Origin of the sequence: Streptomyces sp. NPDC055962 (assembly GCF_042270185.1) — a bacterium.
Taxonomy (GTDB): Bacteria; Actinomycetota; Actinomycetes; order Streptomycetales; family Streptomycetaceae; genus Streptomyces.
Genome location: NZ_JBHJYN010000012.1, coordinates 142,325 through 199,189, shown reverse-complemented (window position 1 = coordinate 199,189; position 56,865 = coordinate 142,325). Strand labels below are relative to the sequence as shown.

The following is a 56,865-nucleotide window of genomic DNA, read 5'->3' as shown; positions in this document are numbered from 1 at the left end:
GTCGAAGGCTCGGCAGGAGCGAGATGCGCCCGAGCGTCGGGCCGTGGAAGCGGTCGCTTGCCGCCCTCCTGGAGGGGCTTCGCCCGGCGGCGCCTCGCCGCAAGCTCTGCACGCGGGCTCCAGCGTTGGCAGGTCGCGCGCCGGCGCCGGGATCTCCGGCCGGCCTGACGATTCTCCCCTCTGGTTCATCCGATATGTCGCCCTTCGCCCTTACGCTGACAGCTCTGACCAACCGTCACGAAAGGGGAAACCAGTGGCATCTCTTCTCAATCCGTACCTCAGCTTCGCCGGCGACGCCCGGCAAGCCATGGAGTTCTACAAGAACGTCCTGGGCGGCAATCTGACGCTGCACACCTACGGCGACGCCGGCGGTGGCAGTGCCGGGCAGAGCGACAAGATCATGCACGGCACCCTCGAGACAGCCGGCGGGTTCACGCTGATGGGTGCCGACAACCCTCCTGGGACCGAGCACAAGCCGGGGAACAACTTCGCCGTGAGTCTGAGCGGGGACGACGCGGCCGAACTGCGCGGCTACTGGGAGAAGCTGTCCGCCGGCGCCACCGTGTCGGTCCCTCTGGAGAAGCAGATGTGGGGCGACGTGTTCGGCATGTGTACGGACACGTTCGGCATCGCGTGGATGGTCAACATCAGCGACCGGTAGACCTGACCGGATGACCCGTCGGCGAACGAACGATCCGGTCGCCGCACGTACCGTGCGGACGGCGATCGGGCCGCCGCGCGGGCGGGTCGGCCGCGGGCGGGCCCTGCCGTCGGTGCGAGTTCTCGGCAGCCGGGGGCCGTGCACCCGACGGGCGCTCCCGTGTGAGCGGCCCCGTCCACCGGCCCCCGATCGCCCCGATCGGTCGGGCGATGCCGCGCGGCTCCTCCCGTGCTCTGGAGCGTGATGCCGTGATCAGGCCCGAGCTCACCCGCGCCTTCAGGCGAAGACGGCGCCGAGGGCCGGAGGCTGCGCAGGGTCGGCGACGGTCCGGAAACGTGAGCCCGGCGTTCGAGCCGGCGGCCGTCCGCAGTTCCGCCTCCGCGTGGAGACAGGACGAGTGCGGCGGGAAATACTGGACGACGTGAGCGCTTCGGCGCGTACCGGTCGTCGACGATGAGGAGTCCCAGGTGGCCACGCGGTTCATACTCGACTGCGACACGGGTTCCGACGACGCCGTCGCGATCTTCGCGGCCACGGCGCATCCCGGGCTCGAACTGGTCGCCGTCACCACCGTGAACGGGAACGCCGCGGTGGAGCACACGACCGAGAACACGCTGCGCGTCCTCGACCATGCCGGCGCCCGCGTACCCGTCCACGCGGGTGCCGCCCGACCTCTCGCCCGGCCCGACTTCCCTGTGCCGCGTGCGGTCCTGAACGCGGGCAGCGCATTCCAGCGGGCCCACCTCGACTTCCCCGCAGCGGTGTCCGTCCCCGAGCGGCGCTCCGCCGTCCCGTTCCTCGTCGACGCGTACATGGACGACTCCTACGCCGATGTGACCCTCGTGGCGACCGGACCGCTCACCAACGTGGCGCTCGCCCTGGCCACGGAACCGCGCCTCGCCGCGCGCATCCCCCGGCTCGTGATCATGGGCGGGGCACACGGGAACGGAAACGTCACTGCTGCCGCGGAGTTCAACTTCTGGGTGGATCCCGAGGCGGCCTCAGCGGTCCTCGGCGCCGGAATCCGGGACGTCGTCATCATGTCCCTCGACGCCACGCACAGTGCACCGCTGTCCCGCGCCGACTGCGACGCGTTCGACGGGATCGGCACCCCTGCGGCGTCGGGTGCCGCGCAACTCATCCGCCATCGGATCGAGCACGACCAGGCGGGCGTCGAGGGGAGCGACGACGTGTCCTCGCCCGTCCACGACCCCATGTGCGTGGCGTTCCTCGTACGGCCGGACGTCGTCACGGAGAGCGTACGGGCCTTCGTGAGCGTGGAGACGACGGGCAGCCGGACCCTCGGCGAACTACTCGTCGACACCAGGCCCTGGTGCCCCGAACCGCCGAACGCCACCGTCGCCCTGCGCGCGTCGGCCGAGGTCTACCGGGACTTCCTCCGGACCGCCTTCCTCGCGAACTGAGGTGTGGCGAGGGCGGGCCGTCCCGGGCCGCCGGGGGCTTCGTGCACGGGTTTCCTGCTCGCGCTGCCGGAGGCCGGCTTCCGGGCTGTTCCTCCTCCGTGTGCCTCTTGCGTGAATATGTGGCGGTTGGCGCTGTAGTCGCGCCGGAGCAGGGCAGGAGACCGGTGTGGCCGGGAGGCCCGCTGCCCGTGCAGGGAACCGCACGCCTCCAACGGCGGGCCTCCCGGCCACCCCCGTGCGCGCACGCCGGACACCGCGGGCGGTGTCACTCTCCCGCAGGTGGCGGCGCGGTGCTGTCGCGCACCACCAGCCGCGTGGGGACGAGGGTGGTGCCGTGTTCCGCCTCGTCGTACCGCATCCGCCGCAGCACGCCCTCGACGCACAGCCGCCCCACCTCGGCGAAGTCCTGGTGGACGGTGGTCAGAGGCGGCATGAAGGAACCCGCTTCGGGGATGTTGTCGAAGCCGATGACGCTGACGTCGCCGGGGACGGTGCGCCCCCGCTCGCGGAGGGCCCTCAGAAGTCCCAGCGCCATCTGGTCGTTGGCGGCGAACACAGCCGTGCAGTCCTCCTCGCCGGCGATGCAGAGGCCGGCGCGGTAACCGGATTCGGCCGACCAGTCCCCACGCACCACCGGCGGCACCGGGCGGCCCGCCTCGGTGAGTTCGGCCTGCCAGGCGTCGGCGCGGCGCTGGGCGGCGAAGGACTCCTCCGGCCCGGCCAGATGCCACACCGTGCGGTGGCCGAGGTCCAGGAGATGCCGGACGGCCGCCCGGGCGCCACCGGCCTGGTCGGTGTCGACCACGGTGTAGCGGTCGCCGGCGTCCGAGTCGGCGACGACGACCTGGACGTGGGGAGGCAGTGAGAGTGTCGCCACGTCGAGGAGGTGGACCTCCATGATCACGATGACGGCGTCGACCGCCAGCTCCCCGAGCCGTGAGAAGGCGCCGCGCACCTCGTCCTGCGTGGGCACGGCCACGGGCAGGAGCGTGACCGCGTACCCCTCCTGAGCGGCGGAGGTGGCGATCGCCTCCAGCGTGCGCATGTTGCCCGTGGTGGAGAGGTTGAAGGTGATGACGCCGATCGTGCGGAACTCGCCGCGCTTGAGGGCACGTGCGGCGCTGTTCGGCCGGTAGCCCAGCTCCTTCATGGCGGCCAGGACCTGGCGCCTGGTCTCCTCGGTGACGCCCTCGTACCCGTTGGAGACGCGGGAGACGGTCTGGGACGAGACACCGGCCAGGTGTGCGACGTCCGCCATGGAGGCCGTACGGGAGTGCCCGGCAGCCGGTCTGCCCCTGCGCGTGCCCGCCCGTGGCGCGTTCGTCGAGCTGCCGTCCGCCCTGTCCGCCCTGTCCACCCGTCTCCTCCGTCGTGCGATCCGCCGGATCGCCCGACGACCCTTGACCCTCCACATCATGCCGGTGTAGACATTCGGCCATCAGATGTTTACGTAAACATAGCAGCCCGACCTCGTTCGGAACGCGATGTTCACGCAACCATCTCGACGCTGTGTGCCGCCGGTTCCGAGATGGACGAGCGAGGAACGACATGACAACGCTTGAAACCGTTGCGGGCGCCGACCGGCGCCCGGACCGGCCTCCCGCGAGGCGGGACCGCCGGTCCTGGACGGGGTGGGGCTTCATCGGGCCGTTCGTACTGGTCTTCGCCTTCGTCTTCCTGGCGCCGATCGTCTACTCGGTCCGTCTCAGCCTCTTCCGTGACCAGCTCATCGGCGGCACGACCTTCGTGGGCCTGGACAACTACCAACAGGCGCTCCAGGACGAGCAGTTCTGGTCGTCGCTGAGCCGGGTGTCACTCTTCCTGCTCGTACAGGTGCCGATCATGCTGGGCATCGCCCTGCTCGTCGCCCTCGCACTCGACAGCGGGCGGCTCTACGGCAGGGACTTCTTCCGGATATCGATCTTCCTGCCGTACGCGGTGCCCGCTGTGGTCGCCACGCTCATGTGGGGCTTCATGTACGGCACCCGCTTCGGTCTCGTCAGTGACCTCGGCGACGCACTGGGCGTCTCGCTGCCGGACCCGCTCTCGCCGGGCCTCGTCCTGGCGTCGATCGGAAACATCGTCACCTGGGAGTTCGTCGGCTACAACATGCTGATCTTCTACGCCGCGCTCCGTGTCATCCCGAACTCGCTGTACGAGGCGGCGCAGATGGACGGCGCCGGACAGATCCGGGTCATCACCGCCATCAAACTCCCGGCCATCCGCGGCGCCCTGGTCATCGCGACGATCTTCTCGGTCATCGGCAGCTTCCAGCTGTTCAACGAGCCGAGCATCCTGCAGAAGCTGGCGCCCAACGCCATCACCACCTCCTACACCCCCAACTTCTACACCTACTCGTTGTCCTTCTCCGGTCAGCAGCACAACTACTCGGCGACGGTCGCCATCGTCATGGGGCTGATCACCATGGTCATCGCCTATGTCGTCCAGCTGCGCGGCATGCGCAAGGAGTCGTGAAGCGATGAGCAGCCCCTCCACCACGCTCCCGTCCGCACCCGCCCCGGCCGGCCGGCCCGGCACCGCCCCCCGCCTGCGCGGGCGGGCCGGACACAGTCCGTCCCGTCCCCGGCGCAGCCTGCTGCTGACCATGCTCACCGGACTGGTCCTGCTGTACTCGCTGGTCCCGCTCGCCTGGCTGGTCATCAGCGCCACCAAGACGCAGCAAGGTCTCGCCGATTCGTTCGGCCTCTGGTTCGGCGGCGACTTCGCCCTCTGGGACAACATCACCGAGACCTTCAGCTACCACGACGGCGTCTTCACCCGGTGGCTGCTGAACACCGTGCTGTACGTCGTCGTCGGGGCGGGCGGGGCCACGTTCCTGGCGGTCCTGGGAGGCTACGCCCTGGCCAAGTTCACCTTCCCGGGCAAGCGTGCCGTCTTCGCCGTCGTCATCGGTGCGGTCGCGGTGCCCGGTACGGCCCTGGCCGTCCCCACCTTCCTGATGTTCAGCTCGATGGGGCTGACCGACACCCCGTGGGCCGTGATCATCCCGTCCCTGATCTCGCCCTTCGGGCTGTATGTGATGTGGGTGTTCGCCTCCCAGGCCGTACCGGCCGAACTGCTGGAGGCCGCCCGCATCGACGGGGCGGGCGAGATCCGCACGTTCTTCCAGGTGGTCCTGCCGCTGCTGGCCCCGGGCATCGTCACGGTCCTGCTGTTCACCGTGGTCGCGACGTGGAACAACTACTTCCTGCCGCTGATCATGCTCAAGGACCCGGACTGGTACCCGCTCACCCTGGGGCTCAACAGCTGGAACGCCCAAGCCGCCACAGCCGGCGGAGAGCCCGTCTTCCACCTGGTGATCACTGGATCCCTCGTCACCGTCCTCCCGCTGATCGCCGCGTTCCTCCTGCTGCAGAAGTACTGGCAGTCCGGGCTCGCCGCCGGAAGCGTCAAGGAGTAACCGGGCGCCCCTATCGGGCGCCCTCACCGGGCGCCCCCTCACTTGTCAGCCGACCCTCATCAGGCACGGTTCCGGCCACGAAGAAGTGGAAGCCACACCCATGCGTATGAGCACACGCCGCCTGCTGCGCGGCATGGCCCTGATCTCCGCCCTCGCCCTGGGCGCCACCGCCTGCGGCGGTTCCGACGACGGCTCGGACCGGAAGCAGGTCGGGGCGGGGGACATCGACGCCGCCCTGAAGGAGGGAGGCACCCTCACCGTCTGGGCCTGGGAGCCGACCCTGAAGCAGGTCGCCGCGGACTTCGAGAAGGCGCATCCCGCCGTCCACGTTCAGCTCGTCAACGCGGGCACGGGCAACGACCAGTACAAGGCCCTCCAGAACGCCATCTCGGCGAAGAAGGGCGTCCCCGACGTCGCGCAGATCGAGTACTACGCGCTCGGGCAGTACGCCCTGACCAAGGGCCTGGACGACCTGGCCCCGTACGGAGCCGACAAGCTGGCCGACACGTACACCCCGGGCCCGTGGAACGCAGTGACGTCGGAGAAGAACGTGTACGCCCTGCCCATGGACTCCGGGCCCATGGCGCTGTTCTTCAACAAGAAGGTCTTCGACCGGTACGAGATCGCCGTCCCCACGACCTGGGACGAGTACCTCCAGGCCGCCAGGGACCTGCACAAGGCCGATCCCAAGGCCTACATCACCAACGACACCGGGGACGCCGGAGCCACCACCAGCCTCCTCTGGCAGGCAGGATCCCGCCCCTACACCGTCGACGGCACCGAAGTGAAGATCGATTTCTCCGACGCGGGCGCCGCGAAGTACACCGAGGTCTGGCAGAAGCTGCTCGACGAGAAGCTCGTCGCGCCGATCACCAGCTGGAGCGACGACTGGTACAAGGGGATGGGCGACGGCACGATCGCCACCCTGGCCATCGGGGCCTGGATGCCCGCCAACCTCGCCTCCGGAGTGAAGGAGGGATCCGGCCAGTGGCGGGTGGCGCCGCTGCCGCAGTGGAAGGCGGGGGAGAAGGCCAGCTCCGAGAACGGCGGCAGCTCCCTGGCCCTGCCTGCGCTCGGCGGGAACAAGGAACTCGCCTACGCCTTCACGGAGTACGCGAACGCGGGAGACGGCGTCCGGACCCGCATCAAGGCCGGCGCCTTCCCCGCCACCACCGCGGACCTGCGGTCCGAAGCCTTCCAGAACACCGCGTTCCCCTACTTCGGCGGCCAGAAGGCCAACCAGGTCTTCGCCGAGTCGGCCGCGAACGTCGCCCCGGGATGGTCGTACCTCCCCTACCAGGTCTACGCCAACTCCATCTTCAACGACACCGCCGGCCAGGCCTACGTGTCCGGGACCAAGCTGGCCGACGGCCTCAAGAACTGGCAGGACGCCTCCGCCGCGTACGGGACCGAGCAGGGTTTCACCGTCAAGAAGTAAGCACGCGTTCCGTCCCGCCCCGTGCGGTACGCCGGAAGGACCGACATGATCTCCACCCTTCTGTCCCAGGTGCAGCACGGGCCGGACGGCGACTCCGCCCCGCGCCTCGCCTTCGGCGCCGACTACAACCCCGAGCAGTGGCCCCGGGAGGTGTGGGAGGAGGACGTACGGCTGATGAAGGAGGCCGGGGTGAACATCGTCTCCCTCGCCATCTTCTCCTGGGCCCGCATCCAGCCCGCCCGCGACGCATGGGACTTCGCCTGGCTCGACGAGGTGATGGACCTCCTGTACGCGGGCGGGATCGGCGTCGACCTGGCCACCGCCACCGCGTCCCCGCCGCCCTGGCTGACCACCGCCCACCCGGAGATCCTCCCGGTGACCGCGTCCGGCGAGACGGTCTGGCCCGGAGCCCGGCAGCACTGGCGCCCCACGTCGCCGGTCTTCCGCGAGCACGCCCTGCGCCTGGTCCGCGCGATGGCCGAACGCTACGCGGACCACCCCGCGCTCGTCGCCTGGCACGTCTCCAACGAGCTGGGCTGCCACAACGTCTACGACTACTCCGAGGACGCCGCGCGTGCCTTCCGCACCTGGCTGCGCACCCGCTACACCACGCTCGACTCCCTCAACCACGCCTGGGGCACCGCGTTCTGGGCGCAGCGCTACAGCGCCTGGGAACAGATCCTTCCGCCCCGGCTCGCCGCCTCCCATCCCAACCCCACGCAGCAGCTGGACTTCAAGCGCTTCTCGTCCGACGCGCTGAAGGACCACCTGCGGCTGGAGCGCGACCTGCTGCGCACGATCACTCCCTCCGTCCCCGTCACGACGAACTTCATGGTCATGAGCGGAACCAAGGGGATGGACTACGCGGACTGGGCCGGCGAGGTCGACTTCGTCTCCAACGACCACTATGTCGTGCCCGGTCCGCAGTGCCGGGAGGAGCTGTCCTTCTCCGCCGGCCTGACCAGTGGGATCTCCGGCGGGCGTCCGTGGTTCCTCATGGAACACTCCACCAGCGCCGTCAACTGGCAGCCGGTCAACCTGGCCAAGCTGCCCGGCGACCTGGCCCGCGACTCGCTCCTGCACGTCGCGCACGGGGCGGACGCCGTGTGCTTCTTCCAGTGGCGCCAATCGGCCGCCGGGGCCGAGAAGTACCACTCGGCGATGCTGCCGCACGCCGGAGCGGACAGCGATCTCTTCCGCGCCGTGACCGCACTCGGACGGGACCTCCGGGCACTGGCGCCGGTCGCGGGCTCGGAGCGTGAACCGGCTCAGGTCGGCATCGTCTTCGACTGGGACTCGTGGTGGGCGAGCGAGCAGGACTCCCATCCCACAGCCCGCCTCGACTACCACCAGGAGGCGCTCGACTGGTACTCCGCCCTCCTCGACCTGGGTGTCCGGGCCGACGTCGTCCCGGCCGGCTCGGACCTGAGCCGCTACCGCCTCGTCATCGCCCCCGTGCTGCACGTCGTCCCCGCGACGCTGGCGAAGGAGCTGACGCGGTACACCGAGAACGGCGGCCACCTGGTCACCACCTACTTCTCCGGTGTCGTCGACGAGAACGACCACATCTGGCTCGGCGGCTACCCCGGAGTACTGCGGGACCTGCTCGGGATCCGCATCGAGGAGTTCGGACCGCTCCTCGACGGGGACACCGTCGAGGTGGACGGTGGCGCCACAGGCAGCATGTGGACCGACCGGATCACCGTGACCGCACCGGACGTGGAGGTGATGGCCCACTACCGCAGCGGTGTGTACTCCGGCCGCCCCGCCGTCACCCGGCGCGCCGTGGGCGCGGGCTCGGCGGCGTACGTCTCGACCCGCCTGGGCGCCGGTGGTCTCGGTGCACTGCTGCCTCGGCTGCTGGGCCCCGCCGGGGTGACCGGTGAGCTGCCGGCCGACGCCGCCGGCAGGGTCGAGCTGGCCGTGCGCCGCGACGCCGGTCACCGGTACCTGTTCCTGGTCAACCGCACCGACGGGACGGTGCCGGTGGCCGGCCTCGCCGGAGACCTCCTGATCGGCACGGCCGACGCGGGTGCCGTCGTCCTCCCGCCGAGAGGGGTCGCCGTCCTGCGGCAGCCCGCCGCCTGACGTCCTCCGACCGTTCGGACGCCTGCGCCCTCGTGACCTGCCGGTCCGAGGGGGCCGGCAGGGGAGCTGGGGACCGAGGAACAGCGGAACGAAAGCCGGCGCTGAGCCTGCCTGGTGTCGATGGGTGCTGCGACACGTGGTTCTGTGAGGAACGAGCCTTCGACAGCCGTCGTGATCGACTGTTCGTAGGTCCGGGGTGCCGGTCGTGTCCTCCACGACCATGACGGCGGCAAGCGCCCCGAGTTGATCGTCACCGACACCGCGAGCTACAGCGACGTCTTCGCACTCTCCATCCGGCCGGGAAGAGTTGCACCGGGCCTCTTCCGGATCCTGGCCCGGTGCTCCCCGTCACCGGGCGGTCGCTGCCGGCAGCGGGCGCCGGGGCGGGGCGGCCGGTATCCGGCGCGGGCGTGAACGTGCCCGGTCACACCGCGAGGGTGCGACCGGGCAGTGCGGTCCGCCGTGGGTCAGTGGTAGGCGTGGACAACGGCGTGACCCTTGCCGCGGCCGATCATCCACTTGTTCACCGGGGTCGTCAGCAGGAAGGCGATCACGAAGCCGCCCAGCAAGGACGTCCAGAACAAGGTCTCGTCCAGGTGGGCATCCATCGCGCCGGGAACCAGGGCGATGATCCCGTTGTCGACGAGTTCCATCACGATGATGGAGACGGTGTCGGCGGCCAGCGCCACCTTGATCGCGGTCTTGAAGTCCAGGCCTGCCTTGCGGATCGCGAAAAGGGTCAGCGAGTACCCGAACACGAAGGCCAACGCGATCGCCAGGACCATGGTCGCGGCGTTGCCCCACATCAGGGCCGTGCCGATCGCCATGCCGAGGATCTCACCGATGGCGCATCCGGTCAGGCAGTGCAGCGTCGCCTTGGCCGCGGCCCCCCACGTCACCGGGCCCGTGTGGTGTCTGGCGTGCCCTACGTGGTCCTGGTGCGCTGCTTGGTGTGCGCTGTGGTCCATGACCGTCATCTCCCTGTCGTCCGGCGTGGCCCGTCCTGCTCCGGCTCACCCCGGAACCATATACCCCCATGGGGTATTCCGGCAGGGAGTGGATCGGAACGCAGCAGGGGCCGTGCGCACCGGTCGGTGTGCACGGCCCCTGTTGGTGCCGGGTGGGTCAGCTCTTGCCGAGCAGGCTGTTCATCCGGGAGATCTCGGCGGTCTGGGAGGTGATGATGGCGTCCGCCATCTTCGTGGCGTCGAGGAAGGAGCCCTCGGCCTTCTCCGTCTTCGCCATCTCCACCGCGCCCTGGTGGTGCTTGATCATCATCTCCATGAAGGCGGTGTCGAACGCCTTGCCGGACGCATTCTTCAAGCTGTCCATGTTCTCGGCCGTCATCATGCCGCCCATGTCGTGCATGGAGTGGTCCCCGGCGCCCTCGGCGGGAACCTCCTCGCCCCAGGAGGCCAGCCAGCCCGACAGGGTCTTGATCTCCGGGTCCTGCGCCTTTTTGATCTCGCCCGCGAGCTTCTCGACCTCGGTGGACTGGACCCGTCCGGGTGCGAGGTCGGCCATTTCCACGGCCTGGCGGTGGTGGGGGATCATCCCCTTGGCGAATGCGACGTCGGCGCCGTTGTGCTCGCCCTGGGACGCCGTGGCGGACGCGGGAGCCGAGAACGACGGGCCGTGCCCGTCATGCCCGGCCGAGGCGTCGTCATCCGATCCGCACGCGGCGAGCACGAGGGAGGCGGTACCCGCAGTGGCGACGAGGGCCACGCGGCGGATGAGGTTCTTGTCCATGGTGGTGCAACTCCTTGATGCGCAGCCCTGATACGGGGTGCGCCGAGGCGGAAAGAAGACACGGCCGGAGCGCGGCTCCACTCCCGCCCGGGCCGTGCCGGGGCAAGGAGGTGCCGTGCGGGCCGTCCTAGATCCGCAGGAGTTGCAGCTCGGCCAGGTCGGGCGGAGCGCGTCCCCCGAGTGCCCCGGACGCATCGGGGGCCGGCACCTGCGCCACAAGAGGGATGCCGGGGGCGGAGGTCGGCGGGGGCGGGGCGTAAGGGGCGCCGACACCGGCCGCCGCGCACGTCGCGTCCGCGTGATGCGCGTGCCCCGGTCCGCCGGCGGCGTGGGAGCAGTCCCCGGCCGTCTGCCCGGCCTTCTCGTGGCCCATCATCACGGCATGGGTGCTGCCCGGCGCCGCCGTCTTCGCGGGCGCCGGGCCAGGGGCCGGCCCGTGCATCGCCAGCATCCCGGCCAGCACCGCGAGCACCAGCAGCACGAGCCCGCGCCCGGCAGGGCGGCGGCTCGGCGGCTGGACGGCACAGGGCATGCGGCCATCGTATGATCCGGCTCCGGCTCCGGCTGCGGTCCGCCCGGCCAGGCAGCTCGGCGCCGCGTGTCGCCGGGCACCGGCAGGCCGGTCAGCTCGGAGATCGCCTCGGAGGCGGCGTGAAGTTGTGGCGGACGCCGACGGAGGCTTGGTGCCGGTTTTCGATCCGCTGTTCCCCAATCTCCGAGCCCTGTCCGCCGCCTGTCGTCTCAGAACCCTTCCGCATGGCGAGACGGCCGGGCATGCGGAGTGATCCGGTCCGTATATTCGTACGCATGTCTGCATCGGTCCCGCCTCTGTGCTTCGCGCTGTTCGCGCACTCGGCGTGGTGCGTCGACGACGGGCTCTGTCGCGGCTGAAGTCCGTGTCGGCCCGCGTCCCGCGCCGCCGACCGCCCACGCCGCCGTCCGCCGAGCATCCCCCGGAGACCTTCCGTGACCACCGCGCCACCCGCCGGGCCGGCCGCGCCGCCCCGCGCACTGCCCGCCCTCTTCGTTCCTTCCCCCACCTCGGTGCCGCAGCCCGAGGCGCCCGCCCTGCCCCCGGTGCGCAGGACGCCCCTCGCCGTGTCCGGACTGCTCGCCGCGGCCCTGACCGCCTACGTGTGGTCCGCGCACGGCGCCAAGCCGGGTGTGCTCCTCCTGCTGGGGCTCGGCCTGGGCGTCGCCCTGTTCCACTCGCGGTTCGGCTTCACCTCCGCGTGGCGGCAGCTCATCGCCGTCGGCAACGGCACCGGGCTGCGGGCGCACGCACTGCTGCTCGGCACCACCGCCACGCTCTTCGCCCTGGCCATCGGTACGAGCACGGGGCTGTTCGGCTCGCAGCCCGCGCCGTCCGCCGGGACCCTCGGGGTCGGCCTCGTCGTCGGCTCGCTGCTCTTCGCCGTCGGCATGCAGCTCGGTGGCGCCTGTGCCTCCGGCACCCTCTTCGCCGTCGGCTCGGGTCAGACGTCCGTGCTCCTGACCCTCTGCGGCTTCATCGCGGGCGCCACGCTCGCGGCCTGGCAGTTCGACCTGTGGAAGGACCTTCCCGCCTGGGAGCCGGTCGTCCTCTCCGAGCACATCGGCTGGTTCGGCTCCTGGGCCGTGACGATCGCCGCGCTGCTGCTCGTGGTCGTGGTCACGCGGCGCGTCCAGGCCCGCCGCAACCCCCCGCCCCTCGGCGCCGTTCCGTCGGCACGCACGGCGGCGGTGCGGGCTCTGCGCGGCTCGTGGCCGCTGGCCGCGGGCGCCCTGGTGCTGGCCGTGCTCGGCGCGGGCGTGCTGATGGTGTCCGGCGGTGCCTGGGGCGTCACCAGCGCGTTCAGCCTGTGGGGTTCCGAACTGGTGGGCGCGCTCGGCGGCCACCCGGAGAGCTGGACGTGGTGGCGGCAGCCGGGCAACGCGGAGATGCTCGCCGGGCCGGTCCTCGCCGACAAGACCAGCCTCACCGACATCGGTATCATGCTCGGTGCGGCCGTGGCGGCGGCAGTCGGCGGCACCTGGGCCCTGCACCGCGGGATTCCGTGGCGCACGGCCGTCGCGTCGGTGCTCGGCGGTGTGCTGATGGGCATCGGTGCCCGGCTGGCCGGAGGCTGCAACATCGGCGCCTACCTGGCGGGTGTCGCCTCGGGCAGCCTGAGCGGCTGGGTGTGGGGCGCCGTCGCCCTCGGTGGCACCTGGATCGGGCTCAGGCTGCGGCCGCTGTTCGGCCTGGGCAATCCGAAGCCGGGCGACGGGGTCTGCTGACCCCTCCCGGTTCGCGCACGGCGCGGCGGTCACCCGCCCGGCGTTCCGCACCATCTCATCCGGCGCATCGACGCCCCAGATCCTCCTGGTCCTCCACATTTTCCGACGCCTTCACGGCAGGCCCGCCCGGCCCGCCGTGAAGGCGTGTCCGTGTCGGAGGAAGCATCGGAGGTGTGCGGCAGCGGTGTTGTCGTCCCCTGTGCGATCCGGGCGCGCGGTGGTTCCGGCGTTCCGGACGCCGAGCACGCGCGTGCGCGTGCCCGGCGGGTCCTGGATCCGTTCTCGGCCGAGGGGCGTCAGCTCGCCGGCGGGGTGCTGTCCCGTGTGCGTACCCACAGTGCGAGCCCGAGACAGCTGAACGTGGCACCCAGGGCGCACACGGCGCCCCAGCCGGCCACCGCATGGAGAGCGGTCGAGGCGATGGCACCGGTGGCGCTGCCGATCGAATAGAAGACCATGTACCCGCCGATCATCCGGCTGCCTGCGTCCGGGTGCAGTGCGTGGATCAGGGTCTGGTTGGTGACGTGCACCGCCTGTACGGCGAGGTCGAGAAGGACGATGCCGGCGACCAGGGCCCAGAGAGAGCTGCGCGTGAAGGCCAAGGGCAACCACGAGGCGGCGAGCAGGGCGAGGGCGACGCCGGTGGTCCGCCGCGACAGACCGCGGTCGTTCAGGCGGCCCGCCGCGCTCGCGGCCAGAGCGCCGGCGACACCGATCAGCCCGAACGCCCCGATCGCGCTGTGGGACATGAAGTACGGGGCCCCGCTGAGCGGTAGCGCCACGCTGCTCCACAGCGTGCTGAAGGCGGCGAAGACCAGCAGGCCGAACAGGGCCCGGAGCCGCAGCAGCCGCTCCCGCGCGAACAGGGTGAACGTGGATCGCAGGAGCTGCCCGTAACGCAGGGTCGTCGGCGGTCCGTCGGTGCGGCGCGGCAGCACCCGGTGCAGGACCAGGGCGAGCAGGGCGGTGAGTGAAGCCGAGGCGAGGTAGACGGAGCGCCAGCCCGCGAGATCGGCCATGAAGCCGGACGCGGTGCGGGCCAGCAGGATGCCGACCACCACGCCGCTGGTGACCAGACCGACGACCCGTCCGCGCTCCGTGGGCGGAGCCATCGACGCGGCGAAGGCCACCAGGGTCTGTGTCACGACGGCGAGAAGCCCCATCGCGGCCATGGCCGCGAGAAGGAGCGCCGGCGTCCGTGCGGTGGCCACCACGGCCAGTGCCGCCACCAGGAGCAGCAACTGGCCCACGACGAGCCGTCTGCGGTCGGTCACATCGCCCAGCGGCACGAGCAGGAGGAGCCCCAGACCGTAGCCGACCTGCGTGAGCGTGACGACACCGCCGACGAGAGCCGGGCTCATGCCGAGGTCGTGGCCCATGGTCACCAGGAGTGGCTGGGCGAAGTAGACGTTGGCCACAGCGGTCCCGCAGGCGACGGCGAACAGCAGGACCACACCACGCGGCAGGGGTGAGGCGGCGTCCTCCCCGCCCCCGGTCCCGGTCCGCCGCGCCGCAGTCCCACGGTTGTCCGGCATCAGCACCTCCCCCTCCATCTGGTTTCATCTTGCTACCAGCTGTGACGGTAGCGCCATTTGGTAGCATGTTGCAACCGTTGTGAGAGTGAGGGCCGCCATGGTGAGCAGGACGCGCTTCGACGACAGTGACTGTCCCGTCGCCCGGTCGGTGGACGCGATCGGGGACTGGTGGTCCCTGCTGATCGTGCGGGACGCATTCGACGGAAGCCGCCGCTTCGGGGAGTTCCAGCGCAGCCTCGGGGTGGCGAAGAACATCCTGACGACGCGTCTGCGCGCGCTCGTCGCCGGAGACGTCCTCGAGTCCGTCCCCGCCTCCGACGGCAGTGCCTACCGCGAGTACGTGCTGACTCCCAAGGGCGAAGCCCTCTTCCCCGTCATCGTCGCGCTCCGGCAATGGGGCGAGCAGAACTTCTTCGCACCGGGCGAGCCGCATTCGGAGCTGGTCGACCGCAGGGAGGGGAACCCCCTCCGTGCGCTGGAGGTGCTGTCCGGGGACGGGCGGCAGCTGGGGCCCGGCGACACCACCGTCCGGAAGGCCGCTCCCCGGTGAGCAGGCCGCCGTCACCCGCCGTCCCCAGCCCGACGCGGCCCACCTGAGCCGGGAGGCGCGCAGGCTGGCCTGCCTCCCCCAGGAGGGGCGCCGGCCCCGATCCGGGTGCGGCCGGGCGGTGCCTGAGCAGCGCGCGGACGTACCGGCGTCCGCCGAGGACCGCGGCGCACAGCGTGATGGGGCTCAGCGGCCCCCGCGTGTCCCCACCGCCGAGGTGATCGCGCATCCGGACCGCGCTTCGTCCCCGCACGCCCACCTCCGGTGCTTGCATACTGCCATCGGCGAGTCCAGGCTTGCCCACGTCAGCGATCGCACTTCGCCATCACCGCCATCACATGGCTTCGAGAGCAGGAGTCCGTGCCATGTCCCGCGTCAGAGTCCACAACTTCTCCGTCTCCGTCGACGGATTCGCCACGGGTGAAGGGCAGAGTCCCGACGCCCCGTTCGGCCATGCCGGCACACGGCTCCACGAGTGGTTCTTCCCGACCAGGACCTTTCAGCGGATGCTGGGCAAGCCCGAGGGGAGCACCGGGGTCGATGACGCCCTCGCAGGCACCTGGAATGCCGGCGTAGGAGCGGAGATCATGGGCCGCAACAAGTTCGGCGCCCAGCGCGGACCGTGGGAGAACCACGACTGGACCGGCTGGTGGGGGCCCAATCCGCCCTTCCACACACCGGTGTTCGTCCTGACACACCACCCCCGCCCCTCGGTCGAGATGGAGGGCGGCACCACCTTCCACTTCATCGACGCCACGCCCCAGGAGGCACTCCGTCAGGCGCGCGAGGCAGCGGGCGGCCTCGACGTCAGGATCGGCGGCGGGCCGACCACCGTACGCGAGTTCCTCGTCGAAGACCTCGTCGACCATCTGCACGTCGCCGTCGTCCCGATCGTTCTGGGCCGTGGCGAGCGCCTGTGGGACGGGCTCGAAGGACTCGAGGAGCGCTTCCGGACCGAGTCCGTGACCACCTCCGGCGGCGTCACGCACATGACCTTCACCCGGCCCTAGCAACCGCCTGCGCGGGCGGCCACCGGCACCGTTCGGCAACTCCCGCCGCTTCCACATCTGCCCGGGCGGGCACGCCGCGTCGCGTGCCCGCTCAGCCCGGTCCCTGTCAGGTCCGGCAGGTGATCCACGCGGACGGGAGACCCTAGGACACCGAGGCAGCCGGTGGCGTCCAGCGCCGGCTGCGGGGGACCGAGCCGGAAACGTCGTAGTCCTTCTTGAGCTGCTCGGGGATGGCGTAGTGCATGACGCGTCCCCGGGTCAGGGAGGACAGCTCGAAGGAGGTCGTCAGCCGGCCGAGGTGGTCCAGGACCCAGGAGGCGAGCGGTGAGCGGTCCTCGATGCTCTCCAGGACGCCCAGCAGGTGGGGCACGGTCCTCACGAGGGTGTCCCACGAGGAGCGGGGCACCTGGAGCCAGTCCGCGCAGGTGTCGCCGACCAGGTGGCGGATGAGCGCCGAGACGACCGGGTCGAAGACGGTCCCCGGGACGACCTCCTCGTACAGGTCGATGAGCTGCCGCGTCAGATGCGCTCCCTCCGGGGAGGGACCCATGTGCCGGACCATGTAGAGGTCGAGGAAGCTACGGGCGTCGTCGAGCGTCCTGGGCACGGCGTCCTGGTCGACTCCGAGCATCGCGCCGACCACGCGCCAGGCGTAGTAGTACGACTCCGCGCCGTCCGTCGACATGTGGATGCCGAGGCGGTGCAGACTGTCGAGGACCAGCAGGGAGAAGAACATCTGCCCGGCGATCATGTCCTCCTGGCAGATCGGCGTACCGAGCGCCTCGGTGTCCCAGCGGTCCTCCCGCCTCAGATGGTGACGGATGGAGGCGTGCAGGAGCCGGACCTTCTGGGCCGCCGGGACGAAGGGGCTGCCCGCCTCGAACGCCCCCGGCTGCATCAGATGGACGGTGAACTGCCCCGTCTCCGCCATCCGTTTGGAGGGGTAGTCGAGCCCGTGGGTGGCCGACAGCAGCTTCGCCACGTGGGGCACGACGTAGCAGGCCGGCATGGAGGCGAAGGACAGCGCGGTGGAGATGTGCACGTTGTTGTCGGCGAAGAACAGCCGGGCCTTCTCCATCTCGCCCCAGTCGACCCAGGCCGGCGGTGCGCCGGTGGCGTCGAGGTACTCGCGGGCCACGTCGGGCAGCCCGTCGGGGAGGGGGGAGCCCGCAGTGGAGACGTAACGCATCAGGGAGTTGAACTTCCCCACCTCCCCGCGTTCGAAGAGCGTGGCGACGGTGGCGTCGGCGAGGTCGTCCCCGGCCAGGCGCAGTGAGTTCAACGACGATTCGGTGTAGCTCAAGACAAGGCTCCTTGTTCTGGGGTGAGGTGCGTCGCTGCGCGTACGGCGTTCTGCCGACGCACGGTCAGGACATGCGGACGGTCACCGACCGTGCCAGCGCGGTCAGGGCCGAGGTGGCCGGGGCAGGTGCACCGAGCCCGGCCAGGGCGCCGAGAGCCTCCTCCACCCGCGCGCTGATCATCTCCTCGACGCGGTCGGGTGCCCCGAGCCGGCACATCAGCTCACGCACCGCCCGCAGATCATCCGCGTCCGGATCCCGGCGGCCCAGGAGCGCACGCAACTGCCGCCGCTCGGACTCGCCGGCGACGCGCCAGGTCTCCGCCAGCAGGGCCGTGGGCCGGTGCCCCTTCAGGTCGTCCGTGTTGGCCTTCCCCGTCCGCTCGGGTTTCCCGAACAGGCCGAGCAGGTCGTCCCTGAGCTGGAACGCCTCACCCAGCGGGAGCCCGTACGCCGAGAAGCCCTCGCGTATCCGCTCGCCGGCCCCGGCCAGGGCGCCTCCGATCAGCAAGGGCTGCTCGACCGTGTACTTGGCCGTCTTGTACCGGATCACCTTGAGGGAGTCGGCGGTGTCCGGAGGCGATCCGGTGCGCAGGATCTCCAGGCACTCACCGGCGATCAGGTCCCGGGCCAGATCCGACCACAGGGGGCGTGCCCGGGCGAGATACGCGGCCGGCAGGCCGCTCGTGGCGAACAGCTGCCCGGCCAGCCCCATCAGCAGGTCTCCCACCAGCATCGCCAGCGACTTGCCGGCGGCGACGGAACGCGGCCGGCGGCGTACCGCACCACGCAGGGCGATCTGGGCGGTGGGCCGGCCGTGCCGCAGCGGGCTGTCGTCGATCAGGTCGTCGTGCACGACGGCGGCGGCGTGCACCAGCTCCATCGAGGCAGCCGCGCGCACCAGCGCATCGCCGTCCGGCTGGCCCACGGCCCGCCAGCCCCAGTAGCAGAACGCCGCCCGCAGCCGCTTCCCGTCCGCGACCGAGGCCTCCAGCTGATCCGCGACGGGCCGCAGGGACGGGTCCACGTCCGCGAACCGCTCCGCCTCCTGGGCGACGAAACGACGGAGTACGTCGTCGACACGGGCCTTGAAGACGGCCGGCTCCCACCGGTCAGGCGCCATCGGCGTCCTTCCTGGCCAGTGCTTCCCGCGCGAGGATCTCCAGATGGGCCGGAGGCACATCGGCATACCGGTCCAGGGCCAGGCGGCCCCGGGCCTTCAGATCGTGCTGGGCCTCCGCCGCCAACTCCGCGCCGTCCGAACGGCGCAGCAGCCCCCGTACCGTCCCCAGAACCGATCCCACGGTGCTGGCCGCCAGATCGGCCAGTCCTGCCGCCAGCAGCACCACCTGTCCCTCCGGGCCCGCACTCCGCCCCGCATCCTTCGTCATCGCACCGTCTCCCCTCCAGCACCGCACATCCGGACAGCGCCGGTCACGGCGCCGCTCTCCTCAGGATCCAGGCGCGCGGAGGGCCGGGCGGTGGAAGTCACGATCGGGGGAGGGCGTCGCCCGGCCGTGCGGATCACGCAGGTCACGTCCGCCTGCAGCTCAAACGTCGGCCATCGGCCATCCGTTGGCGACAGGCGTCCGCACGGGGAGATGCGGCAGCCGGGCAGGAGCGGGCCGGGGCCACGCGGCCGGGCGGGAGGCCGCCCGTCGTGCGGCGCGCGTGGACGCAGCGTACGGCCGGCGGTCGTATCCGCAGGCCGTGACCGGAACGGAAGGCGCCCGTCCGCCGGCCGTGGGGGAAGGCGCCCGAGACCTGCCGGCCGCTCCTGCCCCCGATCTTCCCCGGCGGGGTGATGACACACCCATCATGACAGGTCAGAGGGCATTTTCGTAGGACGAACAGCACGCCCTCCAGGCCTTGTTGGGGCTCTGCCCGACCTCCCAGAATCACCCTCATGAATCACAGGGAGAGCGTCGATCACGATGCGGTACTGCGGGCACGGACTCTTCTGCTCGGATCCGGCACCATCAACATCCACGAGGCCGTCGACGCCTACCGCCTGCTCGCCGAGGTGAGCCCGGCGGTGTATCTTCCGCGCCTGGCCCAGGCGCTCCTGGAGTACGGGACGGCGGACCCCCGGGACCCCGGGACCCGTCTGACCGTCGTGACCGAGGCCGCCGCCGCGGCTCGGCGGATGGAGGCCGTCGAGCCGCGGCGTGCGGCGCTGCTTCGGAAGGCACTGGAGGCGTGCGCGCAGGAACTGACCGTCCTGGGGCGGACGGAGGAAGCCCGTTCGGTGAACCAGGAGTTGGCCCGGACAACCGACGGGGAGGAGAGGACCCGGTGAACGGCGGCCGCTGACGGCGGGGACGCGACCGGGGCGGGGGACGTCGAGCCGTCCGCCCCGGCCACGGCCCTCGGGGAGGGGCACCGTCCCGCGCCCCTGGGGCACCGTCGTGGCGCGGCGCTCCCTTACGATCCTCACCGTGTGCGCAAACGTCATAGTCGCCGAAGACGACGAGAAACAGGCCGAGCTGGTCCGCCGTTACCTCGAACGTGAGGGCCATACGGTCACCGTGGTGGCGGACGGCCTCGCCGCCCTCGAGAAGGCCCGGCAGGGGGCACCCGACCTCCTCGTCCTCGACGTGATGATGCCGAGGGCCGACGGACTCGACGTGGTGCGTGTCCTGCGCGCCGAGGAGCGCGAGGTGGCGGTGCTCATGCTCACCGCGCGGTCCACGGAGGACGACCTGCTGCTCGGTCTCGACCTCGGCGCGGACGACTACATGACCAAGCCGTACAGCCCCCGCGAGCTCATGGCGCGCGTGCGGACGCTCCTGCGGCGCACCCGGCGTGGCGCGGGGCGCGACGACGGCCATGTGCTGCGGGTGGGGACCCTCGCCGTCGATCCCGTACGGCACGAGGTGGCGGTCGACGGTGTCGGGGTCGAGTGCACCCCCGGAGAGTTCCGCCTCCTCTCGACGATGGCCGCCGAACCCGAGAGGGTCTTCACCCGTGAGCAGCTCCTGGCCGAACTGCACGGCTTCGACCGCTACATCAGCAGCCGCACGGTCGATGTGCACATCATGAACCTCCGTAAGAAGATCGAGCGTGCGCCCCGGCGTCCGGTCCGGTTGCTCACGGTCTTCGGTGTCGGCTACAAGCTCATGGACCCCGTGAAGGGCGCGTCGCGTGCTTCGGCGCGCTGAGCGGGGAGGACAGCGCCTGCGGCTGCCCTTGCGCAAGAGTCTGCTCGGCAGGCTGCTGGCGGTGTCGGCGCTCGTCGCGGCCTGCTCGGTCGCCGCGACGGCGTGGCTGGCCGTGCAGACCACGTCCGGCGCGATCGAGCAGGAGCAGGGCCGCAACCTCGCCGCCGACACCCGCGTCCTCGACGGCCTGCTCGCCTACGCGGCCGGGCACCCCACCTGGGACGGCGTGGGGTCCACCGTCGACGAGCTGGCAGAGGCGTCCGACCGGCGGATCACGCTGACGACGCAGAGCCGGGAGATCCTCGCGGATTCCGCCGGCTCGTCCCCGCCCCCACCGGCCCTGCCACCACAGGCTTCGGCGGTCGTGGACCCGCTGTCGGTCGCCGCCGTCTCCTCCGGGACGGAGCCGGGTGCGGGGTCCGTGACCGTCGCGGCACCCGGCACGGACGGGGCGCAGCGCTCCGGGAACGATCGCGTGGATCCGCGTGCCGTCGGCCCGTTCAGGCTTCCCGAGGCCGAGCGGGAGTCGTTGCGGCGCACCGCCGAGGAGACGGTGCGGTGCCTCAGCGGCTCCGGGATAGCGTCGGACGTCGTCGAGAGCCCGAGCGGGCGGCCCCGTATCCAGGTCGTGGGCAACGATCCGGACCGCATGCAGAACAGCCGGTGCTCCACGGACGGTCTGGACAGCCCCACCAGCACCGAGGCGAAGGCGCTCACCGCCCTCAACGCGCTGGTCAACGCCTGCCTCGACCGGCAGGGCCGGGAAGCCGTCCGGCTCGATCTCGACCTCTCCTGGAGCACGGGGGAGGAGCCGCAGGCCGCGTCGGCCGCGCCCCGCCCCGTGCCCGCCGTCACCGTGCCGGAGGAGGCCCGCCCGACCGAGCTCCCCACCCCGGCACCCCTGGACAGCGAGAACGACCGCGACATCGCCTCGTGCGTCGGCATCGCCCGCCAGGAACAGCTCAGTTCGTACGTGGCCTCGCCCGCGCTGCTGTTCATCAGCGACCCGGGCGGGGGAGCGGTGCCCGCCTTCGAACTGTCCTCCGGCAACACCGCGAAGATCACCGGGGTCGCGGCGCTCGTCCTCGCGCTCACCGTGGGGGCCTCGGTCCTGGCCGGGGTCCGGCTCGTGCGTCCGCTGCACGCGCTCACGGGAGCGGCCCAGCGCATGCGGGACGGGGAGGAGCCCTCCCACGTGGTGGTCGCGGCGGACAACGAGATCGGCCGGCTCGCCGCAGCCTTCAACGACATGACGGAGCACCGGGCACGGCTGGAGGACCAGCGCAAGGCGATGGTCAGCGACGTGGCGCACGAACTGCGCACACCGCTGAGCAACATCCGTGGATGGCTGGAGGGTGCCCAGGACGGCATCGCCGAGGTGGACGCCGCTCTCGTCTCCTCGCTCCTGGAGGAGGCGGTGCAGTTGCAGCACATCATCGACGACCTCCAGGACCTGGCGGCGGCGGACGCCGGTGTCCTCCGGATCCACCCCGAACCGCTGCGCATCGAGGAGTTGCTCGCCTACGTCGTCGCGGCCCACCAGGCGGTGGCCGATGCCGCAGGGGTCGGTCTCACCGTTGACGTGCCCGAGGGAGACGAGCCCGCCCCCGGCCTGGCCGCGGACCCGGTGCGGCTGCGGCAGGCGATCGGCAACCTGGTGTCCAACGCCGTACGCCACACCCCGCCCGGCGGGCGGGTGACCCTGCGTGCCTACGCCACGGGGCCCGGGGGAGACGACGACGAGACGGTGGTCGAGGTCGCCGACACCGGTTGCGGCATAGCTCCGGAGGACCTGCCCCACGTCTTCGACCGCTTCTGGCGCGCGGAGAAGTCACGCAGCCGCCGCACCGGTGGGAGCGGTCTGGGGCTGGCGATCGTCCGCAAGCTCGTCGAGGCGCACGGCGGCACGACGGGGGTGGCCAGCACGGTGGGCCACGGCTCGGTGTTCACCCTGAGACTGCCGTCGGCCGGCCCTGATCCGATGGAAACAGCGGGCTGACAGTTTCCTCACAACTTCACTCCAGTCTCAGAGCATGCCCGGCGCCCGACGCGCATCCCTTGCGCGGGCACCACAAGAGCCGAGCTGGAATCGGAGTCACTCATGTCCCATCGCCCGACCCTGCGTACCGCGGTCCTCGCCGCCGCCGCCATCGGCGCGGTCCTGCTCCCGTCCGCCGCGGCCGTCGCCGACGGCACGCCGGCCGCGACGGCGCCTGCCGAGAAGGCCGAGAGCCCCACCCCCGCGCCCGAGGGCACCGAGGCCCCGTCCGCGGTGCCGGCCCCAGCACCCGAGGGAGCCGAACGGTCCGCCACCGCGGCGCCGGTCCCCGCCGAGTCCGTACCGCCGGGCACGGTGCCGCGGGGCGGCGTGGCCGCCGGGGAGCTCCCCGCCGGAGACACCGGAAGCACTGCTGACACCGCCCTCTACGGCTCCGCGGCAGGCATCGCGCTGCTCGCGGGCGCCGGCGTCCTCGTCCTGCGCCGCCGGTCCGCCGCACAGCGCAACGGCTGACACGCACGACGGCGCCGCTCCCCGCAGCGGGGGCGGCGCCGTCGCTGTCCCCTTTCCCACCTGGCGACCCCCACCGGACCGGAGCCCCCATGCCCTGCACAACCAAGACGTCGCGACGGACAGCCGTATCAGTGGTGGCGGCCTGCCTGCTGCTGACCTCCGCCACCGGCTGCCGCGACGCCGGAACGCCTGAACCCTCCGCCGAGGTGGCCACGCACGCCGCCGGAGTACGGGACGAGCCCAAGGCACCGGCGCCGACGCGGCTGGAGGTCCCGTCGCTCGGGATAGACACCGCGCTGCTGCGGCTGGGGCTCAACGAGGACGGCACGGTCGAGGTCCCGCCCGCGGAGAAGGGCATGACGGCCGGCTGGTACGCGGGCGGGGCCGTCCCCGGCGAGCCCGGTGCCGCCGTGCTCATCGGCCACAACGACACCCGGTTCGGCAAGGCGGTCTTCCACGACCTGCACAGCATCACCGAGGGTGCGGACATCGCCGTGTCCGACGGGAGCGGCGAAGCCGCCCACTTCACGGTCACCGGCACGGAGAGCGTGAGCAAGAAGGCGTTCCCCACCCGCAAGGTCTACGGAGCCACCGACGCACGCGTGCTCCGCCTCATCACGTGCGACGGAGCCTTCGACGCCGACGGACACCCCGTGGACAACCTCATCGTCTACGCGAAGCTGCGCTGACGGGAGCCGGCCCGACCCGCCTGCGAGGACCATGGCCGGCGGGACCAGGGACGGTGCGACCAGGGGCGGCGGGACGGCCGGCGCTGCGTCACGGCCTGCGCCCGCGAGGGCCACCGCGTCGCCAGGGAGCAGGGAGCGGGGAGCCGGTCAGCGGATCACGGCCCACGCGTGCCCGTGCCGCCCCGTGGGGGCCTGTGGTCCGCGCGGGTGACGGCCACCAGGGCCAGGTCGTCGGTGAGGACCCCGCCGGTATGACGGTGGACCGCCTGGGCGAGGTTCTCCACGACGGCGGGCGGACCGTGCTGCCAGGACCGCCTCAGCTCCTCGTCCGGCGTGTAGAAGCGCCCGTCGGAGTCGCGGGCCTCCAGGAGCCCGTCCGTGCACAGCAGGAGCAGATGTCCGGGGCCGAAGGGGCGGGCCTCGTCGGTCCACGGGCCGGTGTCGAACTCACCCAGCCCCAGCGGCAGCCCCGGGTGTTCCGGCTCCCAGACGAGCAAGGCGCTCCCGTCCACGAGATAGGCCGGGCAGTGGCCCCGGTTGATGAGCCTGACCTCCGTGCCGTCGTCCGGGATCTGCGCGATGGCAGCCGTGATGAAGTGCTCGCTGCTCAGGGCGGCGCCGCCGTCCACCGCCGCGGTCTCCCGGGTGTGGCGGGCCACCGCCTCGTCGAGGTGACGGGCCAGTTCGGGCAGGGTCGGAGTGTGGTGAGCGGCCTCGTGGAAGCTGCCCACGAGTGCGGCGACGCTGGGAATGGCGTTCAGCCCCTTGCCGCGTACGTCACCGATGAGCAGGCGTACACCGTAAGGGGTGTGCTCCGCCGCGTAGAGGTCACCTCCGACGGCTGCCGCGGCGGAGGCGGCCTCGTAGCGCACCGCGATCCAGGTGTCCCCCCACCAGGCCCGCACGGGCGGGAGCACCGCGCGCTGGGCGCTCTCCGCCACCCGTTCGGCGCCCTGGAGCCTGCGCCGCAGGGAGAGACGCAGCCGGCACAGGGGCACGGAGACCCAGGCGAGGACCACCATGGCGATGTAGTCGACCACCGCGTGACTGCCTTCGGTGGACAGGTGGCTCGCGAACAGCAGGACCAGTCCGGCGAGACTGTTGAGGACGGCCACCCCGACCACGGCCCGCAGCGAGTACACACAGGCCGCCATCATCGAGCTGAGGATCAGGAAGACGTCACCGCTGAACTCACCCGGCCAGGGCAGGTCGACCGCCAGGGCGAGCAGCACCAGCGCCAGCGGTGCGAGCCGTGTCCACCGGGGCAGGAGGTCGCTCTCGTTCTGCGGCGCGTGCGACACCAGCCCCGTCGTGGTGCGGTTCGGGCTCACTGCATCGCCTCCGGGGTGCGGCGGGCGAGCCTCCGCCGGGAGGGCTCCACGTCCTCTACCGACCTTGGCGCCGGAAGGCCCGCCCCGCACGCGGAAGCGGTCCGCCGCCGAGCGGACCGGACGTTTCCGGGGCGTACTCCTTCCGGTCCTGCGCCCCGCGGACAGCGGGACGACCGGCACCGTGCACGCACACCACGGTGGTCACCCGGGGCGGGCGATGAGCGGACGCCGTGGACGCCGAGGTGCGCCACAACCCTTGACGAGTACACGTATGCAGGCCAAGAATGATCGCGCAGTGCGCATGACAACGTTGTCTACGTCTTCGAGAGGCGCTCATCCCATGAGATGGACCCACTGGATTCGCGGTGCGGGGGCTGCGGCCGCCACGGCAGCCCTCCTCGGCGGCGCCGTCGCCGCACCCGCCGCGGCGGACGGAGGGGGCCACGCCGAGCGCGGTCGTCTCACCGACCTCGTCAACCCGTTCATCGGGACCGAGAACGAGGGCAACACCTACCCGGGCGCCGCGGTGCCGTTCGGGATGGTGCAGTTCTCGCCCGACACCGGACACAACACCGGCTACGACTACTCCGAGAACCACATCCGGGGCTTCTCCACCGTCCACATATCCGGCGTGGGCTGCGGCCTCGGCGGAGACCTCCCGGTACTCCCGACGACCGGTGACGTCACCTCGACGGACAACGCCACGTACGCGGCCGAATTCAGCCACGACGACGAGAAGGCGGGCCCCGGCACCTATGCGGTCGGCCTCGGGACGGGCATCAAGGCCGAGCTGAGCGCCACCGAGCGCACCGGTGTGCAGCGTTACACCTTCCCCGCCACGGACAAGGCCAACGTCCTCATCAACGCGGGCCAGTCGCTGCACAAGACCCTGCACACCGAAGTCGAGATCCTCGACAACCGGACCGTGCGCACGGCCATCACCGGCAGCGGCTTCTGCCAGGACACCAAGCCGTACACCGTGTACACGATCACCCGCTTCGACCGGCCCTTCACCACCTCCGGCACCTGGAAGGGCGACGCGGTCACGGAGGGCTCGAAGACCTCCTCGGCGGCCGCCGAGCGCAACGGCGCCTTCCTGCGCTTCGACACCACCAAGGACCGCACCGTCGAGGCGACGACCGCGATTTCCTACGTGGACGCGAAGGGCGCGGCCCTCAACCTGCGTGCCGAGGGCGGCCGTTCCTACGACCGTGTCGCCCGCGCCGCACAGGCCGCGTGGGAGGACCGGCTGGACGACGTCGAGGCGAAGGGCGGCAGCGAGACCCTGCGCCGGACCTTCTACTCGTCCCTCTACCGCTCGTTCCTCGCGCCGAACATCGGCAGCGACGTCGACGGCCGCTACACCGGCTGGGACCAGAAGACCCACCGGGCCAAGGGCTTCACCTACTACCAGAACTGGTCGCTCTGGGACACCTACCGGACCCAGGCCCAGCTCCTGTCCCTCCTCGCCCCCCACGAGTCCCGTGACATGGCGATCTCCGTCCTCAAGATCGACGAGGACAGCGGCTGGCTGCCCAAGTGGGGCTACGGGACGGTCGAGACGAACATCATGACCGGCGACCCCGTCACGCCGTTCCTCACCAACGCCTACCAGCAGGGCCTCCTCAAGGGATACGAGGAGCAGGCGTACCGGGCGCTGAAGAAGAACGCCGACGGCGTGCCTCCGGCCGACTCCGCCCCCGTGGGCCGCGAAGCCAACAAGGAGTACCTCGCCGACGGCTTCGCGCCGTACATCAAGGGCCGTGCCCATGTGAAGCCGGGTGACTCCGACTACGACCACGGTGCCTCCGCGACCCTGGAGTACGCGCTCTCCGACGCGATGCTCGGGCAGATGGCGAAGGAGCTGGGGCACCAGGACGACGCCGCCCGGTACGCGGAGCGTGCGCAGAACTACCGCAAGATCTTCGACAGTTCGACCGGCTTCTTCCGTGCACGGGACGTGAACGGCGACTTCACCGGCCCCGTCGACCCCGCCCAGAGCGAGGGCTTCCACGAGGGCACGTCCTGGCAGTACCAGTGGCTCGTCCCTCAGGACCTGCCCGGCATGGTCTCCCTGATCGGCGGCACCGACTCCGCCAACGAACGCCTCGACTCGTTCTTCGCCTACGAGCAGCTGCTCCAGGACCCGGCGAAGACCGCCCGCGAGGTGTGGGTGAACGGGCCGTACGACTACTACAACGCGGACAAGTACAACCCGCAGAACGAGCCCGACCTGATCGCGCCCTACACCTACCTCTCCACGGGGCAGCCCTGGAAGACGACGGACGTGGTGCACGCCGCGCTCACCCTCTTCACCGACGCCCCGACGGGCATGACGGGCAACGACGACCTGGGCACGATGTCCGCCTGGAACGTCCTGTCCTCGATCGGGATCTTCCCGGTGCAGCCGGGCACGGACACCTGGGGCCTGTCGACCCCGGTCTTCGAGCGGGTCGACCTGACCCTGGACCGGCGCTACTACCCCAAGGGGAAGCTGACCGTGAAGGCCCAGGGCACCTCCGACTCGGCACGCTACATCCGGTCCGCGAAGACGGACGGGAAGGCGTACGGGAAGACCTACCTCACCACCGAGGACATCCGCTCCACGCGTGACCTGACCTTCGAGGTCGGCTCGGAGCCCTCGCAGTGGGGCACCTCGGCGGACGCGGCACCGCCCGCCCTGAAGTAGGACACCGGCTCCCGTCCGTACACGCCGGAGGTCCCGCCCCTCGCCGAGGGGCGGGACCTCTCGCTTCCACGGGCCGCGACGGGATTCAGCCGTCGAGCCGGCCGGGACTCAGCCGTTGAAGCGGTCGGGGTCGAATCCCGTGCGCTCGTCGCGGTTCAGGGCGCTGATCTCGCCGACGTCCCCTTCGGTGAGCTCGAAGTCGAAGAGGTCGAAGTTCTCCTCGATGCGCCGCTGCGTCACCGACTTGGGGAACACGATGTCGCCACGCTGGAGGTGCCAGCGCAGGGTGACCTGAGCGGTCGACCTGCCGACCCGGTCCGCGATCCTGACGAGCGCCGGGTCGTCGAGCACCTTGCCCTGGGCGATCGGTGACCAGGCCTCGGTGGCGATGCCGTGTTCGGCGCCGAAGGACCTCACGGCGTCCTGGGTGAGGTACGGGTGCACCTCGATCTGGTTGACGGCGGGCACCACCACGCTGCTGTCCAGCAGGCGCCGCAGGTGGTGCGGCTGGAAGTTGGAGACCCCGATGGCCTTGACGCGGCCCGAGCGGTAGATCTCCTCCAGTGCCTTCCAGGTCTCCACGAAGTCGCCCCTGTCGGGCAGCGGCCAGTGGATGAGGAAGAGGTCCAGATAGTCCAGCCGTACCTTCTCCATGGTGCCCTCGAACGCCTGAAGGGCGTCGTCATAGGCGTGGGCGCCGTTGTCCAGCTTGCTGGTGACGAAGACGTCGGCCCGGTCGAGACCGGAATCCAGGACCGCCTGGCCGACCTCCTTCTCGTTGCCGTACATCTGCGCCGTGTCGATGTGCCGGTAGCCGGCCTTCAGGGCCGCCAGCGTGGTCTCGCGGGTGTCCTCCGGAGGGATCTGGAAGGTCCCGAAGCCGAGCTGGGGGATCTCCACACCGTTGTTGAGGGTGAGGGCGGGTACTGAGGGCACGAAGGGCTCCTTAGGTCGGTGTCTCGGGGTGTGGGCGATGCGAGGGCCGGTCCGGGCCGGAGGTCGGACACGCCCCCGGGCGCGGGTGCCTGCCCGCGCCTCAGCCGGCGATTCCGCGCAGTTCCGCGTCCGGGGGCAGGATCCGGACCAGCTTTCGGTTGACGAACTCCTGCATGCCGAGCTTCGACAGCTCCCGCCCGTATCCGGAACGCTTGATCCCGCCGAACGGCAGGTCGGGCTGGGTGGACGTGGGGTGGTTGACCCAGACCATGCCCGTCTCCACACGCTCCGCCACGCGGCGGCCCCGCTCCACGTCCGCGCAGAACACGGACCCGCCCAGGCCGTACTGACTGTCGTTGGCGAGGGCCACCGCCTCGTCCTCGTCCGCGACCCGGTAGATGACCGCGGCAGGTCCGAACAGCTCCTCGCCATAGGCGCGCATCCCGGGTTTGACGCCGGTGAGGATCGTCGGCTCGACATAGGCGCCCGGGCGGTCGAGGCGGCGGCCGCCGGTCACGAGCTCGGCGCCCTGGTCCACGGTCTCGCGGATCTGGTCCACCAGGTCCGCGGCCGCCTGCTCCGACGAGAGCGGACCCAGGGTCGTCGAGTCGTCGGAGGGGTCACCGGCCGCGAGTGCCTCGAAGCTCCGGCGCATCCCCGCCACGAAGTCGTCGTACACCTCGGCCACGACGATGAACCGCTTCGACGCCACACAGCTCTGCCCGGTGTTGGCCATCCGGCCGGCGACCGCGGCGCCGACGGTGCGCTCCAGTCCTTCGCCGTCGAGCACGATGAAGACGTCGCTGCCGCCCAGCTCCAGCAGACTGGGTTTCATGTTCCGCCCGGCCCGTTCGGCGACCTGCGCGCCCGCCTTCTCGCTGCCCGTCAGCGAGGCCCCGCGTACGAGCGGGCTGTCGATGATGCGGGAGACCTCGTCATGGCTCACGAACAGGTTGGTGTAGACGCCGGCCGGTGCCCCCGCGTCCTGGAACAGCGACTCCAGGGCCAGCGCGGACTGCGGGCAGATGCCCGCGTGCTTGACCAGCACGGTGTTGCCCAGCACGAGGTTGGGCCCTGCGAAGCGCACCACTTGGTACAGCGGGAAGTTCCAGGGCATGACACCCAGCAGGACACCGAGGGGCTCGTTGACGAGATACGCCTCGCCCTCCGCGACGTCGAGGGGCTCGTCCGCAGCGAAGCCGGGACCGTGCTCCGCGTAGTAGGTGAGGATCGAGGCGGCCAGATCGACCTCGCCGCGCGCCTCGGAGATCAGCTTGCCCATCTCCAGCGTGATGATCCGGGCCAGGGACTCCTTGCGCTCCTTCATCAGCTCGGCGGCTCGTCCGACCACGGCCGCACGGTCCTCGACCGGCCGCGCGCGCCACGCGCCGAACGCGCGGTCCGCCGTGTCGAGGGCGGCGTCGACCTCCTCGCCCTCGATCGCGGGGAACTCTGCGAGTGTCTCGCCCGTGGCGGGGTTGACGGTGGCGAAGGCGCTCTTGCGCTGATCCGACATGAAGACTCCAGAACGACGTGGTGAGGGGACAGGTGAGTCGCGCGGCGGAGTGCTGGATTCCGTCCTCTCTGCGGGGTACCCGACATCAATCGGGGCAAACAGGTCGATACGCCCTGATGGCTGTACGGGTACGCGGCGTGCGTGAATCCGCACGCTCCGCACATGGTGACGGGCGGCGGACATGCCCCGGGGCGTGGCTCCACGCCGAGTGGCCCGGAATTCAGCACCCCTTCCGCGCCTGTCCGTCCTGCCCCGCAGTGAAACCCGGAGCCGGGATGCCCCGGGCCCAGACCTGTTGAAGGGCCCGGTGGTCGAGCACCGTGATGCCCTCCCGGGCCACAGCCTCCCGGGCTTCCGGTGAGGTCAGGAACAGATGGTCCGTGTGCCGCACCTGCCAGCCGTTGTCGAGGGCCCGCGCCTCCGGGGTGTCCAGCCCCGGATGGACGGCCCACTCGCTGAGTCCGGGCGGCAGGTCGCGCAGCAGTCGGCCGTACCGGGCCGGCTTGTTCTCGGTCCCGAGGGAGAAGCTGTCGAGGAACGGGTGATCGACGACGGGCAGCCCCCGCCGGCGCATCGCGCTCAGGCCCGGCTCCAGCCAGACGCGTACGGCGAGGCCGTACTCCGCGGCCAGTCCCACGGTGAGGTCGAGGATGTCGTCGCGTCCGCCGTCCGCCAGGCAGTGGAAATCCAGGTGGGTCGGGGAGAGCCCCGCGTCGGCCACGGCATCGATCTGGGCGCGGAACTCGGTCTCCACCTCCTCGGCCCTGGCCCGGCCGAGCAGTGCGGCCCGCCCTGCCGGGGTCGGTTCGAAGAGGTCGCCGGAGGGATCCAGCAGTGAGGGCACCTTCTCCCTGCTGGTCAGAGGGCCCCAGGGGTGCCGAGGCATCTCGCACACGAGGGTCAGATGGATGCCGAACGGAATCCAGGGTCTCCGGCGGAGCCGTCGCATGGCGTCCTCCGCCGCCGGACACACCGTCATGAGGCTGCAGGACGTTGCGATTCCCTCCTCCACCGACTCGATCACCGCGGTGTTGACCGCGGAGTACATCCCGAAGTCGTCGCAGTTGACGATCAGGAGGCGGGCATCGGGCGGAAACCCGGGGACGCCGTGCGGCGGAGACGTCGGGGCTGAGGGTTCGCAGGCGCGTCCATCCATGCGCGCAGTCTGAGGCTCTCCCCGGTGACCGCGCACGTGGATTCTCGTGCTCCGCGGCTTCCGGGGCCCTGCTCCTGCCCCGTCGCGGGGCGCCCGCGCGGAGCTGGGGGCCGTCCGTGCGGCGGGGCGCACCGGAAAAAGAGTTTGACCTGCGTTCTACGGTTCTGGGATGACGACTCCGCTCCGGTTGGAACCGGTCACCGCAGCCAACATCGACCAGGCGATCGGCCTGAAGGTCCGCCCCGACCAGGAGCACCTGGTCGCTCCGGTCGTGAAGTCCCTGGCCGAGGCGTACGTGCACCCGGACATCGCCTGGCCCCGGCTCCTCTTCGACGGTGACCGGCCCGTCGGCTTCCTCATGGCCTTCCTCGGCATCGACTTCGCGGGCGACGGCACGGGCGCCGACATCCGCTCGGGACTGTGGCGGCTCAACATCGCGGCCGGTGAACAGGGGCGGGGATACGGCCGCTTCGCCGTCGAGGCCGTGGCCGCCGAGATCCGCCGCCGCGGCGGCACCCGCCTGACCACGACCTGGCACCCGGGCGAGGGCGGTCCCGAGGGTTTCTACCTGGGACTCGGGTTCCGGCCGACGGGGGAGACGAGCGGGGACCAGACGGTGGGAGAGCTGGAACTGCGCTGACTGCCGTCCCCTTACGGAACGGACAGCTGTTCCTCACGGAACTGACGGCTGTTCACGCTCCTGGGGCCGGCGGGAGCGCCGGTCCCAGGAACGGGGCCCGGACGGCAGGCCCTCCTCCGCGACGATCGAGGGAGGGCGGTCGTCCGGCCGTCCGGCCCGCTCCCGCCCGGGACCTCGACGGCACCGCGGGCGGGGCTCCTCCTACCGGTCCTTGGCCAGGGCGAGGAGCTCGGCGAACAGGCCTCCCGCGTGCGCGAGTTCCTCGTAGGTGCCCTGCTCGACCACGCGTCCCTCGCGCAGGACGACGACACGGTCGGCCAGCCGGGTGTTCTCGAGCTGGTGGGTGACGACGATGGTCATGCACTCGGCTGCGATCCGCTTGATCTCGAGGAAGATCTGGTGCTCCCCGCGCGGGTCCATCTGCGACGTCGGCTCGTCCAGGATCAGCAACGGGGTCCGCCGGTACAGCGCCCGTGCGCACGCCAGCCGCTGCCACTGACCGCCGGACAGCTCGGCCCCGCCCCAGAGTTCCCGTGCCAGCAGCGTGTCGAGCCCTTGCGGCAGTGCCTCCACCGCCTCGCGCATGCCGACGGCGTCGACGGCCTTCCAGACCGGGCCGTCGTCGTACGTCCTGGGCTGGCCGAGGGTGATGTTCTCGCGTGTACGAAGCGGCCAGCAGGCGAAGTTCTGGGGCACGAGGGCGGTGCGCTTCCACACGGCTTCGGGGTCCGCCTGGGCGAGATCGATGCCGTCCCACAGGACGCGGCCCTTGTCGGCCAGCAGGATGCCGGTGAGGAGCCTGGTCAGGGTCGACTTGCCCGAGCCGTTCTCGCCCACGACCGCCAGGATCTCGCCGCGCCGCAGGGTGAGCGAGACACCCGCCACGGCGGGCTCGTCCTTGCCGGGGTACCGGTAGACGACTTCGTCGAGCCGGATCTCGTCCACCCGGTCGGGGACGGACGCTCCGCCCCGCTTGGGGGCGCGTTCGTCCGCCGTCTCCAGGAAGGTCTCCATGTCCGCCAGGTAGAGGGACGTGTGGAAGAGCGCGGCGCCGTGGACGACGAACTGGGAGAGCGCGCCCAGCGCGGTCTGGACGGCGACGACCGCAGTGGCGGCGACGGGCAGGGCCACGCGCCCGGAGACGGCCAGCCACGCGAGTGTCGCCCAGGTGCTCAGCAGGAAGACACCGCCCAGGGAACTGGTGGCCAGGGTGATGCGCAGCATGCGGGGGGCCGCGGCGAGCGTGCGCCGGTCGATCCGGTCGGAGAGGGCGCGGTACCAGTGGACGAGGTAGCCGGTCATGCCGTTCGCCCGGACCTCGTCCCCGTGGCGGGAGTACGTGGCCCACCAGCGCATCATGGAACGCACGTTGCGGTCGGCCACGTTGGTGTAGTGGGTCTCGTAGTCCACCCGGGCGGCCAGCACGGCACCGAAGCCGGCGGGAAGCACGGCGAGCAGGAGCAGCGGCATCATCATCCAGTGCAGCGCCGTGATGACTCCGGCTGCCGCGATCATGCGGACCAGGGCCGACATGAACCGCTGCGCGTCCTGCACCATCATCCGGGTCCGGGTGACGCCGACCTCCGCGGCCTCCTGACGGTCGGCGAACCCGTCCTCCCCGTACGCGGACGACTCGACGCGGCACACGGCGGAGACGAGCGCGATGTCCGCCTCGGTCGTCAGGAGCGGGGTGATCCGGGCGTCGGCGTACGACGACAGGGCGCCGCTGACGCGGCCTACGCCCGCTGCCGCTGCCACCACGATCAGATCGGGCAGCGAGGCGTGCAGGCGTTCGGAGACGGGCCCGGAGGCCAGGATGTGCGCCATGGCCCGCGCGGTGAACGCGAGTACGACGGCGGCCGCGCTCCCGGTGAGGAGCTGGCACCCGAGGAGGAGCACGGCGGCGGTCCTGTCGACGGTCCAGGTCCGGCGTCCGGTGTGTACGAGGATCGTGGGCAGCCGCCTGCACAAGGCCCCGAAACTGGCCCCTGCCAGGGGGTTCTTGCCGAGTTTGCCCTCGAAGGTGATGGTGGCCGGAGGGGGAGGGGGAGGGGTGTCGGCGCGGGCGGCCGAGGGGTCGGTCACGGTCACTCTGCATCTCTCCTGATGTCCGTGCCGCGCCCGGCAGGCTCGGCAGTACACGTCCTAACGACGCGTCGCCGCATTCGAACGTGCTCGATTCCGGACGACCGAGGGCCCTTGAACGGCAAGGCCTCCGGACCGTGTTCGGTGTACCGGTGCCGCTGTCGAGCGGTGCGAGTTGGCCGAAACGCCGGTGCTTGAAACGCCTGGGGCGTACGGGGTTTCCGGGAACGGAGTCACTACGTCCCGAGGTGCGTTGAAGCGCTTCGATTTTCTGATCTCGCCGCAGGGCTACCCGGAGGCGGGAACTCCGTCAGGGTGCCTCCCGGCCGTTGAGGCTCCCGGTCCCGTGCGATCCCTTGACACCCCTGCACCCTGGTGCCATCGTCGAAGCGCTTCAACGATCTTGCCCGCGGGTTCCGGTCCTGGCCCCCGAACTCTGAGGACAGACCATGGTGTTCTTCGACAATCCCGTGATCCCCGGCTTCAGCCCGGACCCGAGCATCTGCCGGGTGGGCGAGGACTACTACGTCGCGACGTCGAGCTTCGAGTACGTGCCCGGGGTGCCGCTGTGGCACAGCCGGGACCTCGTGAACTGGCGGCTGATCGGGCACGCCCTGGACCGGCCGTCGCAGCTGTCGCTGCCCGACACGGCCCCGTCCTCGTGCGGCGTCTACGCCCCCACCCTCCGGCACCACGACGGCCGCTTCTGGATGATCACCACGGTGGTGGCCGGCCAGGGGAACATCCTGGTGACCGCCGACGATCCCGCGGGCCCGTGGTCGGACCCCGTGCCGGTCGGCATCCCCGGCATCGACCCCGATCTGGCCTGGGACGACGAGGGGAACTGCTGGTGCGTCTTCTCCCACGACGGGATCCGCGCCGTGCGCATCGACCCGGAGACGGGCGACGTGCTCGGCGAGCCGGTGGGGATGTGGTCCGGGAGCGGCCTGCAGTATCCCGAGGGCCCGCACCTCTACAGGATCGGCGACTGGTGGTACCTGCTGCTGTCGGAGGGCGGCACGGAGCGTGGTCACGCGATGTCGGTGGCCAGGGCGCGCACCCTGACGGGTCCCTACGAAGCGCACCCGGACAATCCCGTCCTGTCGCACCGCAGCACCGGCCACCCGGTGCAGAACACGGGCCACGGCGATCTGGTGCACGCGCACGACGGCACGTGGTGGATGGTCCTGCTGGGCACCCGGCCGCGTGGTGACACCCCGAAGTTCCACGGGATGGGCCGGGAGACGTTCCTGGTGCCGGTGCGGTGGGAGGACGGGTGGCCGCTGCCGGGCCCGCTGGAGCTCCGTGCCCCGGCGCCGGACATGGAGCCGCACCCCTGGCCGGCCGAGCCGGACCGGGACGACTTCGACGCCCCGGTGCTCGCCCCCCGCTGGGTCGCGCCGAGGCGGCACGACCCGGCCGCCGTACGCCTCGACGAGCGGCCGGGCCACCTGGTGCTGCACGCGCGGGCGGACGGTCTGGAGAAACCCGGTGCGCTGTTCGTGGGGTGGAGGCAGGCGGAGCCCGACTGCGTCGCCCGCACCCGGGCCGACGTCGGCGAGGGGGGCCGGGGCGGCCTCGCCGTACGGCTCGACGAGGCGCACCACTACCAGGTGGAGGCGGAGGGCGGCCTGGTGCGCGCCGTCGCCCGCATCGGCCCGCTGCGGGCGACGGTGGCCGAACGGGCCGTGGGACCGGGCCCCGTGACGCTGCGGATCGACGTGACCACCACGGACGTCCTGCCGCCCACCGTCACGGTACGGCCCGAGGGCTCCGACGCCACGGCGCTGTCCGGGCTGCGCACGGGCGGGCCCGACACCTTCCGTCTGGGGTACGAGACCGGTGACGGGACCTTCGAGGTCCTCGCCGAACTCGACGGCCGCTACCTGACCACGGAGGTCGCCGGAGGCTTCACCGGCCGGGTCGTCGGCATGTACGCGACCCGGGGCACCGCGGCGTTCGACTGGTTCGAGCTCCGTCCGGCCTGACGGTGCCGTGCGGGTCCCCGGCCGCCGTCGCGTCGGCCGGGGACCCGCACGGGATGGTGGCTCAGCGGGCCAGGGCCGTCTCCAGCCACTGGAGGACGTCGGGCGTGACCGGATCGGTGAGGTCGGCGAACTCCTCGTGCTTCTTGAGGAACTTCGCCACGTAGGGGCAGACCGGCACGATCCGCATGCCCGAGGACCGTACGTGGGTCAGTGCCTGCTCCACGAGGACGGAGGCCAGCCCCCGGCCCGCGAAGGCGTCGTCGATCTCGGTGTGGAAGAAGACGCGCTGCCCGTCGCGGTCGCGGTAGGCGGTGAACCCGGCGGACACGTCGTCCACCAGGATCTCGTAGCGGTGCCTGGCGTCCACGTTCCGGACGAGCGGGTCGGCGGCCTGGGTCATCGTCCACTGCCTTTCGGGTGTGTCGGGTTGCCCCGCGGTGCGAGGGCGGCGTTGGGGAGAGCGGGAGCGGGGATGCGGTCGCCGGGGTAGCCGTCGACACGGCCGAAACGGTCGGACGCCGCTTCCCAGTCCTCGCGCGCCTCGACGATGTCCTGATGGCTGCGGCCCACGAAATTCCACCACATGACGATCTGTTCCCCGAACGGTGTCCCGCCCACGAGGACCGCACGTGCGGGGGCGTCCGTCTCGTTGGCCAGGGTCACCGTTCCTCTGCCGGGGGTCAGATAGCCCAGCTCGCCCCGGTCCAGCGGTGTTCCGTCCACGCGGATGCTTCCCTGGTCGACCAGGAGCCCGTGCTCGAAAGCGGTGTCCGTGTCGAGAGTCGCCGTCGCCCGCGGGTCCAGGACGATCTCGGCGCCGAGCAGAGGGGTGAAGGTGGGGACCGGCGAGGTGTCCCCGGCGAGCGTGCCGAGGAAGACACGGATCGAGGCGCCCTCCCGGTGGACGGGGTCCGGTGTGTGGTGCCGGAAGTCCCGTCCGGTGTCCCGGTGCTCCTCGGGGAGGGCCACCCACAGCTGGACGCCGTGCAGGATCGTGGTGCCGGGGGTGGACACCTCGGTGTGGCTGATCCCGTGGCCACCGGTCATCAGGTTCAGCTCCCCGGGGCGCACGTAGGCATGGCTGCCCAGGCTGTCGCGGTGCTCGATCTCCCCGCTGAACAGCCAGCTGACGGTCTGCAGGCCGATGTGCGGATGCGGGGCCACGTCCATCCCGCCGGTCCCGGCGACGTCGTCGGGACCGTAGTGGTCGATGAAGCACCAGGCGCCGATGAGGGTGCGCGCCCTCTGCGGGAGTGTGCGCCGTACGGTCATCGCCCGGGGGCCGCCCAGGGGCACGTCACGGGCCGTCAGTACCTCGACAGGGGGCTGGACCGACGGCTCCCCTCGCCCGTCGGCGCCCGCCTGCGGGGAGACGCTGCCCGTCTCGGCGACGCTCATCGATGGACCCCCTGTACGACCATGGTGCTTTCATGTTCAACAATCATGCTCAATGGTAAGCCGTGGTCCGTCCGGGCGCACGGTGCGGTGAGGGGCGGCACGTCCCGGTGAGGAGTCAAGGGTGAACGGCACGGAGACGGGACATGGGGAGAAGCGGGTCTACGTCGACAAGCAGAGCCCGAAGGCGTACCACGCTTTTACCGCTGCGGCCGAGACGGTGCGCACGGCCGCCCAGGAGGCAGGGCTGCCGCGGACCCTGGTCGAGCTGGTCAACCTCCGGGTGTCACAGATCAACGGCTGCGCCTACTGCCTCGACGTCCACACCCGGGCGGCCCTGCGCGCGGGCGAGACGACCCAGCGGCTGGGCGTACTGGCCGCCTGGCGCGACACCGAGGTGTTCACCGGACAGGAGCGCGCCGCCCTCGCCCTCGCCGAGGCGACGACGCACCCCGCGGACGCCGCCCTGCAGGAGGACGCCTACGCCACGGCGCGCCGGACCCTCTCCGACGACGAGATCTCGGCCGTGATCTGGGTGGCCGTCACCATCAACGCGTTCAACCGGGTCTCCGTCATGAGCAAGCACCCCGTGCGCGGAGTTCCCCGGCAGTGACGCGACCGGGCCGACGTCTCCCGCTGCCCGGATCCTGATCCCGATCCGGGCAGCCGTCCGCCCTCCCGCGGTCCTTCCTCCCGCCGTCCGGGTGAACTCCGCTCCGACCGGGCCGTGCGCCGGGCAGGGATAGCCACATCCGCGGTTCTCGCGGCCGGCACCACCGGTGGACGCGGAAGCGGACAGGCGGGCGAAAGGGGATCTCCATGCTCGGTCCACGGGCGACACGGGCAGGAACCGCCGGCCCCGGCGGGTCCGCCGGGGGGTCGGGCACGGTGACCGTCGACGCCCTCCTCGCGGAACACCTGGACGGGAGGCTTCGGGAAGCGCGGCAGGTGGACACCGTGTTCGCCGACGAGGTGGCCTCCAGGGTCGCCGCGTTCGTCCTGAACGGCGGCAAGAGGCTGCGGACGGCCTTCGTACGGTGCGGATGGATGGCCGCAGGCGGAGCGGGCGACGCCGGGACACCCCTGCGCATCGGCGCCGCCCTCGAACTGCTCCAGGCCTGTGCACTGGTGCACGACGACGTCATGGACGAATCGCCGGTACGCCGGGGCGCACCCGCCGTGCACGAGGACTTCGCCCGGATGCACCGGGCGGGCCGGATGCGCGGCTCCGCCCCCTCCTGGTCGGCCAACGCCGCGGTGCTCGCCGGAGACCTGGCGCTGGCATGGGCCGACGACCTGCTCACCGAGACCGCGCTGTCCTCCCCGTACGGCGAACGGCTGCACCACGAGTGGCAGGCGATGCGCGTCGAGATGGCGGCAGGCCAGTACCTCGACGTGCGGGCGCAGGCGACAGGTTCCTCCGACCTCGCCCAGGCCAGGCACATCGCGACGCTCAAGAGCGCCCTGTACACCGTGGAGCGGCCGCTCGCCCTGGGCGCCTCCCTGGCCGGGGCCGACACCCGCACCATGGACGCGCTGCGGTCCGCCGGGCAGTGCGTGGGACTCGCCTTCCAGCTGCGCGACGACCTGCTGGGCGCGTTCGGGGACCCCGACGTCACCGGAAAGCCCACCGGCGAGGACCTGCGGGCGCGCAAACTCACCTGTCTCCTCGCGGTCGCGGTCAGGCTCGCCACCGAGGCCGGCGACACCGACGCCCTCTCCGCCCTCGGCGCGGAGGGCGCTCCGCCCGGGGGAGAGACGGTCCCCCGTATCCGGGCCGCTCTGGAACGAACGGGTGCGCGGGCCGCGGTGGAGGAGGAGATCGCCGGTCTGTCGGCATCCGGCCTGCGTCACTTCGCCGCCTCCGGAGCCGGTGAGGCCGCCCGGCGGGAGTTCGCCTCGCTCGTGGCCCGCGCCGTGGATACCGGCACCCCCCGCGACGGGGAGGGCGTATGAGGACCGTCCCGGGCCCCACGGACCACGTGGTGGTCGTCGGTGCCGGCCTGTCCGGCCTCGCCGCCGCCCTCCACCTGACCGGCGCCGGACGGAGCGTGACCGTGGTCGAACGGGACGCCGGGCCCGGGGGCCGGGCGGGACGGGTGGAGCTCGGCGGGTACCGGATCGACACCGGACCCACCGTGCTCACCATGCCGCACCTCGCCGACGAGGCGTTCGCCGCCGTCGGCGACAGCCTCCACCGCAGGGTGGAGCTCATCCCGCTGCACCCGGCCTACCGCGCCCGCTTCGCGGACGGCAGCGGGCTGGACGTCCATACGGACGGCGACGCCATGGAGGCCGAGGTGCGCCGGTTCGCCGGGGCGGCGGAGGCCGCGGGATACCGCCGGATGCGGACCTGGCTGGAGCGGCTGTACCAGGCCCAGATGCACCGGTTCATCGACACGAACTTCGACTCCCCCTTCCAGCTGCTGCACCCGGACCTGGCACGGCTTGCCGCCCTGGGCGGCTTCGGCCGGCTCGACCCGCGGATCGGCACCTTCCTCTCCGACCCGCGGCTGCGCCGGGTGTTCTCCTTCCAGTCGCTGTACGCGGGTGTCGCCCCGGCCCGCGCCCTCGCCGCCTACGCCGTCATCGCCTACATGGACACGGTCGCGGGCGTCTGGTTCCCCAAGGGCGGCATGCACGCGCTCCCCCGGGCCATGGCGGACGCGGCTGCCGACGCCGGATGCCGGTTCCGATGGTCCTCCGAGGTGGACGCGCTGGAGCAGTCGGCGGGACGGGTGCGTGCCGTACGGCTGGCATCCGGCGAACGGATCAGCTGCGACGCCGTCGTCCTGACGCCGGACCTCCCCGTCGTCCACCGCCTCCTGGGCCGCGCACCACGCCGCCCGGTGCCGCTGCGCCACGCGCCCTCGGCCGTGGTCCTGCACGCGGGCACGGACCGCACCTGGCCGGAACTGGCTCACCACACGCTCTCCTTCGGCGCCGCCTGGGAGGGAACCTTCGACGAGCTCACCCGCACCGGACGCCTGATGAGCGACCCGTCGCTGCTCATCACCAGGCCGACGGCCCACGACCCGTCGCTCGCCCCACGGGACAGGCACCTGCACTACGTCCTTGCCCCGTGCCCCAACACCACGACCGGCCCGTCGGCGGCAACGTGGCACGGCCTGGGTCCCCGCTACCGGGACAGCCTGCTGATGGAGCTCGAACGCCGGGGGCTCGACGGCTTCGAGGCGTCCACGGAGCAGGAACTGCTCGTCACCCCGGCCGACTGGACGGCCCAGGGCCACGCGGCGGGTACCCCCTTCTCCGTGGCGCACACCTTCGCGCAGACCGGCCCCTTCCGGCCCCGCAACCTCGTACGCGGCCACGACAACGTCGTCCTCGCCGGATGCGGAACCACCCCCGGGGTCGGCGTCCCCACCGTCCTCGTCAGCGGCAAGCTCGCCGCGGCCCGCATCACGGGCCCCGTCCGCGCGACGCGCGTGCGCCGCCGTCGCCCCGTCCTCGAGAGGCAGAGCCGATGAACCGACGTGAACTGGACGCCGCCGGGATCACCGCGCCCGCCCTGCGCGCCGCGTACGCCCGGTGCAGGCGGCTCAACGCCCAGCACGGCCGGACGTACTTCCTGGCCACCCGGCTGCTGCCCGTCGAACGCCGGCCCGCCGTGCACGCGCTGTACGGCTTCGCCCGTTGGGCCGACGACATCGTGGACGACCTGGACCGCCGGCAGCCTCCGGAGGAACGCGACCGCCTGCTGCGCCTGCTGGAGAGCGACCTGGCCGACGGGCTGCGCACCGGGGGTGGTGACGAGCCGGTGGTCAGGGCCGTCGCGGACACGGCCGGGCGCTATGCCATCGACCACGGGCTCTTCGCCGACTTCCTCACCTCCATGCGCAGCGACCTGACGGTCACGGACTATCCGACGTACGACGACCTGCGGAGCTACATGCACGGTTCGGCGGCGGTGATCGGGCTCCAGATGCTGCCCGTGCTCGGGACGGTCGTGGCCCGTGAGGTGGCCGCTCCGCACGCGGCGGCCCTCGGAGTGGCCTTCCAGCTGACCAACTTCCTGCGGGACGTGGGCGAGGACCTGGACCGCGGACGCGTCTACCTCCCCGCGGACCTGCTCGCCGCCCACGGAGTGGACCGCCGGCTGCTGGAGTGGAGCCGCCGCACCGGTCGTCACGACCCGCGGATCCGGGCCGCGTTCGCCGAAGCCGACACGATGATCCGGTCCGTCTACCGAGAGGCGGAGCCGGGCATCGCCATGCTGGAGCCGCGGGTACGGCCCTGCATCCGCACGGCGTTCGTCCTCTACCGGGGCATCCTCGACGCGGTCGCCGCCGACGACTACCGGGTGCTGCACCGCCGCGCCGTGGTGCCGCGCAGGCGGCGGGCCGTGACCGCCGCGGGCGGGCTCGTACGGATCCTGGGCGCGCGGATGCGGACCGGCCCGCCCGCCGCGGTGCAGGATGCGGCCGCCGGGGCGGAGGGATCCCTGCGATGAGCGGACGACGGAGACGGACGGACTGGACCCCGCCGCTGCGCCTGCGGCGCGTCCCCCGCTGGGAGGGACAGACGCCGACCTGGCGCCGGGCGGCACCCGCCGTGATCGCCGGAGCACTGAAGCGGGCCCAGGCACGGCCGTCCGGCAACTGGTACGTCGTCGGGTCCTCCCGCGCGACCCTGGGACGGGACCGTCCGTACGGCAGGACGGTCGCCGGGGTCGAAATCGTCCTGTGGCGTTCGCAGGACGGCACGCTGCACGCCGGCCCGGGGGAGTGCCCCCATCTGGGGGCACCCCTGCGCGACAGCCGGGTGACGTGCGGGACGCTGCGGTGCCACTGGCACGGACTCGCCCTGGACGGGACCCCGTTCGCCGGCTGGGTGCCCTATCCGGTGCACGACGACGGGGTGCTGGTCTGGGTGCGGCTCGACTCCGCCGGAGGCGAACAGCCGCTGGAGCGACCGGTCGTGCCGGTGAGGCCGGAGGGACGGGGCGCGGTCGAGGCGGTGTTCACCACCGCCGGGCGCTGCGAGCCCGAGGACGTGGTCGCCAACCGGCTCGACCCGTGGCACGGCTCCTGGTTCCATCCGTACGCGTTCGTCGGCCTGGAGGTGTCGGGCACTCCCGAGGACGGCGCGGACGACGCCTTCGCGGTCGATGTGTCGTTCAAGGTCGCCGGCCGGCTGATGGTGCCGGTGCGCGCCGTGTTCACCGCCCCCGGACCGCGGACGGTGGTCATGCACATCACGGACGGCGAGGGAGCCGGTTCGGTGGTGGAGACGCATGCGACCCCGCTCACCGCGCCCGGCGCCACCGAACCGCGGACGGCGGTGGTCGAAGCCGTCGTCGCCTCCTCGGACCGGCGGGGCTTCGCCCTCGCACGCGCCGCCGCGCCGGCCCTGCGGCCCCTGATGCGCCGTACGGCCGGCCGGCTGTGGCGTGACGATCTCGCCTACGCCGAGCGCCGCTGGACGCTGCGGAGCACCGGGCGTTTCCCCGGCTGAGCCTCAGCCCCCGGCGGCCAGGCCGGCGAGGGCTCGCAGGGCCCGGGACCGCCCGGCCCGTGGGACGGTCCAGAGCACCTGCCCCCGGACGCCCCATCCGGCGAGGAGCGCGTTGGCGGCCAGGAATCCCGAGGTCGCCGCGCGCTCCATGAGGGCGACGGGGAGCCCGGTGCGCACCAGGTCGCCCGCCAGCGTGACGCGGGGGTGGGCGGTGCGGACGCCCGGCCGGCGGGGGTAGCCGCCCACGGAGAAGACCGGGCAGTCGGCGCGCCACTCGTGGCGGGCGTCGACGACGCGGGCGTCGGCGGTCTCGGGGTAGACCTCGTGCAGCCGGTCGATCATGCGGCCGCGGACCGCCTTCCTCTCCTCCCGCACGTCGACGGCGTAGGCGTGCAGCTCGACCACGGACCCGCCCGTACGGGCGGCCCAGCGTGCCGATTCGCCCTCCCAGCGGTCGAGGACGCTGACGTTGTCGAGACCGTCGTATCCGCTGGTCCCCAGGAACCCCGGACGGTCCGCGCGCACGGGGCGGTCCAGCCACAGCCGGGAGACGAGGAACGGAGGCGCCGTGCGCAGGGAGGCGATGTCCGCGCGCCAGGACGCCTCACCCAGCTGCTCCGACGCGCCGACGACATGGCGCAGGCCGTTCGTGTCGAGAGCCAGCACCACCGCCTGGTGGCGGTGGGCCGCCCCCTCGGTCTCCACCGTCAGATCTCCACCCGTGGCCGGGCGGACACGCAGCACGGGCGAGCCGGTGCGCACCCGGGCGCCGAGCTGCCGCAGATAGCAGCCCATCGGTTCCCACAGGGCCTGAGGGAACGGCTCGGCCGGCACGTCGAAGAGGAGTCCCTCGGAGGACCCGAGGAAGTAGATGTGGAACATCAGCAGGAGCTCGGCGGCGGACAGCTCGCGCGGGTCGGCGAAGAAGCTCCGGGAGAACACCTCGAAGGCCAGGTGACGCGCAGCCTCGGGGAAGTTGATCCGGCGCAGGAAGTCCTCGGCGCTCACCCCGTCGAACCGCTCGTACACCTCGGGGACCCGTACGTCGAGGAGGGGCAGGGCCTCGCGGGGGTTCATCGCGGCGAGGTCGCGCCAGCCGAACGCCGGGCTGAGCGCGACGAATCCGAGCGCGCTCCACGGCGGGGTCCTCGGGACGCGGGCGAAGCTGTCCGCCAGGCCGTCGCGGTGGCGCAGAGGGTAGTCCGGCAGCGGGGTGAGCGACGCGAGTCCGGGGTCCGTACGCCGCAGAAGGCCGCGCAGGTTGTAGTACTGGCGGAAGAAGGCGTGGAAGCCGCGGCTCATCGTCGCCGCCGACCCGTCGGCCAGGTGCACGGGCCACCCGGCGAGCCGCCCGCCGAGGCTCTGCCCCTGTTCGTACAGGGTGACGCGGACACCGCGCTCGGCCAGGGCGGTCGCGGCCGCGATGCCGGCGATGCCGCCACCGACCACCGCGGCCGAGGGGGCGTCACCGGTGAACCGCGCACGGCCCGGTTCCGGCAGGAGGACCTCCGCGCGGCGGTCGCGTCCGTGCCGGCGGGCGTCCGGACGGAACCCGCGGCCACTCACGACGCCCCCGCCCCGGCGGGTCCCACGCCGCTCCGGGCCAGGAAGACATGGACGATGCCGGTCTGCCAGCCTCCGACGGGGACCGTCCGCACGAACGGGAACCCGGCCCGGGCGATCCGCTCCGCGAAGACGGGCGCGGAGTCGAACGCCAGGACGCTGCGCCACAGATGGCGGTACAGCTCCCGGTCCCCGGTCAGGGTGCCCGCGGGGACGATGACCCCCCGGCAGACCGCGTTCCACAGGGCCCGGTGCGTGGGGGAACCGCTGAGGCTGTACTCGTGGACCAGCAACCGGCCGCCGGGACGCAGGAGCCCGCGCACGGCTTCGAGGATCTCACCGGGTTCGGCGACGTTGCGGAAGAGGTAGGCGGCGAAGACCGCGTCGTACGAACCGTCGTCGTCGGTGGTGGCCAGCTCCTCGGCGGACCGGTGCAGGAAGCGGACGTTCCGGGGCCAGCGCTTGGCGCGCGCCCGCTCCAGCATGCCGGCGGACGCGTCGACCGCCGTGATCCTCGCGTACGGGGCCGCCCTCAGCAGGGCCCGCGTCGACGCGCCCGTCCCGCAGCCCAGGTCGAGCACCCGCAGCCCCCGTCCGCCACGGGGCAGCCGGAGGCGGTGCGCCGAGCGGAACAGGTCCGAGCGGTAGCCCGGGTTCAGTGCCGTGAGCCGGTCGTAGGAGTACGAGGCGTGATCGAAGGCGCGCGCCAGGTCGTGGTCCCGCAGCAGGGTCATCGGTGGCTCTTTTCAGGTCGGCCGGTGGACCGGCGGGCGAGGAAGGGGAGTTCGGCCGCGGTGCGGAGCATCGGGCCCACGGGGGTCCGCAGACCGATGGAGAACTCCTCCCACGGCGTGCTGCCGCCGTCGAGGAAGCGCAGCAGCCGTTCCATGGGGACACGGCGGAAGAGCTCGGTGAAGAAGCGCGGGCCGTCCACCCGCCCGGTGTCCAGGGCGCGCAGCAGCACGGCGTCCATGGCGAGCGCACGGCGCCCGTGCGGCGGCGGCATGCCCGGCAGGCCCCGCTGCAGCGCCTCCGCGACGGCCCGGCTCTGACGCTGCACGGCGGCGAAGGTGTAGCCGGTCGCCGGACGGGTGGCGCCCCCGGCCGCCCCGATACGGAAGACCGCCCGCCCGGCCCTGCGCGGAAACCGCGCGTCGGTCATGGGGATGACCCCCTGTTCGGCCGACTCCACGGCGAACCCGCCCAGTCCCAGGACGCCTGCGGTGTACTGGCTCAGGGCGGTGTCGTACGCGGCCGTCGTGAGCGGGGCCCGGGAGAATTCGGTGTACTCCACCAGCGCCCGGTCCGGGGCGAGGGGCAGGACGTAGCCGAACGCGAGCCCGTGGCGGGGCTGCGGGACCCGGAAGTCCATGAGATCGGCCACCCCGGGATCGAAGCGGGGCGAGGCGGTGCGCACGAACCAGCCCCGGAAGTGCTGGAGCAGCAGCGTGCGGTGCGGCGGGACGACCCGCACGGGACGCGAGTCGAAGACGTACCTGCCGCGCAGGACGAGCGGCCGCCCGCCCGGCGTCGTGCAGTGCACCTCGCCGCCGTCCCGTGTGTCGCGCACCTCGTGGGCGGTGGCACGCACCAGACGGCCGACCGGGGAGGCCGCCAGACGGGAGTGCACCAGACGTTCGAACGGGCCCGAGCGCACCATGCGGTACCGGAGCGGCGCTGGGTCCGACTCGATCACCGCACCGTCCGGGCCGCGCACGCGGAGCCGCTGCCAGGAAGCGGTGACGGCCTCCTCGAACGGGCCGGTGCCCGCCTCCCAGTAGCACCAGGTGCGCTCCGCCGGGCGCAGCGGTCCTTCGGGGGCCTCCACGAGCGTGACACCCGTGCCCACCCCGGTGAGCCAGTGGGCGAGGCAGAGCCCGGCGGCTCCGCCGCCCACGATCACGGCGTGGTCCACACGGTCCCGGACCCCTCCGGTCCGGGCCTGCCCGGTCACGGTCACGCGCCCACCCGTCACGTCCTGGGGGTCCGCGCGGCCGCCCGGTCGGTGAGCACCTCGCGTGCGGCCCTGCTGCCGGAGGCCAGCGCGCCCTGCACCGATCCGGTGGCGCGGTGGTCCCCGCAGACGTGACGGCCGCGCGCGAAGCGGGTCGTGCGGCTCAGCGGCCAGGGGGGCAGCATGGCCGGCAGGGCACCTTCAACCGTGTAGGCGGCGACCGTCTCCCAGTCGCCCGTGTCCGTGTCGTACAGGTCGGCGAGCCGGGCACGGACCGTCTCCTCGCCGCCGGGCGGACCCCCGCCGAGGACGGACGTCGACACCAGGGCCGTGCCCGGGGGACCGTAGGAGGGCGCGACCTCGGTGAGGACACAGCTGTTCAGGACGGCGAGCCCGCTGTCGACGACCAGGGTCGGCTCGGTCAGCGGTGACCGTGTGGCCGCGTGGTAGTACGTCGTCACCGTACGGCTGCCCGGTACCGACAACCCGGGGAGCAGCCGGGCGGCCGTGGCGGCGTCCGTGGCCACGACCACGGAGGCGGCGGGGCGCTCGCCGCCGTCGGCCAGCAGCACCCCGGTGTCCGTGACCTCGGCGACGGGACAGCCGAGCCGGAGAGCCCCTTCGGGGAGGCCGGCGGCGAGCTGGGACGGCACGGCTCCGATGCCGCGGGCGGGCAGGCAGAGCGTGCCGCGCACCATGCTCCGCCACACCAGGTGCATGAAGCGCGCGGAGGTCTCCAGCCCTTCCTCCAGGAACACCCCGGACAGGAACGGCCGCAGGAGGTCCTCGACCGCCATCGGTGACAGCCCGGCGCGGACGAGCGCCTCCGACGCGGTGCGGTCGGGCATGCGCCCCAGCCGCTTCGCGGGGATCAGGGTGTCACGGGCGGTGAGCGCGGCGAGAGCGGCGAGATCCCGCGCCGGGAGGACACGTCCCGGCAGCAGCTGGGCCGCGTCCCCGGGGCGCCTCGTGGGATCGGTGACGCGTACCCGTCCCGAGGACGTCCGGGCGATCAGGCCCGGCGTGAACGGGCGCAGCCGCAGCGCACGCAGGTCTACCCGCCTCTTCACCTGTGGGTAGGAGGTGTTGAAGACCTGGAAGCCGCGGTCCAGGAGGAAGCCGTCCTTGTGGTCCGTGCGCATCCGGCCGCCCACACCGTCGGAGGCCTCCAGCAGTTCCACGCGCAGGCCTTCGGCGCTGAGGTCGAGTGCGCAGGCCAGTCCCGCGAGACCGGCGCCCACGACGACGACGTCCGGTGGCGGGGGGTGCTGTCGGTTCGTCATCCGTGTCCCTCGGCTCGGTCCCGTACGGCTGACGGGCTGTCAACCCGATCACGTTCCGGACGCCGAAGCCAGCAGCCGCCCCCGGGACCGCCCCTTCGGGTGCCCCGTACGGACCCGCGCCGTACGGTCCGGACGGGTCAGCGCCCGGCGCCCCGCGTGCGCAGGGCGAACGCCCCGGCCACGGCGAGGCAGCCCAGACCGAGCGCCGTGAGCGTGCTGCGCGAGGCGAACGGGCGGGACGAGCCCGCGGCCAGCAGGGACCACCGTGACTGCACGGACAGGACGCTCCCGGTGCTCTGCAGGGATCCGGCCGACAGCACGGACATGCCGGAGCCGATCGAGCCCACGGACAGGGAGGAACCGATGGAGCCGACGGACAGGGCACTGCCCACCGAACCGATGGAGAGCACGGAGCCGACGGACCCGATCGACAGGAGGGAGTCCCGCGACCACAAGGAGTACGAGGAGCCCACGGCCGCTCGGGAGGGACGGTGCGTCATGCCGTCATTGTGCCGGGCGAGGGCGAGCCGCGCGAGGTGTCCCCGCACGGTGCGTCGCTGGAGCCGCTCATGCCCTGAGATGCCGCAGCACGCTGCGCATCGCCCGGTGCACGGCGTCACGTGAGGCGTCGGTCGGGTCGACGGCCTCGAACGTGTGATGGCCGTCCGGTACGTCGACCACCTCGATGTCCGCCCCGCACGCGTCCGCCGCAGCCAGGAACTCCGCGACGGTGGCCGCGATCTCGGCCGCCTCCAGCCCGGCCCGCACCAGCACGAGAGGCAGGAAACCCGCCTGGGCGACCGCCTCCGCCGGGCTGAAACGGCTGCCGATCCGCCCCCAGGCCGGCAGCGCGGCCATGATCGGGTAGTTGGCCGCCAGGCAGCGCAGCCACGACGGTGGCTTCCCCAGCCAGTCCGCGGTGAGCGGACCGCTGCCCGAGAAGAACCACAGGGCGATCCGGTCCGCATCCACCCGCGGATCGGCCCGCACCTGTTCCACCGCGGCCGCCAGGTCGCCGGCGGCCCGTGCGTAGTCGTCGACGGAGTGCAGAGAGTGGTCGAGGGTCACGCCCACCGCACCGCGGCCGGCGGCCAGCCGTGCGTACCCCGTCAGGAGCGGCCAGTCGCGGGGGGTCGGCCGTGCCTCGGCCGGAACCGGACCGCCGTGGACGAAGACGACGGCGGGCAGCGGGCCCTCGGCCGAGGGCGGCACGTACAGGTCGACGTGGCCGGCCCGCTCACGGGGGACCTCGGGGACCTCCAGCAGGAACGGCCGCAGGTGCGCGGGCTGCCGCGCCGCGTCCACGGGAGTCAGCCGCCGTCCCTCGCCCGCCGCGGCCCTCAGCAGCGTCACGGCGAGCTCGGTGGGGGCGGACAGCATCGGCCAGTGACCCGTGGGCAGTTCGAGGAAGGCCACCCGGGCATCGGCCAGCGCCCGAAGGACCGGCTCGCCGAGATCCGCACGGGCCTGGACCATCGCGATGCTCGCTCCGCCACCGGTGCACAGCACTCCGGTCATCGGCACCGTGGCCGCCGCCCCGGTCAGCCGCAGCGGCTGCGTCAGCGTGCCCAGCGGCTGCGGCGAGGCGAGCGCGGTGAGACGGTCCAGCGCGGCGTCGGGGACGCCCACGGTGCTGCCCCAGTGCCGCCAGCCGTCACGTGGGGGAGGCGGCAGGGACGCCCCCGCCCCCTGCGCGGCGTCCACGGCAGCCTCGCGCAGCCCCTGGTCGGCCACCGCCGCCAGGGCCGGGACACCGTTCTGCGGCAGCCCGGAGTCCAGGCATACGATCCGGGCGATCGAATCCGACCGCCGGTCGGCGGCACCGACGGCCGGATGGATGCCGTAGTCGTGGCCGACCAGCACGATCTCCTCGCTCCCGGCCCTGCCTTCGCCCTCGGTCCTGCCTTCGCTCCCGGCCCGGCCTTCGCCCTCGGCCCGGCCTTCGCCCTCGGCCCGGCCTTCGCCCTCGGCCCGGCCGACCGAGTCGATCACCGCGAGGACGTCCGCGATGTGCGTCTCCAGGTCGACGTCCGTGCCGGCCGGGGGACGGGCGCCACCCAGCCCGGTCAGCGCCACCGCGTGGACGGCGGCCCCCGTCGCGGTGAGCCGGGCGGCGGTCTCCTCCCAGACATGGGGGCCGGTGAACATCCCGGACACCAGGATGAAGGTGCTCATGGTCTCTCCTCGCACGAAGTCGTCCGTCGGACGGGCCCGGACACCCGGTCCCTGCACGGGTACCGTAGGAACTCCCCCTGAGGGAGGTTCAAGTGGTCATGCCGCACGACGGGCTGTGGGGCATCGGCGAGCTCGCCGAGCGCGCGGGGGTCAGCGTCAAGACGGTCCGCTTCTACTCGGACGGCGGCCTGCTCCCCGAGGCGGCCCGCAGTGCGGGCGGGCACCGCAGATACGGGCCCGGCTCCCTCGAGCGGCTCCGGATGATCCGCTCGCTGCGCTCCATGGACCTGCCGGTCTCCGTCGTGCGCCGTGTCCTCGACGAGGAGGACACCGCCGGGCGCGCCGGCGGAGCCCTGGAGGACGCCGTCGCCGCGCAGTTGCGGACCCTCGGAACCCATCTGCGCGCCCTGCGCTGGAGGGAGGCGGCCCTCCGCTCCGTACAGGAGTGTCCGGCCGCCGAACGCCCCGCCCGGCTGCGCCTCGTCGGCGCGGTGACGGCGCCCCCCGACACCGGGCCCCTGGCCCGGTTCTGGCGCGGCTGGCTGCCGCCGCGGATGCCGGCCCGTTCGGTCACCGCATTCCTCGACGTGGCGGTCCCGCAGCCGCCCGAGGATCCCGCGCCGGACCAGGTGCTCGCCTTCGCCCAGCTGTACGCCATGGTGTCCCGCCCCTGCGACCAAAACGCCGGGCCCACCCAGCCCCACGCGCACCGGGCCGCGGGCGCAAGGGAATCGGCCGTGCTCTACGCGGGGCTGGCCGAGGCGTACGGCCTGGCGGCGACCGAGATGCGGCAGGACAGGGAGCCCTGTCCGGGCCAGGCGCTGGATGCCTTCGTGGACGCGTACACGAGCGCCGGCACCACCGCGGACACCCCCGGTTTCCGCAGGGTCCTCGCGCGGCAGCTCGCGGCCGACCCGCGTATCGACCGCTACTGGGAGCTGACGGCCGAGCTGACCGGACCCCCGGGTGGCCCGCCCGAGCCGACCGCCGGGGCGGCGCACGACTGGCTCCGTGCCGCCCTGGACGCCGAGGCGGAGGCGGCGCGCTCGTAGGCCCGCGGATCCGGCCGTACGTGGCGTCGAAGGTCTGGTGGGGTGACCGGAGCCGAGTGGTTCGCCGGACCTGTGAGCCCGTCCGGACGACGGAGAGCCGACGGGCCGGTGTGCCACCGGCGCGTCGGCTCTCCCGTGCTGCGTCCTACCTCACTGCGGGCGTCCCAGCGCCCATCCCGACACATCGGCCAGGCGTCCGCGCCACAGGGGCAGCCGCAGGGATCCCGTCCCGCCGAGGACCAGGGTGGCGTCTCTGAGATGAATCCAGCGCGGCAGGTGCGTGGCACCCTCCTCGTCGGCCCCCAGCTCCCTGATCCCCTGGTCCACCGTCTCCGGGAACTCCGCGATCAGGTTCGCCCCTTCACCCTCCACCTGGCGGAGGCTCCGCGCCCAGTCGGCCTTCCACGCCTCGTGGCCGATCACGTCTCCGTGGAGAACGCCACCGGGCAGAGCGAGGGTGATCGGCAGACTGGAGCGCAGCTCTCTGTCCAGCAGCTGGATCAGCAACTGGAGCTGCAGATCGGGCACGGGCTCCGTCACCACCGCGGTCGTCTCCGGCCGTGTTCCGACAGACTCGCTCATGGTCCACTCCCTTCACCTGACAAACGGCAGGTGACAGCCCGTATGCCCCCGCCCGGGGCCGTCACACCCCCGGAGAACCGAGTGATGGGGAGACGGGCGAGGACGGCGCCTTGATCTCCCGCGCACACGAACGCGGGCGTCACAGCCAGCGCCGGATCGGCAGGACCGCTGCCTCCCGCGCACGCTGCACGACTGAGCGGCGCTTCCACCGGCTCCCGTCGATCAGGGTGCTCTTCTTCATGTCGTCGTCGAAGTGGCCGTCCAGCGTGGCGGTGAACTCCCGATCGAGCACCGCGAGCATCACTTCCTCGTCGTGCTCGAGCGAGCGGCGGTTGAAGTTCGTCGATCCGATCAGCGAGCCGATACCGTCCACCGTCAGGACCTTGGTGTGCATCATGGTCGGCTGGTACTGGTAGATCTTCACGCCGCAGGCGGTCAGGTCCTCGTAGAAGTTCTGGCCCGCCAGTTGGCACACGCGCTTGTCCGTGTGCGGCCCGGGGAGCAGTATCTCCACCGTCACACCCCGGCGGGCGGCGGCGCACAGCACCTCGACGAAGTACGCATCGGGCGAGAAGTACGCGGTGGTGAGCCGGATCCGCTCCTCCGCGGACTCCAGTACGACGCGGAGCAGGGTCTGCATGTCCTGCCAGCCGAAGCTGGACGATCCGCGCACCACCTGGACCACCGAGTCGCCGTGTCGTGTGGCGTCCACGAACCTGTCGCGGTCGGTGAAGAGCTCGTCGTGGCACTCGGCCCAGTTCTGTGCGAACGCGGCGGCCAGACCGTCCACCGCGGGACCTTGCACCCGCACATGGGTGTCCCGCCACTCGTTCTCGTCACGGGCGTCGCCGCACCACTCCTCGGCGATCCCCACGCCGCCGGTGTACGCGGTCTCCTCGTCGGTGATCAGGACCTTGCGGTGGCAGCGGTGGTTCTGCTTGAGCGGAGAGAGGTACAGCGGCTTCCGGAACCACGCGACCTCCACCCCGGCCTCGTCCATCAGCGCCAGCTGGTCCTTCTCGATCAGCCGGGACCCGAAGCCGTCCAGCAGAAGTCGCACCCGGACTCCGGCGCGAGCCCGCTCGGCCAGCGCCTCCGCGAACTCGCAGGCGATGTCCCCGCGCCAGTACACGAACGTCATCATGTCCACGGTGTGTTCGGCACCACGGATGGAGGCCAGCATCGCGGGGAAGATCTCGTCCCCGTTGCGGAGCGGGACGAGCTTGTTGCCCTCGGTCGCGGCGATGCCGATCAGGCGCTCCAGCCGCCGCCGCAGCCGCTTCGTGCGCTCCTCGTGGAAGGCTTCGTCGGGTCTGTCGTGCGCGGTTCTCTCATCTATGTGGCTGGACATCTCTCACCTGGTGAATTGTGGGCAATGGGCACGGCGGCCCTACTCTCGTGGCCCTCTACCCCCGGGAGCCGCCAGTATGGCTCTGGCCCGGGTGAGATGGCCGACGCCGCCCGTGCGCGGACCGACACCGCCCGGAGCGTTCCTCCATGCCGGACTCCCCGCCCGGGCCCCGCCCGTGCACGCGGGCCGGGCAGGAACCGGAGCCGGAGGGTCCCGTCCACTCCGTGACGACGACGGCGCCCGGCGCGGGCCTCACGCGAGCCGTGTACGGAGCCCTCCCGGGCGGAAGTGACGTGGAGCACAGTGAGGCCGGGGAACTCCCGCGCACCCCGCCCCGACTACTGAACCGGCCGGCCACGGTCTGCCCACCCCTGTTCCGTGCGTGAGGAGACCAGCCATGTCCGTCGAGCCAGCGGTCCGCGCTTCCGGCGAAGCGAAGGAGACCCGGCAGCCCGAACCGACCGGAGCGCGCACCGCATGGGTGTCGCTCCGGCCCCTGGTGCTGCGACTGCACTTCTACGCCGGCCTGTTGATCGCCCCGTTCCTGCTGGTCGCCGCCACGACGGGCCTCCTCTACGCCGCTTCCTACCAGGCGGAGAAGGTCGTGTACGCGGACGAGCTGCGCGTCCCCGTGGGCGCGAGCGAACTGCCGGTCTCGCAGCAGGTGGCCGCCGCTCGCAAGGCACACCCCGAGGGCACGGTCAGCGCGGTCAGGCCGTCGCCGGAGGACGGCGCGACGACCCGTGTGCTCCTCGCCGGTGTGCCCGGGGTGAACAGCGACCACACGCTCGCCGTGTTCGTGGACCCGTACACCGGTGAGCTCGCAGGAACGCTGGAACAGTACGGATCCAGCGGTGCGCTGCCCCTGCGCACGTGGATCGACGAACTCCACCGCGATCTCCACCTCGGTGAGACGGGGCGTCTCTACAGCGAGCTCGCCGCCAGCTGGCTGTGGGTGACGGCCGGGGGAGGCCTCGTGCTCTGGTTCGGACGCAGGAGGGCCCGCCGGAAGCTGCGCGGAACGACGGGCCGACGGCGCACGCTCTCGCTGCACGGCACGGTGGGCGTCTGGGCGGCAGCCGGACTCTTCTTCCTGGCAGCGACGGGCCTGACCTGGTCGACGTACGCCGGCCAGAACATCGCCGACCTGCGCGAGGCGGTCGGCCAGACGACGCCGACCGTCTCCGCGGGCGTCGCGCCCGGCGGCGAGCACGCCGGGCACACAAAGCCGGGCGGGACGGGCGGCACACCGGGGGAGGGCGTCGGCCTGGACGCCGTGCTGGACGCGGCCCGCGCCGAGGGCCTCTCGGACCCGGTGGAGATCGTGCCTCCGGCCGACTCCTCCTCCGCGTACGTCGTGCGCCAGATCCAGCGGAGCTGGCCCGAGAAGCAGGACGCGGTCGCTGTCGATCCGGCCACCGGCGAGGTGACCGACGTGGTGCGGTTCGCCGACTACCCGCTGCTCGCCAAACTGTCCCGCTGGGGCATCGACGCACACACCGGTGCCCTGTTCGGGCCGGCCAACCAGATCGTGCTGGCCGCCCTCACCGCCGCCCTCATCGTGCTGATCGTCCTGGGCTACCGGATGTGGTGGCGGCGCGGACGCGGCTCGGCCTTCGGCCGTCCGATGCCCCGCGGCGCGTGGCAGAAGGTGCCTCCCCTCGTCCTGGTCCCGCTGATGGCAGCCGTCGCGGTCGTGGGGTACTTCGTACCGCTCCTCGGTATCCCCCTGGCCGTGTTCCTCGCCGTGGACATCCTGCTGGGCGAGGTCGACCACCGGCGAGGACGGCGCACGTACACCCCCGTCGGCTGAAGTGCACCTCGGTCAGCGCCCAGGGCCCGACGGCGCATCAGGACCGCGAGGACGTGCGCGCGTCGGGAGGCCGGAGGACGGCAGGAGCCCTCCGGTTTCCCCTGCACCTGCCTGTGCCGTGGCATCGGTCGGTGCGAGGACGGGCCGCCATGGCCACCCCGACCCGGGCGGTGCCGCGGCCGGGAAGAACCCCGACACGCCGGGGACGCGCAGGGTCGAGCGGTGCGAACTGGCTCCCCTCCGCGCCGGAACGGTGGTGCGGAACCCCCGCGTGGTACGACCGATCCGAAGCCGCGGTGTCACGGCGGGGCTTCCGCTGCGCGGTGGGACGGGCCGCGGACGCGACGCCCGGGGAGCGGCGTCGCCCCGGCCGTCCAGGCGTTCGTGGCGACGCGGAAGGTGCGGAACCGAGCCCGCGTCGGCTCCGGCGCCGGCAGATGCGTCGAGTGCGGAGACCGGGTCTTCGGGATCCGCCCGGGGTCACTCCCAGCACAGGCAGAAAGGATGACCCGCAGGGTCGGCGTACACGCGGAATGTCCGCTCGCCGCCCTGGTCGTCGAGATCCAGGGCCGTCGCACCGAGGGCCAGCACCTGCGTCTGCGCGTCCTCGATGTCCGTCACGTCGAAGTCCAGATGCTCCTGCTGGGAATTGCGGTCCCCACGGGGCCACTCCGGGGGCCGGTGGTCGGCCGCCCGCTGGAAAGCGATGCGTGCGCCGCCCGGGACGTAGAGGTCGTACCAGTCCTCGTCGTACTTCCTGATCTCACCGCCGAGGACCGCCTGGTAGAAGGCGGCCAGCGACGGGGGGTCGGGGCAGTCGAGGGCGACGAGGCTGTACGTGGCGACAGGCATCTCCGGTCCTTTCGTCATGTGCCGGGCGGGATCGACGGGGAGCGCTCCGGCTGCCGCGATCCCCGGCGGTGCGTCAATCATCCCGGGCCGGTGAAGGGCGGGCACGTCGAGCGATGAGCGCCGGACCGCGCCGTCGAGAGGCTAAATTCGAACAATGAGTTCCATGACCGGGCCCGCCGCTCAGCCGCCGAACGGCCGGCTCCTCGCAGTCAGCGATCTCCACGTCGGGATCGCCGACAACCGTCCCATCGCCGAGGGGCTGTACCCCTCCTCCGACGAGGACTGGCTCATCGTCGCGGGGGACGTGGCGGAGCAGGCGGAGGAGGTGGAGCGCACGCTGGAACTGCTGGCGGAGCGCTTCGCGCACGTGGTGTGGACCCCCGGCAACCACGAGCTGTGGACGGTGGACAAGGACCCCGTACGACTGCGTGGCCTCGCACGGTACGAGCACCTCGTGAAGGTGTGCCGGGAACTCGGCGTGACCACGCCCGAGGACCCCTTCCCCCTGTGGCAGGGCGCGGACGGCCCGGTGGCCGTGGCCCCGGTGTTCCTGCTGTACGACTACACGTTCAGGGCCCCTGGAACGGCGACGAAGGAGGAGTCCCTGGCACGCGCCCATGAGGCCGGCGTCGTCTGCACCGACGAATACCTGCTGCACCCCGACCCGTACCCGACCAGGGACGACTGGTGCCGGGCGCGGGTGGAACTCACCGAGCGGCGCCTGGCCGCACACGACCCGGACGTCCCGCTTGTGGTCGCCGGGCACTGGCCCCTGCTGCGCGAACCCACCTCGGTGATGTGGTATCCGGAATTCGCCCAGTGGTGCGGCACGGAACTCACCGCCGGCTGGCACCGCCGCTTCAACGTCGCCGCCGTCGTCTACGGCCATCTCCACATCCCACGGACCACCTGGCACGACGGCGTCCGGTTCGAGGAGGTCTCCATCGGCTACCCCAGGGAGTGGCGCAAGCGAGGGCACCCGCGTGGGCTGTTGCGCCAGATCCTTCCGTACGAGGGCCGGCAGCCCGAGGCCGCGGAGGACGACGCCTCGTGATCGAACGGCTTCTTCCCCCGAACGTCGCGTGTGCGGACACCTACGAGACGGACGCACCGCCGGGCAGCCTCTACCCGGAGGAGGCCCGGCTGGTGGCCACCAGCGTCGACAAGCGCAGGCATGAGTTCGCGGCTGTACGCGCCTGTGCCAGACGTGCGATGGGTGACCTCGGGCTGCCCCC

General features: G+C 72.1%; 50 protein-coding genes (1 of these 50 running past the window's edge). 26 read left to right on the top strand and 24 right to left on the bottom strand.

From position 1 onward, the window contains the following. The first annotated feature begins 253 nt into the window (after positions 1-253). Both ACFC51_RS28795 and ACFC51_RS28790 read left to right on the top strand, forming a co-directional pair. Positions 254-661 carry a VOC family protein gene (locus ACFC51_RS28795; RefSeq protein WP_376373212.1) on the top strand — a complete coding sequence of 136 codons (408 nt, stop codon included), beginning with the start codon at positions 254-256 and terminating at the stop codon, positions 659-661. 467 nt (positions 662-1,128) lie between these two features. Further along, the gene (locus ACFC51_RS28790; protein WP_376531628.1) at positions 1,129-2,085 is read left to right on the top strand and encodes a nucleoside hydrolase; all 957 of its coding nucleotides are present in this window, start codon (positions 1,129-1,131) and stop codon (positions 2,083-2,085) included. Between the two features lie 265 nt (positions 2,086-2,350). Here the strand turns inward: ACFC51_RS28790 and ACFC51_RS28785 are convergent, their stop codons facing one another. Continuing rightward, complete coding sequence (locus tag ACFC51_RS28785; RefSeq protein ID WP_376531626.1) at positions 2,351-3,343, bottom strand: LacI family DNA-binding transcriptional regulator; 993 nt, start codon at positions 3,341-3,343, stop codon at positions 2,351-2,353. A 290-nt stretch (positions 3,344-3,633) separates the two neighbouring features. Here ACFC51_RS28785 and ACFC51_RS28780 point away from each other — a divergent pair, with 290 nt between their 5' ends. From ACFC51_RS28780 to ACFC51_RS28765, 4 genes are all read left to right on the top strand, one after another. Then, complete coding sequence (locus ACFC51_RS28780; RefSeq protein ID WP_376531624.1) at positions 3,634-4,560, top strand: carbohydrate ABC transporter permease; 927 nt, start codon at positions 3,634-3,636, stop codon at positions 4,558-4,560. A 4-nt stretch (positions 4,561-4,564) separates the two neighbouring features. After that, positions 4,565-5,506, top strand: coding sequence for a carbohydrate ABC transporter permease (locus ACFC51_RS28775; RefSeq protein ID WP_376531622.1), 942 nt, complete (start codon positions 4,565-4,567; stop codon positions 5,504-5,506). 100 nt (positions 5,507-5,606) lie between these two features. Further along, complete coding sequence (locus ACFC51_RS28770; RefSeq protein ID WP_376373196.1) at positions 5,607-6,944, top strand: ABC transporter substrate-binding protein; 1,338 nt, start codon at positions 5,607-5,609, stop codon at positions 6,942-6,944. Between the two features lie 45 nt (positions 6,945-6,989). Beyond that, positions 6,990-9,032: a beta-galactosidase gene (locus ACFC51_RS28765; RefSeq protein WP_376531620.1), complete on the top strand. Its 2,043-nt coding sequence runs from the start codon at positions 6,990-6,992 to the stop codon at positions 9,030-9,032. A 467-nt stretch (positions 9,033-9,499) separates the two neighbouring features. Here the strand turns inward: ACFC51_RS28765 and ACFC51_RS28760 are convergent, their stop codons facing one another. The 3 genes from ACFC51_RS28760 to ACFC51_RS28750 form a co-directional block, all read right to left on the bottom strand. Next, positions 9,500-10,000 carry a DUF4396 domain-containing protein gene (locus ACFC51_RS28760; protein ID WP_376531618.1) on the bottom strand — a complete coding sequence of 167 codons (501 nt, stop codon included), beginning with the start codon at positions 9,998-10,000 and terminating at the stop codon, positions 9,500-9,502. 157 nt (positions 10,001-10,157) lie between these two features. Further along, positions 10,158-10,781, bottom strand: coding sequence for a DUF305 domain-containing protein (locus ACFC51_RS28755; protein ID WP_376531616.1), 624 nt, complete (start codon positions 10,779-10,781; stop codon positions 10,158-10,160). Positions 10,782-10,908: 127 nt separating this feature from the next. Further along, the gene (locus ACFC51_RS28750) at positions 10,909-11,313 is read right to left on the bottom strand and encodes a DUF6153 family protein (protein ID WP_376531614.1); all 405 of its coding nucleotides are present in this window, start codon (positions 11,311-11,313) and stop codon (positions 10,909-10,911) included. Positions 11,314-11,747: 434 nt separating this feature from the next. On the opposite strand from ACFC51_RS28750, the gene ACFC51_RS28745 reads away from it, so the two are divergent. Next, positions 11,748-13,040, top strand: coding sequence for a YeeE/YedE family protein (locus tag ACFC51_RS28745; RefSeq protein ID WP_376373183.1), 1,293 nt, complete (start codon positions 11,748-11,750; stop codon positions 13,038-13,040). A gap of 296 nt (positions 13,041-13,336) precedes the next feature. On the opposite strand, the gene ACFC51_RS28740 is transcribed toward ACFC51_RS28745, so the two are convergent. Beyond that, positions 13,337-14,575 carry an MFS transporter gene (locus tag ACFC51_RS28740; RefSeq protein WP_376373180.1) on the bottom strand — a complete coding sequence of 413 codons (1,239 nt, stop codon included), beginning with the start codon at positions 14,573-14,575 and terminating at the stop codon, positions 13,337-13,339. 97 nt (positions 14,576-14,672) lie between these two features. Between ACFC51_RS28740 and ACFC51_RS28735 the strand changes: the two genes are divergently transcribed. Next, on the top strand, positions 14,673-15,125 hold the full coding sequence (locus tag ACFC51_RS28735) for a winged helix-turn-helix transcriptional regulator (protein ID WP_376373178.1): 453 nt from the start codon (positions 14,673-14,675) through the stop codon (positions 15,123-15,125). 362 nt (positions 15,126-15,487) lie between these two features. After that, entirely contained in the window at positions 15,488-16,132 is a 645-nt protein-coding gene (locus ACFC51_RS28730) for a dihydrofolate reductase family protein (RefSeq protein WP_376373175.1), read from the top strand. Positions 16,133-16,274: 142 nt separating this feature from the next. Here ACFC51_RS28730 and ACFC51_RS28725 read toward each other — a convergent pair whose 3' ends face one another. From ACFC51_RS28725 to ACFC51_RS28715, 3 genes are all read right to left on the bottom strand, one after another. Then, complete coding sequence (locus tag ACFC51_RS28725; protein ID WP_376531612.1) at positions 16,275-17,435, bottom strand: oxygenase MpaB family protein; 1,161 nt, start codon at positions 17,433-17,435, stop codon at positions 16,275-16,277. Positions 17,436-17,499: 64 nt separating this feature from the next. Continuing rightward, positions 17,500-18,555 (bottom strand): polyprenyl synthetase family protein, encoded by a 1,056-nt coding sequence (locus ACFC51_RS28720; protein WP_376531610.1) that lies wholly within the window; start codon positions 18,553-18,555, stop codon positions 17,500-17,502. Further along, entirely contained in the window at positions 18,545-18,823 is a 279-nt protein-coding gene (locus tag ACFC51_RS28715) for a polyprenyl synthetase (protein ID WP_376373167.1), read from the bottom strand. The genes ACFC51_RS28720 and ACFC51_RS28715 overlap by 11 nt, the downstream gene beginning before the upstream one ends. Positions 18,824-19,338: 515 nt before the next feature. On the opposite strand from ACFC51_RS28715, the gene ACFC51_RS28710 reads away from it, so the two are divergent. The 5 genes from ACFC51_RS28710 to ACFC51_RS28690 all read left to right on the top strand — a co-directional run bounded on the left by ACFC51_RS28710 (position 19,339) and on the right by ACFC51_RS28690 (position 23,794). Further along, the gene (locus ACFC51_RS28710; RefSeq protein WP_376373164.1) at positions 19,339-19,731 is read left to right on the top strand and encodes a hypothetical protein; all 393 of its coding nucleotides are present in this window, start codon (positions 19,339-19,341) and stop codon (positions 19,729-19,731) included. Positions 19,732-19,870: 139 nt separating this feature from the next. Next, complete coding sequence (locus tag ACFC51_RS28705) at positions 19,871-20,593, top strand: response regulator transcription factor (protein ID WP_376531608.1); 723 nt, start codon at positions 19,871-19,873, stop codon at positions 20,591-20,593. Then, the gene (locus tag ACFC51_RS28700) at positions 20,577-22,592 is read left to right on the top strand and encodes a sensor histidine kinase (protein ID WP_376373159.1); all 2,016 of its coding nucleotides are present in this window, start codon (positions 20,577-20,579) and stop codon (positions 22,590-22,592) included. Before ACFC51_RS28705 ends, ACFC51_RS28700 begins: the two co-directional genes overlap by 17 nt. Before the next feature lie 102 nt (positions 22,593-22,694). Further along, positions 22,695-23,105, top strand: a complete 411-nt coding sequence (locus ACFC51_RS28695) for an LPXTG cell wall anchor domain-containing protein (protein ID WP_376373156.1) — start codon at positions 22,695-22,697, stop codon at positions 23,103-23,105. An 89-nt stretch (positions 23,106-23,194) separates the two neighbouring features. Further along, positions 23,195-23,794 (top strand): class F sortase, encoded by a 600-nt coding sequence (locus tag ACFC51_RS28690; protein ID WP_376373154.1) that lies wholly within the window; start codon positions 23,195-23,197, stop codon positions 23,792-23,794. A gap of 155 nt (positions 23,795-23,949) precedes the next feature. Here ACFC51_RS28690 and ACFC51_RS28685 read toward each other — a convergent pair whose 3' ends face one another. Beyond that, a complete protein-coding gene (locus ACFC51_RS28685; protein WP_376373151.1) occupies positions 23,950-25,125 on the bottom strand; it encodes a PP2C family protein-serine/threonine phosphatase in 1,176 nt (391 codons plus the stop codon). A gap of 340 nt (positions 25,126-25,465) precedes the next feature. Here ACFC51_RS28685 and ACFC51_RS28680 point away from each other — a divergent pair, with 340 nt between their 5' ends. Then, positions 25,466-27,814, top strand: a complete 2,349-nt coding sequence (locus ACFC51_RS28680; protein ID WP_376531606.1) for a GH92 family glycosyl hydrolase — start codon at positions 25,466-25,468, stop codon at positions 27,812-27,814. 108 nt (positions 27,815-27,922) lie between these two features. Here the strand turns inward: ACFC51_RS28680 and ACFC51_RS28675 are convergent, their stop codons facing one another. The 3 genes from ACFC51_RS28675 to ACFC51_RS28665 form a co-directional block, all read right to left on the bottom strand. Next, complete coding sequence (locus ACFC51_RS28675; protein WP_376373145.1) at positions 27,923-28,750, bottom strand: aldo/keto reductase; 828 nt, start codon at positions 28,748-28,750, stop codon at positions 27,923-27,925. Positions 28,751-28,850: 100 nt separating this feature from the next. Beyond that, entirely contained in the window at positions 28,851-30,266 is a 1,416-nt protein-coding gene (locus ACFC51_RS28670) for an NAD-dependent succinate-semialdehyde dehydrogenase (protein ID WP_376373143.1), read from the bottom strand. Positions 30,267-30,486: 220 nt separating this feature from the next. Continuing rightward, positions 30,487-31,422, bottom strand: a complete 936-nt coding sequence (locus ACFC51_RS28665; protein ID WP_376531604.1) for a polysaccharide deacetylase family protein — start codon at positions 31,420-31,422, stop codon at positions 30,487-30,489. A gap of 169 nt (positions 31,423-31,591) precedes the next feature. Here ACFC51_RS28665 and ACFC51_RS28660 point away from each other — a divergent pair, with 169 nt between their 5' ends. Continuing rightward, a complete protein-coding gene (locus ACFC51_RS28660) occupies positions 31,592-32,062 on the top strand; it encodes a GNAT family N-acetyltransferase (protein WP_376373137.1) in 471 nt (156 codons plus the stop codon). A 201-nt stretch (positions 32,063-32,263) separates the two neighbouring features. Here ACFC51_RS28660 and ACFC51_RS28655 read toward each other — a convergent pair whose 3' ends face one another. Further along, the gene (locus ACFC51_RS28655) at positions 32,264-34,153 is read right to left on the bottom strand and encodes an ABC transporter ATP-binding protein (RefSeq protein ID WP_376531602.1); all 1,890 of its coding nucleotides are present in this window, start codon (positions 34,151-34,153) and stop codon (positions 32,264-32,266) included. Between the two features lie 443 nt (positions 34,154-34,596). Here ACFC51_RS28655 and ACFC51_RS28650 point away from each other — a divergent pair, with 443 nt between their 5' ends. Continuing rightward, the gene (locus ACFC51_RS28650) at positions 34,597-36,135 is read left to right on the top strand and encodes a glycoside hydrolase family 43 protein (protein WP_376531600.1); all 1,539 of its coding nucleotides are present in this window, start codon (positions 34,597-34,599) and stop codon (positions 36,133-36,135) included. A gap of 61 nt (positions 36,136-36,196) precedes the next feature. Here ACFC51_RS28650 and ACFC51_RS28645 read toward each other — a convergent pair whose 3' ends face one another. After that, on the bottom strand, positions 36,197-36,535 hold the full coding sequence (locus tag ACFC51_RS28645; protein WP_376373132.1) for a GNAT family N-acetyltransferase: 339 nt from the start codon (positions 36,533-36,535) through the stop codon (positions 36,197-36,199). Beyond that, the gene (locus ACFC51_RS28640) at positions 36,532-37,533 is read right to left on the bottom strand and encodes a pirin family protein (RefSeq protein WP_376373130.1); all 1,002 of its coding nucleotides are present in this window, start codon (positions 37,531-37,533) and stop codon (positions 36,532-36,534) included. Before ACFC51_RS28640 ends, ACFC51_RS28645 begins: the two co-directional genes overlap by 4 nt. Before the next feature lie 121 nt (positions 37,534-37,654). Between ACFC51_RS28640 and ACFC51_RS28635 the strand changes: the two genes are divergently transcribed. The 5 genes from ACFC51_RS28635 (at position 37,655) to ACFC51_RS28615 (ending at position 43,005) form a co-directional block, all read left to right on the top strand. Next, positions 37,655-38,143 carry a carboxymuconolactone decarboxylase family protein gene (locus ACFC51_RS28635; protein WP_376373128.1) on the top strand — a complete coding sequence of 163 codons (489 nt, stop codon included), beginning with the start codon at positions 37,655-37,657 and terminating at the stop codon, positions 38,141-38,143. 206 nt (positions 38,144-38,349) lie between these two features. Beyond that, a complete protein-coding gene (locus ACFC51_RS28630; protein ID WP_376373125.1) occupies positions 38,350-39,486 on the top strand; it encodes a polyprenyl synthetase family protein in 1,137 nt (378 codons plus the stop codon). Beyond that, positions 39,483-41,018 (top strand): phytoene desaturase family protein, encoded by a 1,536-nt coding sequence (gene crtI, locus ACFC51_RS28625; RefSeq protein ID WP_376373123.1) that lies wholly within the window; start codon positions 39,483-39,485, stop codon positions 41,016-41,018. Before ACFC51_RS28630 ends, crtI begins: the two co-directional genes overlap by 4 nt. Further along, complete coding sequence (locus ACFC51_RS28620) at positions 41,015-42,001, top strand: phytoene/squalene synthase family protein (RefSeq protein ID WP_376373120.1); 987 nt, start codon at positions 41,015-41,017, stop codon at positions 41,999-42,001. Before crtI ends, ACFC51_RS28620 begins: the two co-directional genes overlap by 4 nt. Continuing rightward, positions 41,998-43,005 (top strand): DUF5914 domain-containing protein, encoded by a 1,008-nt coding sequence (locus tag ACFC51_RS28615; protein WP_376373117.1) that lies wholly within the window; start codon positions 41,998-42,000, stop codon positions 43,003-43,005. The genes ACFC51_RS28620 and ACFC51_RS28615 overlap by 4 nt, the downstream gene beginning before the upstream one ends. 3 nt (positions 43,006-43,008) lie before the next feature. On the opposite strand, the gene ACFC51_RS28610 is transcribed toward ACFC51_RS28615, so the two are convergent. The 6 genes from ACFC51_RS28610 to ACFC51_RS28585 form a co-directional block, all read right to left on the bottom strand. After that, positions 43,009-44,571: an FAD-dependent oxidoreductase gene (locus ACFC51_RS28610; protein ID WP_376373115.1), complete on the bottom strand. Its 1,563-nt coding sequence runs from the start codon at positions 44,569-44,571 to the stop codon at positions 43,009-43,011. Further along, complete coding sequence (locus ACFC51_RS28605) at positions 44,568-45,302, bottom strand: class I SAM-dependent methyltransferase (RefSeq protein ID WP_376373112.1); 735 nt, start codon at positions 45,300-45,302, stop codon at positions 44,568-44,570. Before ACFC51_RS28605 ends, ACFC51_RS28610 begins: the two co-directional genes overlap by 4 nt. Further along, a complete protein-coding gene (locus tag ACFC51_RS28600) occupies positions 45,299-46,528 on the bottom strand; it encodes a lycopene cyclase family protein (RefSeq protein ID WP_376531598.1) in 1,230 nt (409 codons plus the stop codon). The genes ACFC51_RS28605 and ACFC51_RS28600 overlap by 4 nt, the downstream gene beginning before the upstream one ends. 11 nt (positions 46,529-46,539) lie before the next feature. After that, positions 46,540-47,805: an NAD(P)/FAD-dependent oxidoreductase gene (locus tag ACFC51_RS28595; protein ID WP_376531596.1), complete on the bottom strand. Its 1,266-nt coding sequence runs from the start codon at positions 47,803-47,805 to the stop codon at positions 46,540-46,542. A gap of 137 nt (positions 47,806-47,942) precedes the next feature. Then, complete coding sequence (locus ACFC51_RS28590; protein ID WP_376373104.1) at positions 47,943-48,305, bottom strand: hypothetical protein; 363 nt, start codon at positions 48,303-48,305, stop codon at positions 47,943-47,945. 67 nt (positions 48,306-48,372) lie between these two features. Further along, entirely contained in the window at positions 48,373-49,980 is a 1,608-nt protein-coding gene (locus tag ACFC51_RS28585) for an alpha/beta fold hydrolase (protein WP_376531594.1), read from the bottom strand. A gap of 98 nt (positions 49,981-50,078) precedes the next feature. On the opposite strand from ACFC51_RS28585, the gene ACFC51_RS28580 reads away from it, so the two are divergent. Further along, on the top strand, positions 50,079-51,032 hold the full coding sequence (locus ACFC51_RS28580; protein ID WP_376531654.1) for a MerR family transcriptional regulator: 954 nt from the start codon (positions 50,079-50,081) through the stop codon (positions 51,030-51,032). Between the two features lie 150 nt (positions 51,033-51,182). Here ACFC51_RS28580 and ACFC51_RS28575 read toward each other — a convergent pair whose 3' ends face one another. Continuing rightward, positions 51,183-51,614, bottom strand: a complete 432-nt coding sequence (locus tag ACFC51_RS28575) for a hypothetical protein (protein WP_376368981.1) — start codon at positions 51,612-51,614, stop codon at positions 51,183-51,185. A 139-nt stretch (positions 51,615-51,753) separates the two neighbouring features. Continuing rightward, positions 51,754-52,965, bottom strand: coding sequence for a phosphatidylserine/phosphatidylglycerophosphate/cardiolipin synthase family protein (locus ACFC51_RS28570; RefSeq protein ID WP_376531592.1), 1,212 nt, complete (start codon positions 52,963-52,965; stop codon positions 51,754-51,756). A 397-nt stretch (positions 52,966-53,362) separates the two neighbouring features. Between ACFC51_RS28570 and ACFC51_RS28565 the strand changes: the two genes are divergently transcribed. Then, positions 53,363-54,778: a PepSY-associated TM helix domain-containing protein gene (locus ACFC51_RS28565; protein WP_376531590.1), complete on the top strand. Its 1,416-nt coding sequence runs from the start codon at positions 53,363-53,365 to the stop codon at positions 54,776-54,778. Between the two features lie 480 nt (positions 54,779-55,258). On the opposite strand, the gene ACFC51_RS28560 is transcribed toward ACFC51_RS28565, so the two are convergent. Beyond that, positions 55,259-55,630, bottom strand: a complete 372-nt coding sequence (locus ACFC51_RS28560) for a VOC family protein (protein ID WP_376368978.1) — start codon at positions 55,628-55,630, stop codon at positions 55,259-55,261. A 154-nt stretch (positions 55,631-55,784) separates the two neighbouring features. Here ACFC51_RS28560 and ACFC51_RS28555 point away from each other — a divergent pair, with 154 nt between their 5' ends. Both ACFC51_RS28555 and ACFC51_RS28550 read left to right on the top strand, forming a co-directional pair. Beyond that, positions 55,785-56,684, top strand: coding sequence for a metallophosphoesterase family protein (locus ACFC51_RS28555; RefSeq protein ID WP_376531588.1), 900 nt, complete (start codon positions 55,785-55,787; stop codon positions 56,682-56,684). After that, a protein-coding gene (locus ACFC51_RS28550) for a 4'-phosphopantetheinyl transferase (protein ID WP_376368976.1) crosses the window boundary here: on the top strand, positions 56,681-56,865 show its beginning. It continues 487 nt past the right edge of the window; the window shows 185 of its 672 coding nt (coding positions 1-185); the start codon lies at positions 56,681-56,683; the stop codon falls past the right edge of the window. Before ACFC51_RS28555 ends, ACFC51_RS28550 begins: the two co-directional genes overlap by 4 nt.

Coding starts and splice junctions, on each gene's coding strand:
- ACFC51_RS28640 (WP_376373130.1), bottom strand. CDS start 37,533: ATGAGCGTCGCCGAGACGGGCAGCGTCTCCCCGCAGGCGGGCGCCGAC.
- ACFC51_RS28555 (WP_376531588.1), top strand. CDS start 55,785: ATGAGTTCCATGACCGGGCCCGCCGCTCAGCCGCCGAACGGCCGGCTC.
- ACFC51_RS28770 (WP_376373196.1), top strand. CDS start 5,607: ATGCGTATGAGCACACGCCGCCTGCTGCGCGGCATGGCCCTGATCTCC.
- ACFC51_RS28575 (WP_376368981.1), bottom strand. CDS start 51,614: ATGAGCGAGTCTGTCGGAACACGGCCGGAGACGACCGCGGTGGTGACG.
- ACFC51_RS28740 (WP_376373180.1), bottom strand. CDS start 14,575: ATGCCGGACAACCGTGGGACTGCGGCGCGGCGGACCGGGACCGGGGGC.
- ACFC51_RS28660 (WP_376373137.1), top strand. CDS start 31,592: ATGACGACTCCGCTCCGGTTGGAACCGGTCACCGCAGCCAACATCGAC.
- ACFC51_RS28630 (WP_376373125.1), top strand. CDS start 38,350: ATGCTCGGTCCACGGGCGACACGGGCAGGAACCGCCGGCCCCGGCGGG.
- ACFC51_RS28720 (WP_376531610.1), bottom strand. CDS start 18,555: ATGGCGCCTGACCGGTGGGAGCCGGCCGTCTTCAAGGCCCGTGTCGAC.
- ACFC51_RS28615 (WP_376373117.1), top strand. CDS start 41,998: ATGAGCGGACGACGGAGACGGACGGACTGGACCCCGCCGCTGCGCCTG.
- ACFC51_RS28590 (WP_376373104.1), bottom strand. CDS start 48,305: ATGACGCACCGTCCCTCCCGAGCGGCCGTGGGCTCCTCGTACTCCTTG.
- ACFC51_RS28775 (WP_376531622.1), top strand. CDS start 4,565: ATGAGCAGCCCCTCCACCACGCTCCCGTCCGCACCCGCCCCGGCCGGC.
- ACFC51_RS28760 (WP_376531618.1), bottom strand. CDS start 10,000: ATGGACCACAGCGCACACCAAGCAGCGCACCAGGACCACGTAGGGCAC.
- ACFC51_RS28665 (WP_376531604.1), bottom strand. CDS start 31,422: ATGGATGGACGCGCCTGCGAACCCTCAGCCCCGACGTCTCCGCCGCAC.
- ACFC51_RS28755 (WP_376531616.1), bottom strand. CDS start 10,781: ATGGACAAGAACCTCATCCGCCGCGTGGCCCTCGTCGCCACTGCGGGT.
- ACFC51_RS28620 (WP_376373120.1), top strand. CDS start 41,015: ATGAACCGACGTGAACTGGACGCCGCCGGGATCACCGCGCCCGCCCTG.
- ACFC51_RS28595 (WP_376531596.1), bottom strand. CDS start 47,805: ATGACGAACCGACAGCACCCCCCGCCACCGGACGTCGTCGTCGTGGGC.
- ACFC51_RS28695 (WP_376373156.1), top strand. CDS start 22,695: ATGTCCCATCGCCCGACCCTGCGTACCGCGGTCCTCGCCGCCGCCGCC.
- ACFC51_RS28670 (WP_376373143.1), bottom strand. CDS start 30,266: ATGTCGGATCAGCGCAAGAGCGCCTTCGCCACCGTCAACCCCGCCACG.
- ACFC51_RS28680 (WP_376531606.1), top strand. CDS start 25,466: ATGAGATGGACCCACTGGATTCGCGGTGCGGGGGCTGCGGCCGCCACG.
- ACFC51_RS28570 (WP_376531592.1), bottom strand. CDS start 52,965: ATGTCCAGCCACATAGATGAGAGAACCGCGCACGACAGACCCGACGAA.
- ACFC51_RS28650 (WP_376531600.1), top strand. CDS start 34,597: ATGGTGTTCTTCGACAATCCCGTGATCCCCGGCTTCAGCCCGGACCCG.
- ACFC51_RS28715 (WP_376373167.1), bottom strand. CDS start 18,823: ATGACGAAGGATGCGGGGCGGAGTGCGGGCCCGGAGGGACAGGTGGTG.
- ACFC51_RS28565 (WP_376531590.1), top strand. CDS start 53,363: ATGTCCGTCGAGCCAGCGGTCCGCGCTTCCGGCGAAGCGAAGGAGACC.
- ACFC51_RS28605 (WP_376373112.1), bottom strand. CDS start 45,302: ATGACCCTGCTGCGGGACCACGACCTGGCGCGCGCCTTCGATCACGCC.
- ACFC51_RS28580 (WP_376531654.1), top strand. CDS start 50,079: ATGCCGCACGACGGGCTGTGGGGCATCGGCGAGCTCGCCGAGCGCGCG.
- ACFC51_RS28785 (WP_376531626.1), bottom strand. CDS start 3,343: ATGGCGGACGTCGCACACCTGGCCGGTGTCTCGTCCCAGACCGTCTCC.
- ACFC51_RS28710 (WP_376373164.1), top strand. CDS start 19,339: ATGAATCACAGGGAGAGCGTCGATCACGATGCGGTACTGCGGGCACGG.
- ACFC51_RS28645 (WP_376373132.1), bottom strand. CDS start 36,535: ATGACCCAGGCCGCCGACCCGCTCGTCCGGAACGTGGACGCCAGGCAC.
- ACFC51_RS28750 (WP_376531614.1), bottom strand. CDS start 11,313: ATGCCCTGTGCCGTCCAGCCGCCGAGCCGCCGCCCTGCCGGGCGCGGG.
- ACFC51_RS28735 (WP_376373178.1), top strand. CDS start 14,673: ATGGTGAGCAGGACGCGCTTCGACGACAGTGACTGTCCCGTCGCCCGG.
- ACFC51_RS28765 (WP_376531620.1), top strand. CDS start 6,990: ATGATCTCCACCCTTCTGTCCCAGGTGCAGCACGGGCCGGACGGCGAC.
- ACFC51_RS28780 (WP_376531624.1), top strand. CDS start 3,634: ATGACAACGCTTGAAACCGTTGCGGGCGCCGACCGGCGCCCGGACCGG.
- ACFC51_RS28560 (WP_376368978.1), bottom strand. CDS start 55,630: ATGCCTGTCGCCACGTACAGCCTCGTCGCCCTCGACTGCCCCGACCCC.
- ACFC51_RS28690 (WP_376373154.1), top strand. CDS start 23,195: ATGCCCTGCACAACCAAGACGTCGCGACGGACAGCCGTATCAGTGGTG.
- crtI (WP_376373123.1), top strand. CDS start 39,483: ATGAGGACCGTCCCGGGCCCCACGGACCACGTGGTGGTCGTCGGTGCC.
- ACFC51_RS28730 (WP_376373175.1), top strand. CDS start 15,488: ATGTCCCGCGTCAGAGTCCACAACTTCTCCGTCTCCGTCGACGGATTC.
- ACFC51_RS28585 (WP_376531594.1), bottom strand. CDS start 49,980: ATGAGCACCTTCATCCTGGTGTCCGGGATGTTCACCGGCCCCCATGTC.